This window comes from Rhodoblastus sp., assembly GCF_019449565.1.
Classification (GTDB): Bacteria; Pseudomonadota; Alphaproteobacteria; order Rhizobiales; family Beijerinckiaceae; genus Rhodoblastus.
In genome coordinates, this window is the sequence record NZ_JAGRPM010000088.1 from 223,234 (window position 1) to 268,151 (window position 44,918).

Annotated in this window: 42 protein-coding genes (1 of these 42 running past the window's edge); 19 read left to right on the forward strand and 23 right to left on the reverse strand. The window is 63.9% G+C overall.

Annotation, left to right across the window (positions count from 1 at the left end):
* The 4 genes from adh to QZ409_RS21510 form a co-directional block, all read left to right on the forward strand.
* A protein-coding gene (gene adh, locus QZ409_RS21495; RefSeq protein ID WP_296715470.1) for an aldehyde dehydrogenase crosses the window boundary here: on the forward strand, nt 1–1,441 show its 3' portion. The gene continues 80 nt to the left of window position 1, outside the view; only the last 1,441 of its 1,521 coding nucleotides appear in the window; its start codon lies beyond the left edge, outside the window; its stop codon occupies nt 1,439–1,441.
* 132 nt (nt 1,442–1,573) lie between these two features.
* The gene (locus QZ409_RS21500; protein WP_296715473.1) at nt 1,574–2,011 is read left to right on the forward strand and encodes a DUF779 domain-containing protein; all 438 of its coding nucleotides are present in this window, start codon (nt 1,574–1,576) and stop codon (nt 2,009–2,011) included.
* Nucleotides 2,012–2,035: 24 nt separating this feature from the next.
* Nucleotides 2,036–2,422, forward strand: a complete 387-nt coding sequence (locus tag QZ409_RS21505; protein WP_296715475.1) for a DUF779 domain-containing protein — start codon at nt 2,036–2,038, stop codon at nt 2,420–2,422.
* A 70-nt stretch (nt 2,423–2,492) separates the two neighbouring features.
* Complete coding sequence (locus QZ409_RS21510; RefSeq protein WP_296715478.1) at nt 2,493–4,238, forward strand: NAD+ synthase; 1,746 nt, start codon at nt 2,493–2,495, stop codon at nt 4,236–4,238.
* A gap of 44 nt (nt 4,239–4,282) precedes the next feature.
* On the opposite strand, the gene QZ409_RS21515 is transcribed toward QZ409_RS21510, so the two are convergent.
* Nucleotides 4,283–5,446 (reverse strand): ceramide glucosyltransferase, encoded by a 1,164-nt coding sequence (locus QZ409_RS21515; protein ID WP_296715480.1) that lies wholly within the window; start codon nt 5,444–5,446, stop codon nt 4,283–4,285.
* Nucleotides 5,447–5,830: 384 nt separating this feature from the next.
* On the opposite strand from QZ409_RS21515, the gene gltX reads away from it, so the two are divergent.
* Nucleotides 5,831–7,201 carry a glutamate--tRNA ligase gene (gene gltX / locus QZ409_RS21520; protein ID WP_296715481.1) on the forward strand — a complete coding sequence of 457 codons (1,371 nt, stop codon included), beginning with the start codon at nt 5,831–5,833 and terminating at the stop codon, nt 7,199–7,201.
* Nucleotides 7,202–7,216: 15 nt separating this feature from the next.
* Here gltX and QZ409_RS21525 read toward each other — a convergent pair whose 3' ends face one another.
* The 3 genes from QZ409_RS21525 to QZ409_RS21535 all read right to left on the reverse strand — a co-directional run bounded on the left by QZ409_RS21525 (nt 7,217) and on the right by QZ409_RS21535 (nt 10,680).
* Nucleotides 7,217–8,323 (reverse strand): DUF2865 domain-containing protein, encoded by a 1,107-nt coding sequence (locus QZ409_RS21525; protein ID WP_296715482.1) that lies wholly within the window; start codon nt 8,321–8,323, stop codon nt 7,217–7,219.
* Nucleotides 8,324–8,384: 61 nt separating this feature from the next.
* Nucleotides 8,385–9,761: a 3-deoxy-7-phosphoheptulonate synthase class II gene (locus tag QZ409_RS21530; protein WP_296715483.1), complete on the reverse strand. Its 1,377-nt coding sequence runs from the start codon at nt 9,759–9,761 to the stop codon at nt 8,385–8,387.
* 151 nt (nt 9,762–9,912) lie between these two features.
* The gene (locus QZ409_RS21535) at nt 9,913–10,680 is read right to left on the reverse strand and encodes a class III extradiol ring-cleavage dioxygenase (RefSeq protein WP_296715485.1); all 768 of its coding nucleotides are present in this window, start codon (nt 10,678–10,680) and stop codon (nt 9,913–9,915) included.
* 99 nt (nt 10,681–10,779) lie between these two features.
* Between QZ409_RS21535 and QZ409_RS21540 the strand changes: the two genes are divergently transcribed.
* A complete protein-coding gene (locus QZ409_RS21540; RefSeq protein ID WP_296715487.1) occupies nt 10,780–11,322 on the forward strand; it encodes a CreA family protein in 543 nt (180 codons plus the stop codon).
* Between the two features lie 42 nt (nt 11,323–11,364).
* On the opposite strand, the gene QZ409_RS21545 is transcribed toward QZ409_RS21540, so the two are convergent.
* The 3 genes from QZ409_RS21545 to QZ409_RS21555 all read right to left on the reverse strand — a co-directional run bounded on the left by QZ409_RS21545 (nt 11,365) and on the right by QZ409_RS21555 (nt 15,029).
* On the reverse strand, nt 11,365–11,730 hold the full coding sequence (locus QZ409_RS21545) for a hypothetical protein (RefSeq protein WP_296715490.1): 366 nt from the start codon (nt 11,728–11,730) through the stop codon (nt 11,365–11,367).
* Between the two features lie 174 nt (nt 11,731–11,904).
* Nucleotides 11,905–13,407: a YdiU family protein gene (locus QZ409_RS21550; protein WP_296715492.1), complete on the reverse strand. Its 1,503-nt coding sequence runs from the start codon at nt 13,405–13,407 to the stop codon at nt 11,905–11,907.
* A gap of 41 nt (nt 13,408–13,448) precedes the next feature.
* Complete coding sequence (locus tag QZ409_RS21555; RefSeq protein ID WP_296715494.1) at nt 13,449–15,029, reverse strand: glycosyltransferase family 39 protein; 1,581 nt, start codon at nt 15,027–15,029, stop codon at nt 13,449–13,451.
* A 151-nt stretch (nt 15,030–15,180) separates the two neighbouring features.
* On the opposite strand from QZ409_RS21555, the gene QZ409_RS21560 reads away from it, so the two are divergent.
* Nucleotides 15,181–16,269 carry a glycosyltransferase family 2 protein gene (locus QZ409_RS21560; protein ID WP_296715496.1) on the forward strand — a complete coding sequence of 363 codons (1,089 nt, stop codon included), beginning with the start codon at nt 15,181–15,183 and terminating at the stop codon, nt 16,267–16,269.
* Between the two features lie 4 nt (nt 16,270–16,273).
* Here QZ409_RS21560 and QZ409_RS21565 read toward each other — a convergent pair whose 3' ends face one another.
* Nucleotides 16,274–17,158, reverse strand: coding sequence for a LysR family transcriptional regulator (locus tag QZ409_RS21565; RefSeq protein WP_296715498.1), 885 nt, complete (start codon nt 17,156–17,158; stop codon nt 16,274–16,276).
* Nucleotides 17,159–17,283: 125 nt separating this feature from the next.
* Between QZ409_RS21565 and QZ409_RS21570 the strand changes: the two genes are divergently transcribed.
* Together QZ409_RS21570 and QZ409_RS21575 are read left to right on the forward strand one after the other, a co-directional pair.
* Nucleotides 17,284–17,754, forward strand: a complete 471-nt coding sequence (locus tag QZ409_RS21570) for a cupin domain-containing protein (RefSeq protein WP_296715500.1) — start codon at nt 17,284–17,286, stop codon at nt 17,752–17,754.
* A gap of 151 nt (nt 17,755–17,905) precedes the next feature.
* Nucleotides 17,906–19,363 carry a catalase gene (locus tag QZ409_RS21575; protein ID WP_296715502.1) on the forward strand — a complete coding sequence of 486 codons (1,458 nt, stop codon included), beginning with the start codon at nt 17,906–17,908 and terminating at the stop codon, nt 19,361–19,363.
* Between the two features lie 54 nt (nt 19,364–19,417).
* Here QZ409_RS21575 and QZ409_RS21580 read toward each other — a convergent pair whose 3' ends face one another.
* Nucleotides 19,418–20,716, reverse strand: a complete 1,299-nt coding sequence (locus QZ409_RS21580) for a DUF3422 domain-containing protein (protein WP_296715504.1) — start codon at nt 20,714–20,716, stop codon at nt 19,418–19,420.
* A gap of 104 nt (nt 20,717–20,820) precedes the next feature.
* Here QZ409_RS21580 and modA point away from each other — a divergent pair, with 104 nt between their 5' ends.
* The 3 genes from modA to QZ409_RS21595 all read left to right on the forward strand — a co-directional run bounded on the left by modA (nt 20,821) and on the right by QZ409_RS21595 (nt 24,308).
* Nucleotides 20,821–21,657 carry a molybdate ABC transporter substrate-binding protein gene (modA, locus tag QZ409_RS21585; RefSeq protein ID WP_296715505.1) on the forward strand — a complete coding sequence of 279 codons (837 nt, stop codon included), beginning with the start codon at nt 20,821–20,823 and terminating at the stop codon, nt 21,655–21,657.
* Between the two features lie 114 nt (nt 21,658–21,771).
* The gene (locus QZ409_RS21590; protein WP_296715507.1) at nt 21,772–22,650 is read left to right on the forward strand and encodes an SHOCT domain-containing protein; all 879 of its coding nucleotides are present in this window, start codon (nt 21,772–21,774) and stop codon (nt 22,648–22,650) included.
* Nucleotides 22,651–22,958: 308 nt separating this feature from the next.
* Entirely contained in the window at nt 22,959–24,308 is a 1,350-nt protein-coding gene (locus tag QZ409_RS21595; RefSeq protein ID WP_296715511.1) for a Hint domain-containing protein, read from the forward strand.
* A gap of 257 nt (nt 24,309–24,565) precedes the next feature.
* Here the strand turns inward: QZ409_RS21595 and QZ409_RS21600 are convergent, their stop codons facing one another.
* Entirely contained in the window at nt 24,566–24,946 is a 381-nt protein-coding gene (locus QZ409_RS21600) for a hypothetical protein (protein ID WP_296715582.1), read from the reverse strand.
* Between QZ409_RS21600 and QZ409_RS21605 the strand changes: the two genes are divergently transcribed.
* Nucleotides 24,851–26,107 carry an EAL domain-containing protein gene (locus QZ409_RS21605; protein ID WP_296715579.1) on the forward strand — a complete coding sequence of 419 codons (1,257 nt, stop codon included), beginning with the start codon at nt 24,851–24,853 and terminating at the stop codon, nt 26,105–26,107. The two genes, QZ409_RS21600 and QZ409_RS21605, sit on opposite strands and share 96 nt — an antisense overlap.
* Before the next feature lie 15 nt (nt 26,108–26,122).
* Here the strand turns inward: QZ409_RS21605 and QZ409_RS21610 are convergent, their stop codons facing one another.
* Nucleotides 26,123–26,563 (reverse strand): nucleoside deaminase, encoded by a 441-nt coding sequence (locus tag QZ409_RS21610; RefSeq protein WP_296715580.1) that lies wholly within the window; start codon nt 26,561–26,563, stop codon nt 26,123–26,125.
* Nucleotides 26,564–26,659: 96 nt separating this feature from the next.
* Between QZ409_RS21610 and QZ409_RS21615 the strand changes: the two genes are divergently transcribed.
* The 5 genes from QZ409_RS21615 to QZ409_RS21635 all read left to right on the forward strand — a co-directional run bounded on the left by QZ409_RS21615 (nt 26,660) and on the right by QZ409_RS21635 (nt 33,558).
* The gene (locus QZ409_RS21615; protein WP_296715513.1) at nt 26,660–28,252 is read left to right on the forward strand and encodes a pseudouridine synthase; all 1,593 of its coding nucleotides are present in this window, start codon (nt 26,660–26,662) and stop codon (nt 28,250–28,252) included.
* A gap of 3 nt (nt 28,253–28,255) precedes the next feature.
* Nucleotides 28,256–28,825 (forward strand): 16S rRNA (guanine(966)-N(2))-methyltransferase RsmD, encoded by a 570-nt coding sequence (gene rsmD, locus QZ409_RS21620; protein WP_296715516.1) that lies wholly within the window; start codon nt 28,256–28,258, stop codon nt 28,823–28,825.
* Nucleotides 28,826–29,115: 290 nt separating this feature from the next.
* Nucleotides 29,116–30,876 (forward strand): acetolactate synthase 3 large subunit, encoded by a 1,761-nt coding sequence (locus QZ409_RS21625; RefSeq protein WP_296715519.1) that lies wholly within the window; start codon nt 29,116–29,118, stop codon nt 30,874–30,876.
* Between the two features lie 48 nt (nt 30,877–30,924).
* Nucleotides 30,925–31,482, forward strand: a complete 558-nt coding sequence (gene ilvN, locus QZ409_RS21630) for an acetolactate synthase small subunit (RefSeq protein WP_296715522.1) — start codon at nt 30,925–30,927, stop codon at nt 31,480–31,482.
* Between the two features lie 3 nt (nt 31,483–31,485).
* Nucleotides 31,486–33,558, forward strand: a complete 2,073-nt coding sequence (locus tag QZ409_RS21635) for an acyltransferase family protein (RefSeq protein ID WP_296715524.1) — start codon at nt 31,486–31,488, stop codon at nt 33,556–33,558.
* A 73-nt stretch (nt 33,559–33,631) separates the two neighbouring features.
* Here the strand turns inward: QZ409_RS21635 and ppk2 are convergent, their stop codons facing one another.
* The 8 genes from ppk2 to serB all read right to left on the reverse strand — a co-directional run bounded on the left by ppk2 (nt 33,632) and on the right by serB (nt 41,620).
* Nucleotides 33,632–34,741 carry a polyphosphate kinase 2 gene (ppk2, locus tag QZ409_RS21640; protein WP_296715526.1) on the reverse strand — a complete coding sequence of 370 codons (1,110 nt, stop codon included), beginning with the start codon at nt 34,739–34,741 and terminating at the stop codon, nt 33,632–33,634.
* Between the two features lie 135 nt (nt 34,742–34,876).
* Nucleotides 34,877–36,481, reverse strand: coding sequence for a citramalate synthase (gene cimA / locus QZ409_RS21645; RefSeq protein WP_296715528.1), 1,605 nt, complete (start codon nt 36,479–36,481; stop codon nt 34,877–34,879).
* On the reverse strand, nt 36,478–36,975 hold the full coding sequence (locus QZ409_RS21650; RefSeq protein ID WP_296715531.1) for a GNAT family N-acetyltransferase: 498 nt from the start codon (nt 36,973–36,975) through the stop codon (nt 36,478–36,480). The genes cimA and QZ409_RS21650 overlap by 4 nt, the downstream gene beginning before the upstream one ends.
* Complete coding sequence (locus QZ409_RS21655; RefSeq protein ID WP_296715534.1) at nt 36,975–37,121, reverse strand: hypothetical protein; 147 nt, start codon at nt 37,119–37,121, stop codon at nt 36,975–36,977. Before QZ409_RS21655 ends, QZ409_RS21650 begins: the two co-directional genes overlap by 1 nt.
* The gene (locus tag QZ409_RS21660; RefSeq protein ID WP_296715537.1) at nt 37,118–37,573 is read right to left on the reverse strand and encodes a GFA family protein; all 456 of its coding nucleotides are present in this window, start codon (nt 37,571–37,573) and stop codon (nt 37,118–37,120) included. The genes QZ409_RS21655 and QZ409_RS21660 overlap by 4 nt, the downstream gene beginning before the upstream one ends.
* A complete protein-coding gene (cysS, locus tag QZ409_RS21665; protein ID WP_296715540.1) occupies nt 37,570–39,012 on the reverse strand; it encodes a cysteine--tRNA ligase in 1,443 nt (480 codons plus the stop codon). Before cysS ends, QZ409_RS21660 begins: the two co-directional genes overlap by 4 nt.
* Nucleotides 39,013–39,206: 194 nt before the next feature.
* Nucleotides 39,207–40,643: an arylsulfatase gene (locus tag QZ409_RS21670; protein WP_296715542.1), complete on the reverse strand. Its 1,437-nt coding sequence runs from the start codon at nt 40,641–40,643 to the stop codon at nt 39,207–39,209.
* 41 nt (nt 40,644–40,684) lie between these two features.
* Nucleotides 40,685–41,620 (reverse strand): phosphoserine phosphatase SerB, encoded by a 936-nt coding sequence (gene serB / locus QZ409_RS21675; RefSeq protein WP_296715544.1) that lies wholly within the window; start codon nt 41,618–41,620, stop codon nt 40,685–40,687.
* A 21-nt stretch (nt 41,621–41,641) separates the two neighbouring features.
* On the opposite strand from serB, the gene miaA reads away from it, so the two are divergent.
* Nucleotides 41,642–42,532 carry a tRNA (adenosine(37)-N6)-dimethylallyltransferase MiaA gene (gene miaA, locus QZ409_RS21680; RefSeq protein WP_296715546.1) on the forward strand — a complete coding sequence of 297 codons (891 nt, stop codon included), beginning with the start codon at nt 41,642–41,644 and terminating at the stop codon, nt 42,530–42,532.
* A gap of 13 nt (nt 42,533–42,545) precedes the next feature.
* Here miaA and QZ409_RS21685 read toward each other — a convergent pair whose 3' ends face one another.
* The 4 genes from QZ409_RS21685 to QZ409_RS21700 all read right to left on the reverse strand — a co-directional run.
* Nucleotides 42,546–42,782 carry a thioredoxin family protein gene (locus QZ409_RS21685; RefSeq protein WP_296715548.1) on the reverse strand — a complete coding sequence of 79 codons (237 nt, stop codon included), beginning with the start codon at nt 42,780–42,782 and terminating at the stop codon, nt 42,546–42,548.
* A gap of 16 nt (nt 42,783–42,798) precedes the next feature.
* Nucleotides 42,799–43,860, reverse strand: a complete 1,062-nt coding sequence (locus QZ409_RS21690) for a permease (protein WP_296715550.1) — start codon at nt 43,858–43,860, stop codon at nt 42,799–42,801.
* 170 nt (nt 43,861–44,030) lie between these two features.
* On the reverse strand, nt 44,031–44,711 hold the full coding sequence (locus QZ409_RS21695) for a DJ-1/PfpI family protein (protein ID WP_296715553.1): 681 nt from the start codon (nt 44,709–44,711) through the stop codon (nt 44,031–44,033).
* A 23-nt stretch (nt 44,712–44,734) separates the two neighbouring features.
* The coding region (locus tag QZ409_RS21700; protein WP_296711119.1) for a DNA translocase FtsK at nt 44,735–44,918 on the reverse strand (184 nt) is incomplete at its 5' end.

Consider the following 44,918-nt stretch of genomic DNA (forward strand, 5'->3'; position numbering starts at 1 on the left):
GGTCGCGCCGGTGCAGGGCCAGTATTTCGACAACATCAGCCCGGTCAGCGGCAAGGTTCTCTGCCAGGTCGCCCGCTCGACCGCGCAGGACATCGAACTCGCCCTCGACGCCGCTCACGCGGCCAAGGACAGCTGGGGCCGCACGCCGGCCGCCGAACGCTCCAAGATTCTGCTCAAGATCGCCGACCGTATCGAGGATAATCTCGCCACCATCGCTTTGGTCGAAACGCTCGACAATGGCAAGCCGATCCGCGAGACGACCTATGCCGACATTCCGCTGATGGTCGATCATTTCCGCTATTTCGCCGGCGCCCTGCGCGCCCAGGAAGGCTCGATCTCTGAGATCGACCACGACACCATCGCCTATCACTTCCATGAGCCGCTCGGCGTTATCGGCCAGATCATTCCCTGGAACTTCCCGCTGCTGATGGCCGCCTGGAAGATCGCTCCGGCGCTCGCCGCCGGCAATTGCATCGTGATGAAGCCCGCCGAACAGACTCCCGTCGGCATTCTGGTTCTGGTCGAGCTGATCGCCGATCTGCTGCCGGAAGGCGTTCTCAACATCGTGAACGGCTTCGGCGCGGAAGCCGGCAAGGCGCTGGGCCAGAGCAAGCGCATCGCCAAGATCGCCTTCACCGGCTCGACAGTCACCGGCAAGATGATCGCGCATTACGCCGCCGACAATCTGATCCCGGCGACCCTGGAGCTGGGCGGCAAGTCGCCGAACATCTTCTTCGCCGACGTGATGGACGCTGACGACGAATATTTCGACAAGGCGCTCGAAGGTTTCGCCTTGTTCGCGCTCAATCAGGGCGAAGTCTGCACCTGCCCCAGCCGCGCTCTGGTTCAGGAATCGATCTACGAGAAGTTCATCGAGCGCGCCGTCAAGCGCGTCCAAGCGATCAAGCAGGGCAGCCCGCTCGACATGAGCACCATGATCGGCGCCCAGGCCTCGAATGAACAGCTGCACAAGATCTTGTCCTATATCGACATCGGCAAGCAGGAAGGCGCTGAATTGCTGACCGGCGGTTCGCGCGCCAATCTCGGCGGCGAGCTGGAGAGCGGCTATTACATCAACCCGACCGTGTTCCACGGCAAGAACAGCATGCGTATCTTCCAGGAAGAAATCTTCGGGCCGGTCTTGTCGGTCACGACCTTCAAGGACGATGCTGACGCGCTGGCGATCGCCAATGACACCATCTACGGCCTCGGCGCCGGCGTGTGGACGCGCAACGGCAACCGCGCCTATCACTTCGGCCGCAATATCCAGGCCGGCCGCGTCTGGACCAACTGCTACCACGCCTATCCGGCCCATGCGGCCTTCGGCGGTTACAAGGAATCGGGCCTAGGCCGCGAAAACCACAAGATGATGCTCGACCATTATCAGCAGACCAAGAACATGCTCGTCTCCTATTCGACGAAGGCTCTCGGCTTCTTCTGAGAACACTGCGCGCCCCGGTCCAAGCCGGAGCGCCGTCCCATCATGAAGACTGCGGATTGCGCGGCGCCTAAAACGCGCCGCGCAATTTTTTTGACGCCTGAGCCTGTTCCGTAAACAGCCCTCGGAGGAAAGATGCCCGCGCCCGCACGTGTCGAAGCCACCGCCGAAGCACTTCTCTGGATCGCTCGCCTCAGAGAAAAACACGGTCCGCTGATGTTTTATCAGCATCACGGATGTTGCCAGGGAGGACCGGCTCCCGTGTGTCTTCCCGAGGGAGAATACAGACTGGGGGACGCCGATGTTCTGCTCGGCGAAATTGGCGGCTGCGCCTTTTACATGAGCGGTTGGCAATTCGAACAATGGCGGACTATCCAGACGATCATCGACGTGGCGCCGGGCCAAGGTTCGGGCTTTTCCATCGAGGCGCCGGAGTGCGTCTGTTTCTTCACGCGCCTGCGTGTCTTCACCGACGCCGAAGTCTCGCTCCTGGCTGAGGTGGGCGAGCCTCCCACTTTGGGATCGGGAAACGGGCCGGGCTTCGAGGCGCCACATTCCAGTCTGATGTATTGAAAAGCTAAGCAAACCGAGGAAAAGATGCCCGCGCCCTCACGTATTGAAGCCACGGCGGAAGCCCTGCTCTGGATCGCCATTCTCAAAGCGAAACACGGTCCGCTGATGTTTTATCTTTCCAGCGGTTGCTGCGAGGGATCTTCGCCCATGTGTTTCGTCGAGGGAGATTATCGCGTGAACGAGGCTGACATTCTGCTCGGCGAAGTCGGCTGCAGCCCCTTCTATTTGAGCGCGCAGCAATTTGAATATTGGCGCCACACCCAGCTGATCCTTGACGTGACGCCGGGCCAGGGCTCCGGCTTCTCGCTGGAAGCGCCGGAGGGCGTGAGCTTTCTGACCCGCAGCCGCGTTTTCAGCGACGGCGAGGTCGCGGCGCTGTCGGCGGCTGGAATACCCCCGCGCGCTTCGTAAGCGCCGACAGACGCCCGATAATGAAGGCTTCAAGCCGCCCGGAAAACACGCTAAACCGGGCGTCATGATGATGCCCTCTCCTCCCGCAGACCGCCTCGTGCTCGCTCTCGCCCAGATCAATTGCGTCGTGGGCGCCATTGACGCCAATCGGGACAGCGCGCGCGCCGCGCGCCGTGAAGCGGCCGCCTTCGGCGCCGATCTCGTCATGTTTTCGGAGCTGTTTCTCGCCGGCTACCCGCCAGAGGATCTCGTGCTGAGGCCGGCGTTCCAGGACGCCTGCCGCGCCGCGCTGGAGGAACTGGCGCGCGATACGGCGGATGGCGGTCCTGCCGTTCTGATGGGCCTGCCTTGGATGCAGGACGGCGCCTGCCACAACGCCTACGCGCTGCTCGACGGCGGTCGCATCGTCGCCGTGCGGTTCAAGGTCGATCTGCCCAATTACGGCGTATTCGACGAGAAGCGCGTATTCCAGCCCGGCCCGGCGCCGGGGCCGGTCGCCTTTCGCGGCGTGCGGCTCGGCCTGCCGATCTGCGAGGATATCTGGGGGCCGGACATCGTCGAATCCTTGAGCGAGACCGGCGCGGAAATTCTCCTCTCGCCCAATGGCTCGCCCTACTGGCGCGGCAAGGATTCCGAGCGTCTCGCGGTCGTTACCGAGCGGGTGGTCGAAAGCGGGCTGCCGCTGGTCTATCTCAATCAGGTCGGCGGCCAGGACGAACTGGTTTTTGACGGGGCGAGCTTCATCGTCAACGCCGATTGTGCCTTGGCTGGGCGCTTGCCGGCCTTCGCCGAGACGGTCGCCAAGGTTGTGTTCCGGCGCGGCGGTCACGGCTGGTTCTGCGAGGAGGGGCCCAGCGCGCCGTCGCTGGACGACGACAAGGCCGATTATTCCGCCTGCGTGCTGGGGTTGCGCGACTATGTCCACAAGAACAATTTTCCCGGCGTCGTTCTCGGCATGTCGGGCGGCGTCGACTCGGCGCTCTGTGCTGCCATGGCGGCGGATGCGCTGGGTCCTGCCAGCGTCCACGCGATCATGCTGCCCTATCGCTTCACGTCCGGGGAATCGCTGACGGACGCGGCGGACTGCGCCAAGGCGCTCGGCCTGCGCTATGACATTCTGCCGATCGCAGCGGCGGTCGAGGGCATCGAGTCCGCGCTTGCGCCGCTTTTCGCCGGAACGGCGCGCGGCGTCACGGAAGAGAACATCCAGGCCCGGGCGCGCGGCGTCCTGCTGATGTCGGTGTCCAACAAATTCGGGCCGATGCTGGTGACCACCGGCAACAAGTCGGAGATGTCGGTCGGCTACGCCACGCTTTACGGCGACATGAACGGCGGCTTCAACCCGATCAAGGACCTCTACAAGACCCAGGTGTTCCGGCTGTGCGGCCTGCGCAATGGCTGGAAGCCGGACGGAGCGCTAGGTCCGGAGGGCCTCGCGATCCCGCAGAACATTATCGACAAGCCGCCGACGGCGGAACTGCGCGAGAACCAGAAGGATCAGGATTCGCTGCCGCCCTATGATGCGTTGGACGACATGCTGGAATGCCTGGTCGAGAAGGAAATGCGCCTCGTCGAGATCGCCGCGCGCGGCCATGACATCGAGATCGTGAAGAAGATCGAGCGCCTGCTCTATCTCGCCGAATATAAGCGCCGCCAGTCGGCCCCGGGCGTGAAGGTGACTCGCAAGAATTTCGGCCGCGACCGCCGCTATCCAATCGTCAATCGCTTTCGCGACAAGGGAGCGCCGGCCCAGCAGCCGGACTTCTCGATCGCGCCGGAAAGCCCGATCGGATTCAGCGAGCGTTTCGAGGACTGATGGCCAGACTATGAGTGGGCGTCTTCCGACGCCCTTTTGTGAGTTCAGGCGGCGCCGTCGACCGTCTCGTCGGCGCCCTCGCGCACGGACATGGAATTGCCGAGCCAGACGAAATCATCGCCCAGCCAGCCGTCGATCCAGACAATCGGGAACAGCAGGTCGCGCAGCATGAAATAGAGCGGCGAAAGCGGGCTGGTCGGCCAGCCCAGCCGCCAGCTGGCGAGCGTCTCGGGCAACTGCCAGCCCGCGGCGACCAGAGCGGCGGCGGTCCAGGGCTCGAAGCCGAAATCGCGCGCGGCATAGGCGCCCGCGAGGATCGGCAACAGCGAGCCGGCCAGGATTTCCGGCGCGTACATGCTCGGGAAGCTGGCGCGGCGCAGGCGCGCCCAGCGGGTCTGGCGCTGATAGATGGAGCGCAGGGTGCGCTTGCCGAGCGGCTGGCCGAAGGGCCGGTCCACCAGCGCGACTTTCATGCCAGCGTTGCGCACGAGCTTGGTCGCGGCGGCGTCCTCGGCGATTTCCGAGGCAAGGACGGCGACGCCGCCGGCCTGCTCGACGATTTCGCGCCGCCACATCATGCTCTTGCCTTGGGCGAAGCCCATGCCAATGGCGTCGGCGCAGAACTGCCAACGCGCCTGGAAGCTATTGAGGAAGGCGCATTCGAGCTGGGCGCGGAAGCCGTCAGGCCACACGCCGAGCGGCGGCGAGCAGACCAGGCCGATGTCGGGCCGGAACCGGACCAGCATCTGCTGAAGATAGTCTTTGGGCGCCAGCACGTTGGAATCCGCCAGCACGATCCATTGATGCTGCGCCGCCTGCCAGCCCTTGAAGCAATTGTTGAGCTTGGGATTGGGGCTGATAGGGTCCTCGCCGATCAGCAGGCGGCCGCGCCCTTCAGGCTGCCCGGCCAGCAGAGTCTCGATCAGCGGAATGATCGGGTCGTTCTTCTTCTGCACGCAGAAGAGGACCTCATATTCGGGATAGTCCAGCTCGAAAGTCGAGCGCAGCGTCTCTTCCGAGAACGTCTCGAGGCCGCAGACGGGCCGTACAATGCTCACCGGCGGGGTGACGGCTTCGATGCCCGTTTGGGTCAGGCGCTCGGCGAGCGGCTCGGGGCGGCGGCGGCAGCGCCAGCTGGCGAGGCCGAGCGAGAAGGCGTTGAAAAAGGTCATGACCAGGCAGAAAGCCGCGGCGATATATCCCGTCATTCACCCAATCTTTCTTTTCCTTCGCCTCGATGGCGTGGCTTTCGCTCGCGAATGAGGCTTCATTTTGACGCGCCGTCCTTTTGCCGAAATTTAACCTTTGGGAAAGGGACTTTTATGTCAATAGCCCAGGTTGCAAGCCTCCATTGCGCTTATGCGGAAAATTCTTCACCGTTCTATGACATGAGCGCGCGACGGCATTATGTTATACCGCTCCTCACAGGTGAGAACCTGTGAGGAGCGGTTAGGCGCGACTGCGCCGCCGAGCTTATGCGAGGGATTCCTTGGCCGCGATGAATTGCGGTCAAGGAGACGCGATATTATGCGCGCGGCGGGGCAAACGCTCGGCAATTTCCCAAAACGCCGCCGAGACGATAAAGATTCCGCATGATTCATCTGGCTCATCACACCCCAGGCCTGGCCGCGCCCGTCGTCCGATTCGCGCCGTCGCCCACCGGCCGCATCCATATTGGCAATGCGCGCACGGCGCTGCTGAACTATTTCTTCGCCCGCAAGCACGCCGGCCAGTTCATCCTGCGCTTCGACGATACGGACGCCGAACGCTCGACCGAGGAATTCGCTCTGGGCATCGAGGTCGATCTCGAATGGCTTGGCGTCGCGCCGGATCGCAAGTTTCGCCAGTCCGAACGTGTCGCCCTCTATGACGATGCGGCGAGGAAGCTGAAGGAGTCAGGGCGCCTTTATCCCTGTTACGAGACGCCAGACGAATTGGAGCGCAAGCGGCGTCTCCAGATCGCGCGAGGCGCTCCGCCGGTCTATGACCGCGCCGCGCTGGACCTCTCGGCGGAACAGCGCGCCGCGCTCGAAGCCTCGGGACGCAAGCCGCACTGGCGTTTCAGGCTGGAGCCGGAGGTCGTGCGCTGGGACGATCTCATCCGCGGCGATAGCCATATCGATTGCGCCTCGCTGTCCGATCCGGTGCTGGTGCGCGAGGACAGCTCTTATCTTTATACGCTGCCTTCGGTGGTGGACGATCTCGATTCCGGCGTCAGCCATATCATCCGTGGCGAGGATCACGTCACCAATACGGCGGTGCAGGTCCAGCTCTTCCATGCCTTGGGCGCGGCGGCCGCCCCCCATTTTGGTCATCACAACCTGCTGATCGGCGCCGATGGGCAGGGCCTGTCCAAGCGCACCGGCGCCCTCTCCATCGCCGGCCTGCGCGAGGCGGGCGTCGAAACGCTCGCCGTGGCGGCCATGGCCACGCTGACCGGTTCATCCATCGCCGTGCATCCGGTTCACAGCCTGCCGGAACTCGCCGGCCTGTTCGATCTCGCCGCCATTTCCCGCAACAGCGCGCGATTCGATGACGAGGAGCTTCAGGCGCTCTCGCAGCGGGTGCTGCATGGACTGGCCTATGACTCCGTGCGCGACAGGCTGGAAGCGCAGGATATCGTAGGTTTCAAGGCGGAGCCGTTCTGGCTCGCCGTGCGCGGCAATCTGAACCGCTTTTCCGATGTCGCCGAGTGGTGGAGCGTGGTGGAAGGCGAGGTGGGGACCGAGCCCTTAGCGGATGATTTCCGCGCCGCCGCGATCGCCGGACTGCCGCCGGAGCCCTGGGACGAAACCAGCTGGGGCGCCTGGACCCAGGCGGTGAAACAGGCGACGGGACTGAAGGGCAAGGCCCTGTTCCATCCGCTGCGGCTCGCCCTGACCGGCCGCGAGTCCGGACCGGAACTCGCGAAACTGTTGCCGCTGATCGGCCGCGCCAAGGTTTTGGCCCGACTCGGGGCCTGATCCTCGCAACCCCGCCTAGAAATTGGGGCCGACGACCCGCACCTGACGCGGCGATCCGTCGGGCGCCGCGCTCTCGATCACCTTCTTGTCCGGTGACGGCGACGGCGCGGCCGGGGCGGCGGGCGATGAAACCGGCGTCGGAGCGAGCTTGCGGTCGTTCGCCTTGCCCGGTTTCGGCGGCGTGGGCTGCGCCATGTCCCTGGACTGCTGCTCCGTGACGACAGTATCGCTGGCCTTGGCGCCGCCCATTTCGCCCAGAACCTGCTCGGCATGGGCGAGCGCCTCGACCCAGCTCTGGTTGGGGGGCTTGCAGGCGCAGGCCGGATCGAAGGCCTTGGTATATTTCAGTGCGTTGGGCAGGTCCTGATAGGCCGTGCCGTCGGCGCCAAGCGCGGTGCTGATGTCGCTGCGCGGATTGCGGGTGAACAATTGCACCTGCGTGTTGGGGCAGAGCGCCTGACACATCTGCTGGAGGTCGTCGGTCGAGGCGCTGCGCGCGGAAAAATTCAGCGGGAAGAAGCCGCCGTCGCAGCTGCGCACGCAAAGCGCCTGCGAGCCGCCAATGGCGCCATTGCCGCCTTCGGGCTGCTCCGGCATCTGGTCGGCGACGACGCCTTCCTCGGGCCGCCGTTCTTCGCCGAAACCGCCGAACAAAGTCTCGAAGAAATTCTTTTCGCGCGGCGCCCCGCCGCAATTGGCGTCATAGCGGGCCCGGAGCGCCCGCCTTTGCGGCGAATCGCCGGAAGACCGCGCCGAATAGGCGTCATACTGGCCTTTCAGGGCGGCGATTTGCGCTTTCAGGCCACCGCATTGCGGGGGCGGCGGGCTGCCGAAGAACAGGAATTGCTGGTTGTCGCAGCCCATTGCCTGCGCCCGGGCCGTGGCCCGGTCGAGCTCGGCTCGCGCCCTGCGCGCGCCGGCTGCAGCCCCCGCGTCGATGCTGACGGGCGCGGCCAGGGCCGCGCGCAATTGCTGGCATTCCGCGCTTTGCGCCCAGGCTGCGCCACCCGGCGTCAAAAAGCCGCCGGTCGGTAACAGGCCGCCAGCCAGCGCGCACAGGGAGACAAGCAGGGCCGATAGCCGCAATGCGGGCGTTGTTTTCCCGCCTCGGCCAAGAGCCATTGTCGTCTCCATTCTCAGGCGCCGCATCCTCAGGCGCCGGTTGGCGCTCGATTCCAGGCCATCATTCCGCCGCGTCGGCCTCGACGGCCGAGGCGGCGCGGTCTTTCTTGAGCTTTTCAGCGACCAGGAAGGCGACTTCGATCGCCTGTTCCGCGTTCAGGCGGGGGTCGCAATAGGTCATGTAGCGCGAGCGCAGGTCCGCTTCCGAAAGCGCGCGGGCGCCGCCGGTGCATTCGGTGACATTGGCCCCGGTCATTTCGAGATGGATGCCGCCGGCATAGGTGCCCTCGGCGCGATGCACGTCGAAGAACGAGCGGATTTCCTGCATCACGCGGTCGAACGGACGGGTCTTGTAGCCGCCCGCGCTGATCGTGTTGCCATGCATCGGGTCGCAGGACCAAACGACCTTGCGGCCTTCGCGGGTCACGGCGCGGATCAGCGCCGGCAGATGGTCGCCGACCTTCTCGGCGCCGAAACGCGCGATCAGCGTCAGGCGGCCCGCCTCATTGGCCGGGTTGAGGAGGTCGATCAGCTGCAACAGTCCGTCCGGCGTCGTGCTTGGACCGCATTTGAGGCCGATCGGATTTTTGATTCCGCGCATGAACTCGACATGGGCGTGGTCGGGCTGGCGGGTGCGGTCGCCGATCCACAGCATGTGGCCCGAGGTGGCGTAAGGGTCGCCGCTGGTCGAATCGACGCGGGTCAGGGCCTGTTCGTAGCCGAGCAGCAGCGCCTCGTGTGAGGTGTAGATCTCGGTCTGGCGCAGCTCCTGATGATGCTCCGGATCAAGCCCGATGGCGCGCATGAAGCCCAGCGTCTCGGTGATCTGATCGGCCAGTTTCTGGTAGCGCTCGGATTGCGGGCTGTCATTGACGAAGCCGAGCATCCAGCGATGGGCGTTTTCCAGATTGGCGTAGCCGCCCGTGGCGAAGGCGCGCAACAGATTCAGCGTCGCGGCCGACTGGCGATAGGACATCAGCTGGCGGCGCGGATCGGGCTCGCGCGCTTCCGGCGTGAAGGCGATGTCGTTGACGATGTCGCCGCGATAGGAGGGCAGCGCCACGCCGTCGATGGTCTCGGTGGGCGCGGAGCGCGGCTTGGCGAACTGGCCCGCGATGCGGCCGACCTTCACCACCGGCATGGCGGCGCCAAAGGTCATCACCACGGCCATCTGCAGGAAGACGCGGAAGAAGTCGCGAATGTTGTCGGCCGAATGTTCGGCGAAGCTTTCGGCGCAATCGCCGCCCTGCAACAGGAAGGCCTCGCCGGCGCAGACCTGCGCCAGATGCTTCTTGAGCTTGCGCGCCTCGCCCGCGAAGACGAGGGGAGGAAAGCCCGAAATCTGCTTTTCGACATCGGCCAGAGCCGCCGGGTCCGTATAGGTCGGAACCTGAACGATCGGCTTGGACCTCCAGCTATCGGGCGACCAACGTTCCATGACGCGAAAAACTCCTTGGCGCCCTTTTGAGGCCCCTATAAGCGGGAAAGCGCGCTCTATACACCAGCGCGTTCAAAGCGACAAACCATTAACTCTTCATGGCGCCGGAAAGGGGCGGCTTTGCGGCGGCTCCGTGCAGCGTGGCGCCTACTTACTCAAACGCATAGGCGTCGAGGCTGATCGGGCCGACGATGGCGTGGTGCAGCCTCTTGCCTTTCGCGCCTTGCCCGCCCGCGCCGAAGGCGAAGGGCAGCGGCAGCAAATGCTCCGGCGAGGGATGGTTGCGCAAGGCGTCCGGACCCCTTTCCCAATGGGCGATGGCGTCGGCGTCGCCGGCCTCGGCGCGTTCGCACAGCCATTCATTGAAGGTCCGCGCCCAGTCCGGCGTATCCTCGCCGCCAAAGAAGGCGCGCAGATTGTGAGTCGCGCCGCCCGAGCCGATAATCAGCACGCCTTCGTCGCGCAAGGGCGCCAGGGCCTGGCCAAGCGCGATGTGATGCGCGCCGCCCAGATTGGGCTGGGTGGACAGCGTGGCGACGGGGATATCCGCGTCGGGATAGATCACCTTGAGCGGAACCCAGGTTCCGTGATCATAGCCGCGCCCTTCCGACAGCACGGGGGCGAGGCCGGCCGCCTGAGCCAGCCCGGCCGCCTTTTCCGCGAGCGCGGGGGCGCCTGGGGCGGGATAGGTCATCTGGTAAAGCTCCGGCTCGAAGCCGCCGAAATCATAGATCATGCCCGGCGTCGCGCCTTTTTCGAACGCGGGCTGCGCTGTGGTGAAATGCGCGCTCATGATCAGGATCGCCGAGGGGCGCGGCAATTTGCCGCCGATGTCGCGCCAGAAATCGCGGGTGTCGCTGTCGTAGAGGATGAAATTCGGGGCGCCATGAGAGAGAAAGAGGCTCGGCAATTTGGTCATGGCGGGCGCGCGGCTCCAGCTTCGCGTTAATTCGGCGGGGAGGCCTTTTATTCTCAGCCTCCGACGTCATATAAGCGGCGCAACAAGGAGCGGCCAGTCATGACGTCGATTTTCCGGAAAAGCCTGCTTTGCGCCATCGCATGTTTGTGCGTGAGTCTGGCTGGGAGTCTGGCGATCAGCGCGACGGCGCACGCGTCGGACAGCCCCGAATTGATTTTTCGCAAATCAACCACATTCAAGCTGCTGACGCCCAATGACAAGCTGGGCACCTATGCCCTCGACGACCCGGCGGTTGCGGGAGTCGCCTGCTATTACACCGTGCCGGAAAAGGGCGGGCTCGCGGGCGCCTTCGGCGTGGCCGAGCAGACCTCGGACGTGTCGCTCGCCTGCCGCCAATATGGCCCGATCCAATTCAAGGAAAAATTCGCCCAGGGCGACGTCGTCTTCCGCGAAAGCCGCTCGCTGATCTTCAAGCGGATGCAAATCGTGCGCGGCTGCGACGTGAAGCGCAATGTGCTGGTCTATATGGTCTATAGCGACAAGCTGGTCGAGGGTTCGCCCAAGAACTCCACCTCGACGGTGGCCATCCAGCCCTGGGGCGCCGAGTCGGCCCCGAAATGCGCCGATTTCGTCAACGGATAAGCGCCGGAACTGAACCCGGCGCTATTCAACGGGTCTGGCGAATCATTCTCCGCAAGAGATGAAGACGTCGTCGTCTTTCGTTTTCCGCGAGGGGGACGATGTGACGGCGGATTTCTCGATGGTGGCCGTGATGTCGCCCGCGCGGCCGAAAGCCTGGGCGGAACCGTGGCCATGGGCTTCGCACCAGGCGTCCGCCACGATCTTCGCGCAATCGTCGCCGCCACGGATGCAATCCTTCACGCCATAGCCGTCGTCGGCGCTGATGATGAAGCTGTTGTGGCCGAACGCGGTGGGCGCGCTGGTTTCCGCCCGCGCCGCCGAATGCAGGGCGGCGATGACGAACAGCCCGCCAAGCAGCGGAATCAGGATGTGCGGAAAAAAATCATGTTCGAATTCGTAGAATTTCATCGTCCCGGCTCGCAAGAAAGCGCGGGTAGGGCGTTTTTTGCCCGTTCCGCAACTGTAGCGCAGGACGCCATCATGAAACCGGGCGCATGAAGAAAGAGTTAAATTTAACTATACCAGTTTTCGCAGCAGCAGGATTTCCACAGGCTGGTAAAGACAGAAATCAATTCTGTCTTTTCAGGTTCCGCAGAAGGTTTCCAGCACGCGCTCTTCCGGACGCGGCGGCGTTTCGAGATCGTCCTCCGGGCCTGTGGGCGGCGAAGGCTCCTGAAAGGGATCTTTCAGAGCGGCGCACAGCCGTAGCGTCGGCGCGAGATCGCCTTCATTGGCGGCGGCGAGCGCCTGTTCAACGCGATGATTGCGCGCGATGACGATCGGATTGCTCGCGCGCATCAGCGCGAGCCGCGCGGGAAAGTCGTCTCCAGCTGTCAAGCTGCGCCATTCGGCGAGGAAGTTCCCCGCTTCCTCGCGCGCCTCGTCCGGGAACAGGTCGAGAAAGGCCTGACCATTGGCGCCGCCGGCGAACTGGGTCAGGCGGCGGAAGAACAGGGTGAAATCCGCTTTGCCCGTCTCCAGCAAGCGCCAGAGCCGCGCGATGAAATTTTCATTGCCGGGATCGCGCGGCCTCAGGCCCAGCTTGCGCTCCAGCCCCTGGCCGAGCGCCGCGACATAGGCGGGCTGGAAGCCCTCCAGCGTCTCCCGCGCCCGCCGCAGGGCTATTGCGTCATCCTCGTCGAACAAGGGCAGCAGGGTTTCCGCGAGCCTCGCAAGGTTCCACGACGCGATCGGCGCCTGGCGCTCATAGGCATAGCGCCCGGCGGCGTCGATGGAGCTGAAGACCTGACGGCGATTGTAGGAATCCATGAAGGCGCAGGGACCGAAATCGATGGTTTCCCCGGCAATGGACATATTGTCGGTGTTCATCACGCCATGAATGAAGCCGGCCAGCATCCATTGCGCGACGAGCCGCGCCTGTCGCGCCACGACCGCCGCGTAAAAGGCGATATAGGCCTCCTTTGAGCCCGCGAATTCCGGAAAATGCCGGGCGATGCAGAGATCGGCCAGCGCGCGGGTGAGGACGGGGCCGCCGCCGCGCCCCGTATCCATGGCTGCGGCATATTGGAACGTGCCGACGCGGACATGGCTGCGCGCGACGCGGGTCAGCACGGCGCCTGGCTGGATCTCGTCGCGATAGACCGGCGCGCCCGTCGCCACCACCGCCAGCGACCGCGTGGTCGGGATTTTCAGCCCCGCCATGGCCTCGCTGACGATATATTCACGCAGCATGGCCGAAAGCGTGGCGCGGCCGTCGCCGCGCCGGGCGAATTGAGTCGGGCCGGAGCCCTTGAGATGCACGTCATAAGCAGCGCCGTCGGGCGCCGCGATCTCGCCAATCATCGCTGCGCGGCCGTCGCCGAGCAGGGGATTCCAATGGCCGAACTGATGGCCCGAATAGGCGAGCGCGATATTTTCACGGCCCTCGGGAGGCGTACCGCCGGCCAGAAGCTCGAGCAATTCCGGCGTCGCCGCGCCCTCGGGCAGGCCGAGTTCGGCTGCGAGCGCGTCATTGAAGAGGATCCATTGCGGCGCTGGCGCCGGCGAGGGCGGCGCAGCGGCGAAGAATTCCGCCGGCAGAGCGCGATAGGACGTTTCGCGGAGAAAATCTGTGGTCGAGGTCATTGCGGCTCCTGACGCAGCCAAGCAGGAAGCGCGCCAATTGGTCAATGTTTCAACTGGGGCTGCGTGGGCGTTTCCGCAAGACCCGACGCCGCCAGCCGAAATTCCGGCGCGGGATCATGGAAACGGACGCCGCGAAAAACCTCCAGTCGAATTGCGAGCGCTCCGCCGGCCAGGATTTCAACCGGCTCCAGCGGCTCGATGGCGTCGAAAAAGCTTCCGAAACGCGCGCGCGCCTGGTCGAGCGAAAGGGCCGGCGCAACGAGCAGCGCATCCCAGCCGATGAAATCCCTGGGATCGCGAATGAAGCCGAAGCCGCGCGGATCCTCCGACAGGCAGAGCACCGGCGGGTCGCCATGCAACGCGTAATCGAGCCTGCCCGCGTCGAGCCAGCGCGTCGCGGCGACGAAAGTGTTGGCTTTGCGCCAGCCTCGCGCATCGAAGGCGCGGGCGAATTGGCTCCAGTCGACCAATTCGGACAGTGGATAGTTTTTGACGCCCAGGGCCCGCAGCGGCAGATGAGGAAAAGCCGAGACGACGCCGATCCCCGCGATCGTGAAGGCGGTAGCAGCAACCAGGGACCGGCGCAGCCAGCGCGCGCCGCCGGCCAATCGCGCCGCGATTTCCCGGCCCAGGAGGGGGAAAAGCATCAGATAGCCCGGCGCGACCCAATGCGGCTGGATCCTCCGGCTCGACCAGAAGGCGATCAGGGTGAAGAAGACGATCGGAAAGACCGCGAGGCTGGCGAGGAAGAAGTCTTTCTCGTGGGAAGGTCCGCGTCGCAGCGTACGAAAGAACAGGAGGACGAGCGGGATGAAGATCCAGGGCGCGAGGAACAAGGATTGCAGCCCGATCAAGGCGAAGGGCGCGACCAGATTGAGATGGGGCGCGCCCGTGCGCCCGCCCTGGAATAGGAACGACATCCAATTGTGTTGTGCGTTCCAGATCAGGACTGGAGAAAAAACCAGCAGGGCGACAACGCCCGCCGCATAGGGCCACGGCGTGGCGAACCAGAAGCGCTGGCGGCGGCTCGCCAGCATGAACAGGCCCGCGCCCGCGAAGAGCAGAACGCCATGATATTTGGCCAGCATGCTTAATCCGGCGTAAAGCCCCGCGAGGAGCCAGTCGCGCCGCGCCTGAAGGCGGTCGTCGTCGAAAAAGACCCGCGCCAGCGCAAGCGCACAGGCGAGCATGGCTGGCAGCAGGGGCGCGTCGGGCAGGATGCAAGCGGCGTCGGCGACGCCCAGGGCGGGCGAGAGCGCCAGCGCCAACACGGCGTAAAATCCTGCTTCGCCGGAGAAAAGCCTCCGCGTGAGCAGGAACAGCAGCCAGCTTGTCAAGCCGGACAGCAGCACGAAGGGCGCGCGCAAGGCGAGGGCGCTCTCGCCGAAAAGCTGTGCGGCGAAATGAGTCATCCACCAGGCGAGCGGCGGGTGGTCGAAAGTGCTCAATGTCAGGACGCGGCTGGTCGCGGCGGTGTAGGCCTCGTCCACGCCCAGACCGTTCGCGCCTGCGAAAAACAATCTTAACGCCAGAGTGACTAAAATCAGAACGAGAGTTTTACGCTCCGCCGACCAGCCGGAACGCGGGGTCGGCTTTAAATCGAGCGAGGGAATGCCATCCATGCAGGCGCCTGCTTTCAAGTTTTCGGACTCTGCGCGCGCGCGAGCGCCCGCCGACGACCGCGACCGCCTTTTGCAAGCCGCGAAAAGGTTGGCTGTACTGGCCGAGGCTTTCCAGCTAACAGAAAAAGAGTTTGAAAAGAAAGCCCAGCACTTGGCCGCCGAACTCACCCTCGTCATTCCCACCTTCAACGAAAGCGCCAATCTTCGCGAACTGATCCGACGCGTGGATTCCGCCCTGGATGGCGTCGGCTGGGAAATGATCGTCGTGGACGACAACAGCCCGGACGGCACCTCGGCGCTCGCCAAGGACATCGCGCAGGCTGATCCCCGCGTGCGCTGCCTGCGCCGCGTCAACCGCCGTGGCCTCGCGGGCGCCTGTATCGAAGGCATGCTCGCCTCCAGCGCGCCGGTGGTGGCGGTCATGGACGCCGATCTCCAGCATGACGAGCGCATCCTGCCGCAAATGCTCGAAAAAGTTCGTGCAGGCGCGGATCTCGTCGTCGGCAGCCGCCATGTCGAAGGCGGTTCGGCCGAGGGCGGCTTCTCGGCGCGGCGCGCCGCGATCAGCGATCTCGCCACCCGCATGGCGAAAAAAGCCTTGCGCGCGGACTTCTCCGACCTCATGAGTGGCTTCTTCATGTTGCGGCGCGAAATCGTCGAGGATTGCGCGCCCGATCTCGTTCCTTCCGGCTTCAAGATCCTCGCGGATATCGTCGCCTCGGCGAAGGAGCCGCTCAAAATCGAAGAGGTGGGCTATATGTTCCGGGAAAGGATCGCGGGCGAATCGAAATTTGACCTCAAGGTCGGGCTGGATTTTCTCGGCCTGCTGCTCAACAAGGTCAGCGGCGGCCGCATCCCGGTGCGCTTCATCTTCTTCGCCCTGGTCGGGCTGAGCGGCGTGGCCATCCATCTGATGACGGTGAATGCGGCTCTGGCCGTGCCAGGCGTGAGCTTCATGCTCGCGCAGAGCATCGCCGTCGTGGTGGCGATGACGACCAATTTCTACATCAACAACGCCATTACCTATCGTGACGCCAAGCTGAAGGGCTTCTGGCCGCAGCTGCGCGGCCTGCTCTATTTCTATGTGGTCTGCGGCTTCGGCGCCGTGGCCAATGTCGGCGTCGCGGCCTGGCTCTATAACATTGATCACGTGGTGTGGGTTTCGGCCCTTGCCGGCGTGGTGATGGGCTCGGTCTGGAACTTCACGCTCAGTTCGCTATTCGTCTGGCGCAAGGACTGAAGGCTCAAATATCGCGCAATCGGGCGGCGACGGCCTCGACGAAGCGCCGCACCTTCGGCGCGATCATCCGGTTGGAGGGATAGACGGCGTAGACGCCGCTCTCCGGCGTCGCCCAGTCCTTGAGGATCTGCACGAGAGAACCGGCGGCCAGCTCCTCGTCGACCACCCATATGGGCAGCGTCGTCAGGCCGAGGCCCTTGAGCGCCGCCTCGCGCATGGCGTTGGAGGAATTGCTGAGCATGATTGGACGGATCGGCACGGATATCGGGCCTTCCGGCCCGATGAAGCGCCATTCGCGCCCCCAGAACAAAGGCGAAAAGCCGATGCAGCGATGCGTCGCGACATCATGCGGCGTTTTCGGTTCGCCGAATTGTTCGAGATAGGCGGGGGAGGCGAGGATGGCGACGCGCGAAATTCCAAGCTTGCGCACGATCAGATTGTCGGAGGGCTGTTGCGCAACGCGAATGGCGACGTCGACCCCCTCCTTGATCAAGTCGACGAATTCGGTTCCGCTGACAAATTCGATCTCAAGCCCCGGCAGGTCCGCGAAAATCGCCGGCAGGGCGGGGACGATCAGGCGTTCGAAATTTTCCGGCGCGGCGACGCGCAACCGGCCCGTGGGTTCAAGCCCCAACGCGCGGGCCGAAGAGCGCGCGATCCGCGCCTGATCCATCGCGCGGCGGGCGTGGTCGTAATAGGTCCGCCCAGCCTCGGTCGGCGCCAGCCGCCGGGTCGTTCGGTCGAGCAGGCGCACATTCAGCCGCTGCTCCAGCCGGCGCACCGCCTCGCTGACCGAGGATTTGGCCATGCCGAGCGCCTCTCCGGCGGCGGTGAAACTGCCGGAGTCCACTACCTGGACGAAAATCTCGATGCCGTCGAAGAGATTCATGGGATCGGCCTCATGGCGTTATTGTTCGCTCAAGCCGAACAACAAGTCCATGTGTCGCCACTGTGAGAGGAGCCGATTTTTCCCTAGCCTGCGTTCATCCAATCAATGGGGCAGGGGGAAAACACATGTATCCATCCAATGATTTGAAGATCGTCGCGCCGCAGGCGGGCGCCGTCCTCAATGTTCTCGGGGCTGATATAGCCGTGAAGTCCAGCGGCGACCCCGGAAAATTCTTTTTCGCCGATCATGCGGTTCCACCCGGCTATGCCGTGCCGCTACATGTCCATGAGGATGAGGACGAGGCCTTCTATCTGCTCGAAGGCGAAGTGACGCTGATCACCGGCGACAGCGAGAAGAAAGCCCGCCCCGGCGACTATGTTCATCTGCCGCGCGGCGTGCCGCATGGCTTCGTCAACGCCAGCGGCGCGCCCGCACGCATGCTGGTCGTGGCCAGCCCCGGCGGCAAGCTTGAGGGCCTGTTTCGCGGCCTCGACGCCGCCGCAAGCCAGGCCGCCGCGAGCAAGGCGGCGCTGGCGCCGGAGCAGGTCGGCGAAATCTGCGCCGCCCATGGCGTGCGGATGTTGCCGCCAGCCTAAGACGAGCAGGCGGAGCTTTGTCCGGATTGATCGATGAAATCGATTAAAAAAACTTGTTTTAATCGTTGGAGTGGGTCGAGGCGCCCATGTCATAGCTTCGGCGTGAATTGCGGCGCATGATTGCGCCGTGGCTCCCAAACTGGAGAAACTCATGACCGACGACGGCAAGAAGCTGACCACCGCCGCAGGCGTCCCGGTGGTCGACAACCAGAACATCATGACGGCCGGGCCGCGCGGCCCCGCCCTGCTGCAGGATGTGTGGCTGCTGGAAAAGCTCGCCCATTTCGACCGCGAGGTGATCCCGGAGCGGCGCATGCACGCCAAGGGCTCGGGCGCTTACGGGACCTTTACGACGACCCATGACATCACCCGCTATACGCGGGCCAAGATCTTTTCAGAAATCGGAAAGAAAACCGAACTCTTCGCCCGTTTCACCACGGTCGCGGGCGAGCGCGGCGCGGCCGACGCCGAGCGCGACATTCGCGGCTTCGCGGTGAAATTCTACACGGAGGAAGGCAATTGGGACATGGTGGGCAATAACACGCCCGTCTTCTTCATGCGCGACCCGTTGAAGTTCCCCGACCTCAACCATGCCGTGAAGCGCGATCCGCGCACCAACCTGCGCAGCGCCAAAAACAACTGGGACTTCTGGACCTCGCTGCCCGAGGCCTTGCACCAGGTCACGATCGTGATGAGCGATCGCGGCATTCCCGCGACCTATCGTCACATGCATGGCTTCGCCAGCCACACCTTCGGCTTCATCAACGCCGCGAACGAGCGTCATTGGGTGAAGTTCCACTTCAAGTCGCAGCAGGGGATCAAGAACCTGACCGACGAAGAGGCCGAGGCGATCATCGGCAAGGATCGCGAGAGCCATCAGCGCGACCTGTTCGAGAGCATTGAGAAGGGCGACTTCCCGCGCTGGACGCTGTTCGTGCAGATCATGCCGGAAGCCGACGCCTCGAAGGTTCCCTACCATCCCTTCGATCTGACCAAGGTCTGGCCGCACAAGGACTATCCGCTGATCGAGGTCGGCGTGATGGAGCTGAACCGCAATCCGGAGAACTTCTTCGCCGAGGTCGAGCAATCGGCCTTCAATCCGGCCAATGTCCCGCCCGGCATCGGCTTCTCGCCGGACAAGATGCTGCAGGCGCGGCTGTTCTCCTATGGCGACGCACAACGCTATCGGCTGGGCGTGAACCACCAGCAGATTCCCGTCAACGCGCCGCGTTGCCCGGTCCATTCCTATCACCGCGACGGCGCCATGCGGGTTGACGGCAATTTCGGCGGCCGCCTCGGCTACGAGCCGAATTCCTATGGCGAGTGGAAGGAGCAGCCCGATTACCGCGAACCGCCGCTCTCGATCGAAGGCGCCGCGGATCACTGGAACCACCGCGAGGACGGCGACTATTATTCGCAGCCGCGCGCGCTGTTCCAGCTGATGACGCCGGACAAGAGGCAGGTTCTGTTCGAGAACACCGCTCGGTCGCTGGGCGGCGCGCCGAAGGAGATCCAGGTCCGCCATGTGCGGAACTGCCTCAAGGCGGATCCCGCTTATGGCGCGGGCGTGGCGAAGGCCTTGGGCCTGAGCGAAGCGGATTACGTCTGAGCCTCATCGGCGGCCGGGAGCGACTGCTCCCGGCTCGCGCCGGTGGCGGAAAGCTTATTCCGCGCTGTGCTTGCGGCGGATGCGCCAGACCGTCCAGCCGACGAAGCCGACGATGAAGGGAATCAGGATCGCCGTATCCACGGCGGGGTCGATGCCATGCAGGCCCGCCTGATGGGCGCCCTCAAAAACATGATGGGCGACGCTGGCGATGTAATAGGTGATGGCGGCGATGGAAAGTCCTTCCACCGTCTGCTGCAAGCGCAGTTGCAATTGCACGCGCTCGCCCATCTGCCGCAGTAGATCGCCGTTTTGCGCCTCCACTTCCGTATCGACGCGCGTGCGCAGCAATTGCGCCGCCCGCGCCAGTTTGCGCGAGAGATCGGCCTGGCGCGCCTCGGTGTTGAGGCAGGTGCGGATGGCTGGATGCAGGCGCCGGGTCAAAAAACCATCCCAGCTCGGATAATCGGGCAAAGGCGTTTCATTGATCGCTTCGAGCCGCGTCCGCACCAGATCGTCATAGGCGCGGGTCGCGCCGAAACGAAACAGGCTGGCGGTTGCGCCGACTTCGAGTTCTGCGGCGAGCGATGTCAGCTCGTCGAGCAATTTGCGATTGGCTTCGACGCCGGAGGCGGTGGTCATGGCGTCGAGCAGGCGCGGCAATTCTTCCTCGATGCGGCGGATGGAGGGCGCGAGCCTCTGCGCCTCGGGGAGGCCCATCAGGGCGAGTGTGCGATAGGTCTCGATCTCCAGCACGCGCTGGGCCAGCCGGCCGGCGGCCATGGGCGGCATTGAACGGTTCGCGATAAATATGCGCACGAAGCCGAACGTATCCGGCGCGAAATCAGTGGCGATGAGCGCGCGGCCGGCATTGGCCTCGGAAACCGCCATTTGCAGCGGGCCGAACACCGCGCCAAGCGAGGCGGGCTCGCGGTCGCCGGCGAGCATGTGCAGATCGGCTGCGACCAGCAGCGGCCCCGGCTGCGGCAACATCTGCACTTTCTGCATCAGCGCCGTGGGGGAAGGCGCAAAGGGAGTTTCGCCTTCGAGGCCGGCAAATTCCCAGCTATGGGTGATGAATTCGCCATGCCGTTCCCACACCAGCGTCGCGCCTTGCAATTCGATGCGGAATTGCCGGGTTTGGGCGTCCGGACCCGTCAGGCCGCGCTCGACGCAGGCCTTGGTCAGCGCGGCGCGGTCGGCGTCGGCGCGGGAGGAATCGGTCAGGAAGGCGAAATGCAGGATGCGCGCCGGCGTCTCCAGCGGCCGAGTCGGTCGCGCGTGCAATTCGCCGAGGATGCGCGCCCGCAAAGGATGTTGCTCGAAAGCCGAAGCGCCGAGACCTGCTTCCGTCATGCTTCCCCCAAAGCTGTAAATTTGTTACACATTGCGGATGGCGAGTTCGACAATGGTCTATGCCTTTTATATGCCACGAATTCGCGCGCAAGGAGAATGCGACTATGCGGCTGACTTCCATCCGAAAACTTGCCTCGACGCGGCGCGCGCTGCTGGCTATGGCCTTTTCCGGCTTCCTTTCGCCGGCCCTGGCTCTGGACGCGACCCCCGCGCCGGCGGTCGCGCCGGCCGCCAAACCCGCGAGCGTCACCATCTTCGCCGCCGCAAGCCTGAAGAACGCGCTCGACGAGGCGGCGGCGCTGTGGAAAAGCCGCACGGGCGAGGATGTCTCCATTTCCTATGCGGCCTCCTTTCCGCTCGCGCGGCAGATCGAGGCGGGCGCTCCGGCCGATATCTTCATTGGCGCCGATGTGGAGAGCATGGCCTATCTCGCCGACAAGAAGCTGATCGCGCCGGAAACGCGCAAGGATCTGCTCGGCAATGAGCTGGTGCTGGTCGCGCCAAAGTCGGCGGCGGGCGATTCCGTCGCGCTAACCAAGGAAGGCTTCGCCGCCGCCCTGAAGGACGGCCGGCTTTCGATGGGCGATCCCGCCAGCGTTCCGGCCGGCAAATATGGCCAGGCGGCGCTGACCAAGCTGGGCCTGTGGGACGAGGTTCAGGGCAAGGCCGCCTTCGCCGACAGCGTGCGCTCGGCCTTGCTGTTCGTTTCGCGCGGCGAGACGCCGCTCGGCATCGTCTATGCGACCGACGCCAAAGCCTCGCCGGACGTCAAGATCGTCGCGCGATTCCCGGCGGATTCGCACAAGCCGATCGTCTATCCGATCGCGCTGACGGCGGCGGCCAAGGGCGAGGCGCCCAAGAAGCTTCTCGCCTTCCTGGAAGGGCCGGAAGCGGCCAAGGCCTTCGAGAAACAGGGCTTTGTCATTCTCTCCGGCAAATAGCTTCGGCGCGGCTCCGGGGTGGGCGCCGAGCTCTTGACCTGAGGCGTCAAATGGCGCCTTTTTGCAGGAATTTCGGACGTCCCGCCCTCGGGTCGCCAAACCGGAGCCGGCATCATGCAAGATCTCACGCCCGAAGGGCAGCGGCTCGTCAACGACATGGCGCAGCGGACAGGGTTCAGCCCCGACGCGGTTTCGACCCTGTTGCGCGCTGTCTCCGCCGGTTACGGAACCCAAGCCCAGTTCAACCATCCCGAATTCGGCGGCATGGGGCAATGGTCCCAGGGCGGCATGATCATGATTGGCGACATGTTCAATCAGAATCTGAAATATCGCGTCGCCGCGCTCTGCGACGAGATGTCCGCCCTGCTGCGCAGCCAGACGATATTCGCCGCGCCGGCCGCCAGCCAGTCGCAATCGCAGGGTTCATCTTGGCAAAATCAGGGGGGCGTTTCTTCGGGCTTCCTGAATTCGGGCTCCAGCCTGTTCGTGCAGGGTCCCGGCTCCGGCTCGTGGTGGCCCGCCGAACTCGGCTCGCCCTCATCGACCGGAGCGCAGAACGACTTGCGCTACGCCTATTTCCCGGGGACGCGGCGCCTCGCCGTCCAGCTGGGCGGCCAGACGCGGGTTTACGATACGCTCGATCACAATATCGGCGGCTTCTCGCAGCAGCAGAGCGGCGACCAGTCAGTGACCTTCACGAGCCAGTACGGCCTCGTCCGCGTCGCCGATCTGCCTCTCATTTCGCCCGGGGGGGAGATGGCTCCGCCGCCGCCCGCGCCGCAAGAGTCTGCGCCACAACAGTCTCCGCCACAAGAGCCTGCGCCCTTCTTCGCCCCGCCTTCGCCGGCGCCCTTTGCGGCCGCCCCGGGCGGCTCTACTTCGCGGGACGATATATTCGCCGCGCTCGAACGCCTCGCCGATCTGCGTCAGAAGAACATCCTGACGGAAGAAGAATTCGCCGCAAAAAAGACCGAGCTGCTCAGCCGCCTCTGAGCAGCAGGGGGTATCGCGGTCGGCGTTGCGGGCCTCCGCGAACCATCCGGATTTGCGCCTGGTCGAAGTGGCCTTTCCGCGCGCCTCTCGCAATTGCCGCAGAGGCCAAGGCCTAATGCTTTAGCGGTATTCGGGGCGCCGATTTAGCGCCTGAATGAAGCGTCAGCTCTGTGGTAATCTTTGTTAACGATAAGGCCGGGCGGGTCTGGCGCTCGCCAGACCCGCCCGAATCCGGCATGTTTCACGGAGAAAGCCAATCCAGCCGCCTCTGACGGCGGCGGCCCCAAGTCAATTTGCGAGCCGCGCTCATGACCACGCCAGCCTATAGTCATATTGTTGTTGTCGTTGAAGAAAACCACAATTACGACCAGATCGCTGGAAATCCCGACGCGCCATTCATTAACAGCCTGATGGCGGGCGGCGCCAATCTGACCAATTTTACGGCGGAAGTGCATCCAAGCCAGCCGAATTATTTCGCGCTTTACGCGGGCTCTACTTTCGGCACAACCGATGACGCAGTGCACAGCCTGCCGGACCCAACCCTCTATACGGTCTTGCATGACGCCGGCCTCACCTTTACCGGCTATGTCGATCAGGGCGGCGGCGGCAGCGATTTCAACCATGATCCCTGGGTCTCGTTCCCCGAGGGCCGCACGGTCCAGCAGAGCTTCACCAGCTTTCCGTCACTGTTTCCGAATGGGGATTATTCCTCTCTTCCCGACGTCTCCTTCGTTATCCCCAGCGTCACCAACGACATGCATAACGGGACGATCGCGCAGGGTGATTCCTGGCTCCAGACCAATCTGGCCGCCTATGCCGAATGGGCCTTGAACAATAATTCCTTGCTGGTGGTGGTCTGGGACGAGAATGACGACGAATCCGGCGGCCCTGTCGAGGCGAGCAACCAGATTCCAGCCATTCTCTATGGCGCCAATGTCGTGCCGGGAAATTACGACACGCCCTATAATCATTATAACCTGCTCGCCACGATCACCGGCGCGTTCGGCCTGACCGGCCCCAACAACGCCGCGACGGCGGATCAGATCGACGTTTTCTGCTTCATGGCCGGCACGCTGATCCGCACGCCGGACGGCGAGGCGGCGGTCGAAACGCTCGAATGCGGCGATCTGGTCGTGACGGCGGAGGGCGAGGCGAAGCCGGTTCGTTGGGTCGGTCGGCAGACCGTGTCGGCGATCTTCGCCGATCCGCTGCGCAGCTGGCCGATCCGCGTCAAGGCCGGCGCCCTTGCCGACAATGTGCCCGCCCGCGATCTGCTGCTGTCGCCCGATCACGCGCTGCTGGTCGGCGGCGTGCTGATTCAGGCCGCCGCGCTGGTCAATGGTACGTCGATCGTCCGCGAGAGCAAGGTTTCTTCCGTCTTCGTCTATTATCATATCGAATTGGACGATCATTCCCTGATCCTGGCCGAAAACACGCCGGCGGAGACGTTTATCGACAATGCCGATCGTCTCAACTTCGACAATTGGGCCGAGCATGACGCCCTCTTTCCGGAGGGCAAGCCGATCGTCGAACTGGCGATTCCGCGCGCCAAGGGGCGCCGTCAGGTCCCAATGCACATTCGGGTGGCGCTCGACGCGCGCGCGCAAGGCTTCCGCGCGCAAGATATTGGCGGGGAAGCGGTTGCGGCGGTCGCCTGAGCCGCGACGACAGTTCGCGGCCGCTGGATTTTCCGCAGATCCCTGCGCCGCCCGCTGAAATCCATTGATTTCAGTCAGTCGGTTAATGGCGGTTCCGTGGTGCGCCGTTAATACTAATGAATGTTAATATTGTAGGAATTACCTCGCATTAAGGGCTTGGATCGTAATCACAGGAGGGCTAAGGCGAGCGATCGCTTACATTACTGGAATTCTGCCTGATGGCGAAGACACAAAAATATTCCTGGGGGCAAGGCGAGCTATATGAAATGCTTTGCCTTATGATGATTGGCTATTGCATTTGGGTATTTGGTACTAAATTCGGCTTCTTCGATTATTTCTTTTACTTTGCAATACGCCATGATCTTTTGAACCTCGTGATGTTGAGCGGATGTATAGGCCTCGGCGCGGTCGCGGCCACCATTCGCAAATCCTTCCTGCTGCGCAAGGCCATGAGGGGCCGCGCCGCGGCGGAAATGCGCACCGAATCCATCGCGCGCCACGATGCGCTGACCGGGCTCGCCAACCGCCGTTTCTTCCTTGAACTGTTTGACGGGATGACGAAGGCGCATCAGCCCGGCGACCGGCTCGCTGTCATGGTCATTGATCTCGACCGGTTCAAGCCGGTCAACGACGTCCATGGCCATGCCGCGGGAAACGCCGTGATTTGCGCCGTGGCCGACAGGTTGCGCCAGATCGTTCCCTCAAGGGGCGTCGTGGCCCGTCTGGGCGGCGACGAATTCGCCGCCGTCGTGCCTTATGGCGAAGGGCCGGACACGCTCATCGTACTGGCGGAGCAAATTATCGCCGCGATACGGGCGCCCATTCACTGGAACCACAACCGGATTCATGTGGACGCAACCATCGGGATCGCCCCGGTGACGCTGGACAATAATGAAGCCGAAGGCCTGCTGCATGCGGCGGATCTTGCGATGTATGAGGGCAAGAGGGACGGGCGCGGGACGTTTCGCATTTTCGCGGCCGAGATGGGCGCGGCCTTGAAGGCGCGGGCGGAATTGGAATCCGATCTGCGCCTGGGGATCGCGCGCGGCGAATTCGTGCCCTTTTTCCAGCCTGTCGTCAGGCTCCCGTCCGAGGACCTCGTTGGTTTCGAGGCTCTGGCCCGCTGGAACCATCCGACCAAGGGTCTGATCGCTCCGGATCAATTCATCCCCGTCGCCGAGCAGACCGGAATGATCGGCGATCTGTTCTACAGTCTGCTCCACCAGGCTTGCATGAGCGCGCAAAACTGGCCGCCTCATCTCCTGCTCTCGGTCAATGTGGCGCCGCAGCAGCTTCAGGATCCACGTCTGCCCCAGCGGGTCCTCGCCATCCTGACCGAGACGGGCTTCGCCCCAAGCCGTCTCGAAACGGAAATCACCGAAACGGCGATCATCAACGATCTCCAGGCCGCGCGTTCGGCGCTGATGTCGCTTCAGAATATCGGCGTGAAGATCGCCCTCGACGACTTCGGAACAGGCTATTCGAGCCTTTATCATCTCCGCGAACTGCGGTTCAACAAGCTCAAGATCGACAGGAGCTACGTCACGACGCTCATGCAGGGCAGCGAGGGCGCCAAGCTGGTCGACGCCATCATCCAGCTTGGCGCGAGCCTGGGCATGGAGACCACGGCCGAGGGCATCGAAACCGTGTCCAATCTCGACTGGCTGTCGCGCCAGGGCTGCACCTTCGGCCAGGGCTATCTGTTCGGGCGGCCGATGCCGAAAGACGTCACTGAGCGGTTCCTCGAAAACGCGCAGATCGCGAAACTCGAGCAGCCGGGACGGGCCAACGCTGGATAAGCCGGCGCCGTCTTGTCAGCGCCGCGCCTTGAAGAAGTCGCGCAACATGTCGGCGGCCTCTGAGGCTCGGATCCCGCCATAGATCTCCGGGCGGTGATGACAGGTCTTTTGGGCGAAGAAGCGCGGGCCGTTCTCCACCGCGCCGCCCTTTTCGTCTTCGGCGGCGAAATAAAGCCTGCGAATACGGGCGAAGGAGATCGCCCCGGCGCACATGGCGCAGGGCTCCAGCGTCACATAGAGGTCGCAGCCGATCAGGCGCTCGTCCTTGAGCCGCCTCGCGGCCGCGCGGATCGCCAGCACCTCGGCATGGGCGGTCGGGTCGTGGTCCTGGATCGTGCGATTGCCGGCGCTTGCGAGAATTTCGCCGTCCTTGACCACGCAGGCGCCGATCGGCGTCTCGCCGCGCGCCGCCGCCGCCCGCGCCTCGGCGAAGGCGCGCTCCCAAGGACCGGACAAAGGGTCTGAAAAGGCGTCGGCTGACGTTTCCGGCAAGGGCAAGGCGAACCTCACGCAAATGTTTCGCAACAACGCCGCCTCTGCTATCAGACGGCAATGGAAAACGACACTCCCAAAAAGCCCGGCCCCGCCCGCAAACCCGTAGCCAGAAAACCGGCTGCGAAAAAGCCCGCGCCCGCCGCGCGCGATTTCGACGGCGAGCGCATCGCCAAGGTCATGGCGCGCGCCGGCCTGTGCTCGCGCCGCGACGCGGAGTTGTGGGTCGAGCAGGGCCGCGTCGCGGTCAATGGCGAGGTTCTGACCAGCGCGGCGAAAAACGTCACGGACAACGACAAGGTCACGGTGGACGGCCGTCCGCTCTCGACCCGCGAGCGCACCCGCCTCTTCCTGTTCCACAAGCCGCGCGGCCTCGTCACGACCGACCGCGATCCGGAAGGCCGGCCCACGGTTTTCGACTATATCGCGGAAAAGAACCCGCATTTGCCGCGCCTGATGTCGATCGGACGGCTGGACATCAATACCGAGGGCCTGCTGCTGCTCACCAATGACGGCGGCCTTGCGCGCGTGCTGGAGCTGCCTTCGACCGGCTGGCTGCGCCGCTATCGCGCCCGCGCTAATGGCCTGACCGATCAGACGCGGCTCGATACGCTCGCCAAAGGCGTCACCATCGACGGCGTGGACTACGCCGGGGTGGACGCCAAGCTCGATCGCGTGCAGGGCGCCAATGTCTGGATCACGCTCGGGCTGCGCGAGGGCAAGAACCGCGAGGTCAAGCGACTGCTCGAACATCTCGGCCTTGCGACCAACCGCTTGATCCGCCTGTCCTACGGCCCATTCCAGCTTGGCGAGACGCCGGAGGGCGCGGTCGAGGAGGTGCGCACGCGCGTGCTGGCCGACCAGCTCGGCGCGAGTCTGGCGCAGGAGGCGGGCGTCGATTTCGACGGGCCGGTCATCGACCGCACGCCGGAACCCGAATATGAGCCGGAACGCCGCCCGATGCGCGAAGGCGGCCCGCGCGCGAAACGCCCGCCGGCGGAACAGGCGGAGAAAAAGGTTCGCGCCGAAAAAAAGATCGGGACGGAAAAGGCCGGGCCGCGCAAACATGTCTCGGCCCTGCGCAGCGAGCGCGACAAGGCGGAGAAAGGCCCCCGCCGTCGCGTCGAAAGCGGCGCGACCCAGGATCGCAGGGGCCGCAAGGTCGTGGTCGAGCGCGTCAGCGCGGCGGGGCCGCGCGCCGAGCCGGAGGACACGCGCAACGCCCGCCGCTTCCGCGCGGAGCGAGAAAAGGTTGAGGCCCCCGCGCGGAAAAGCCCGGCGGGAAAAGGCGGACCGCGCTCGGAAAAATTTGCTGGCGAGACCGGCGCGGCCAAGCATTTCCGCCGCGACGGAGCGGCGCGCGACGACAAGTCCGGCGGAAGGGATTTTTCCCGCCCGCGCGACGAAAGAGCTGGAGGCCGGGATTTTGCGCGCCCGCGCGGCGAAAAGCCGAGCCGGGGTTTTGGCGACCGGCCGGCGGGCGACAGGCCGCAGGGAGGGAAGCCCGCTGGAGGCAGACCTTCCGGCGGCAGGCCCGTAGGCGGCAGGCCCTCCGGAGGCAAGCCTTTTGGCGGGAAGCCTTCGGGCGGCGGATCGTCGGGCGGCGGAGCGTCAGGACCGAGAAAGACGCCAAGAAATCCCGGAAGAAAATAAGCCGTGCGGATTGTCGGCGGGCGATTGAAGGGGCGGACGCTGCAAGGTCCGCGCGGGGAGGGTATCCGCCCAACCTCGGACCGCTTGCGCGAAACCCTGTTCAATATTCTGGCCCATTCCTATGGCGAGCCGGTTCCTGGCGCGCGAGTGATCGACCTGTTCGCGGGCACGGGCGCCTTCGGGCTGGAGGCCGTCTCGCGCGGCGCCGATTTCTGCCTGTTCGTCGACGACGGTTCGCAGGCGCGGGCGCTGCTGCGTGAGAATGTCGAAGCTCTGGGGCTTGGCGGGGTCTCACGCATCTTCCGCCGCGACGCGCGCAGGCTAGGCGCCGCGCCGCCAGGGCCGCCCTATACGCTGGCCTTTCTCGATCCGCCCTACAACCGGGGGCTGGCCGAGCCGGCGCTGATTTCGCTGGCGCGCGGCGGCTGGCTGGCGCCGGAGGCTTTGGTGATCGTGGAGGAGGCGGCTGCGGCCGTTTTCGAGCCGGCGCCGGGCTTCGAGCTGCTTGAGCGTCGCGATTATGGTGAAACGGAAGCGATTTTTTTGCGACATGCGCCAAAGGGACAGGCTTGACCGACCCCGGAGCGTGCCCTATGACAGGCGCATCAATCAGGAAATGTCCCTTATGCGGAAAATCCTTGTAGTTACGCCAGCGCCACAAGCGGGCCGGGACTGAACCCCGGACATCCTGCCGCTGGCGCTTACCCGGGTCCCGAAAGGGGCCTTTTTTATTTTGGCGTATGCGACACGAGACGCCGGGCCGCAGGTCCGGCTAGGAGCGAATGTGACGCCGAGCTGATGCGAGGGATCCTCTGTCTGCGACAAGTCGCAGACAGAGAAAACACAAAAGGCTGGAGCTGAAGATGTCGAAGATCATGACCGGCGCAGAAATGGTGGTCCAGGCCCTGCAAGACCAGGGTGTGACGCATTTGTTCGGATATCCGGGCGGCGCGGTCCTTCCGATCTATGACGCTCTCTTTCACCAGACCAAGATCGAGCACGTCCTCGTCCGCCACGAGCAGGGCGCGGCCCATGCGGCGGAAGGCTATGCGCGGTCGTCCGGCAAGGTCGGCTGCCTGCTGGTGACCTCCGGCCCGGGCGCGACCAACGCCGTCACCGGCCTCACCGACGCCCTGATGGATTCAATCCCGCTGGTCTGCATCACCGGCCAGGTGCCGACCCATCTGATCGGCTCGGACGCCTTCCAGGAGGCGGATACGGTTGGCATCACCCGCCATTGCACCAAGCATAATTATCTCGTCCGCCGTATCGAGGACTTGCCGCGCGTCCTGCATGAGGCCTTCTATATCGCGCGCTCCGGCCGCCCCGGCCCGGTGGTGATCGACATTCCGAAAGACGTGCAATTCGCCAGCGGGAGCTACTCCGCGCCCAAGAACGTCCAGCACAAGACCTATCAGCCTCAGCTCAAGGGCGACATCGGCAAGATCAAGCAGGCCCTGGCCATGATGTCCAAGGCCAGGAAGCCGATCTTCTATACCGGCGGCGGAGTCATCAACGCCGGCCCGCTGGCCTCTACCCTGCTGCGCGAATTGGTGGCGCAGACCGGCTTCCCGATCACCTCGACCCTGATGGGCCTCGGCGCCTATCCGGCTTCCGGCAAGAACTGGCTCGGCATGCTGGGCATGCATGGCTCCTACGAGGCCAATAACGCGATGCATGATTGCGACCTGATGGTCTGCGTCGGCGCGCGGTTCGACGACCGCATCACCGGCCGTCTCGACGCCTTCGCGCCGTTTTCAAAAAAGATCCACATCGACATCGACCCGTCCTCGATCAACAAGAACGTGCCGGTCGATCTCGCCATCGTCGGCGATTGCGCCCATGTGCTCGAAGACATGGTGCGGCTGTGGCGCGCCGAGGCGCATTCCGTGGAAAAGAAGGCGCTTGCCGAGTGGTGGGGCCAGATCGACCGCTGGCGCGGCCGCAATTCCTTCAGCTACAAGAAGTCCGAGACCACGATCAAGCCGCAATACGCCGTCGAGCGCCTCTACGCCCTGACCAAGGGGCGTAAAACCCTGATCACGACGGAAGTCGGCCAGCACCAGATGTGGGCCGCGCAGCATTATCGCTTCGAGGAGCCCAACCGCTGGATGACCTCGGGCGGACTCGGCACCATGGGCTACGGCCTGCCGGCGGCGATCGGCGCCCAGCTCGCCAACCGCGATTCGCTGGTGATCGACATTGCGGGCGAGGCCTCGATCCTGATGAACATCCAGGAGCTTTCAACCGCCAAGCAATATCGCTGCCCGGTGAAGGTCTTCATCCTGAACAATGAATATATGGGCATGGTGCGCCAGTGGCAGGAATTGCTGCATGGCGGGCGCTATTCCTCATCCTATTCCGAGGCCTTGCCCGATTTCGTCAAGCTCGCCGAGGCCTATGGCCTCAAGGGCATGCGCTGTTCCGATCCGTCCCAGCTCGACGCCGCGATCCAGGAAATGATCGACAGCCCCGAGGCGGTGGTGTTCGATTGCGTCGTGGACAAGTCGGAGAACTGCCTGCCGATGATCCCGTCGGGCAAGGCGCATAACGAAATGATCCTGCCCGACGAGGATGAGGACATCGGCAGCGTCATCGATGACAAGGGCAAGATGCTGGTCTGACGCCACGCTTCGCCAAGTTGGGACCCATTTCAAGATCGGACGGACTCCATGAACGCCCAGACCCCCGCCGCGCTCTCGCCCTATTCCTCTTCCAACGGCAAGGCGTCACGTTCCGAGACGCACACGCTTTCCGTGCTTGTCGATAACGAGCCGGGCGTTCTCGCCCGCGTGGTCGGCCTGTTTTCGGGCCGCGGCTATAATATCGAAAGCCTGACCGTGGCCGAGGTCGCCCATGCGCAGCAGCTTTCGCGGATCACCATCGTCACCACCGGCACGCCGGAGACGATCGAGCAGATCTCGCACCAGCTGGAGCGCATCGTGCCGATCCACAAGGTCACGGACTTGACCATCCTTGGCAACGCCATCCAGCGCGAGTTGGCGATGATAAAAGTGAAGGGCAAGGGCGAGCATCGCATGGAGGCGATGCGTCTCGCCGAGGCCTTCCGGGCCCGGGTCATTGACGCTTCGCTGGACAGCTTCATTTTCGAACTGACCGGCGCGGCCAAGAAAATCGACGATTTCGTAGAGCTGATGCGGCCGATCGGACTCGTCGAAGTCTCGCGCACCGGCGTAGCCGCCATCACACGCGGCCCGCAGGGGATGTGACGGTTGGACAAGCTCGTATCGGGGAGCGGTCTTGGCGCGACCGCGACGAGACCGCTCGCGCATCATGACTTTCGCCCCGACATCAATGGCTTGCGCGCGCTGGCAGTGCTGGCGGTGCTGGCCTTTCACGGCGGCTTGCCGGTTCCCGGCGGCTATGCCGGCGTCGATATTTTCTTCGTCATCTCCGGCTTCCTGATCTCGCGGATCATCCTCAGCGAGCGGGCCGCAGGCGCATTTTCGCTGCTGAGCTTCTACGGCAAGCGCGTCAAGCGCATTTTGCCGGCGCTGCTGCTGGTGGTGTTTTCGAGCTGGGTCGCCGGTTTCGTCCTGCTCGATCCGACCGAGTTCCGCCGCTTCGGCGGCCATATGGAGGCGAGCTCCTATTTCTCGGTCAATCTTTGGCTTTTCCGCAACGCCGGCGCGCCGGGGGCCTATTTCCTCCCCAACGCCCGCTATTTTCCGTTGCTGCATCTTTGGTCGCTGAGCATCGAAGAGCAGTTCTATCTGATCTGGCCCGCGCTGCTGCTTGGCCTGTTCAAGGCGCGCCGCTTCCTGGCGCCCGCCGTCGCCGTCATTTTCCTCGTCTCGCTCGTCTTCTGCATGGTTGTGACGCTGATCGACTCGACGGCCGCCTTCTATTTCCTGAGCGCGCGCGCCTGGGAACTGGCGCTCGGCGCCATGCTGGCGCTGCGCGAGGTGTTCTCGCAGCCGGCCCGGCCCTCGCCGCGCGCCGCCAATCTGGGCGCGGGGCTGGGCCTGTTCCTGATGCTGTTCAGCATCTTCTGGCTTTTGAACGAAGCGACTCCCTGGCCCGGCTTCATCGCGCTCGTTCCGACACTGGGCTGCGCGCTGGTCATCGCCTCGCCGGGCGCGCGAATCAGCCAGATCGTGTTCGGCAATCGTGTCGCGCAGTTTTTCGGACTGATCTCCTATCCGCTCTATCTCTGGCACTGGCCGCTGCTGTCCTTCGCCCATAACCAGATTGGCGATCACCTGCCTCCCGCCCTCACGGCGGGCCTGCTCGGGCTTTCCGTCCTGCTGGCTTTTTTAACGTGGCGATTCGTCGAAGGCCCGGTCGCGGCGGCCTACAGAAGCAGGCCGCTGGCCGTCGCGGCGCCGCTGTTGGCCGGGCTCGCGCTCGCCGGCCTGCTCGGCAGCGTCACTCGCTCGACCAATGGTTTTCCGCATCGCTTTCCCGATTCGGTGCTGACGGTGTTCAATTATCAGCTCGGCGGCGGCGACGGCCCGGTTGAAAAGCTTCGCTGCAGCGAAAATCGCGTTCACGACCGCGATTTGATCGACAAGGCCCGGGAGAAGGCGAAGGCGTTTTTCAACGAACGCAATTGCGTCAAGCTCGACCATCCGGGCAAGCCGACCGTCGTCTTCCTCGGCGATTCCCATATGCTCCATCTCCTCGCGGGGCTCAGGAGCGCCTATGGCGACAATGTGAACGTCGTCGTTCTGTCGTCGCTGGGCTGCGCGCCGCTCATGGCGCAAAACGACTGGCGCGGCGGCGCCGCCGGATCGCCTCGCTGCCAGGCGATCAATGAGGAAGTTGTCCGCAATATTGTCGGGCTCCAGCCTGCGGCAATCGTCGTCAGCGCCTATTTCGCCGAGTTCTACTACGGCTATATCCGCTATCTGCCGGACTTCCTGAAACATTTCGACGCCAATATCGCGGCTTTGCGTCAGGCCGGCGTCCATTCGCCCCTGTTCGTGCTGGGGCAGGTGCCGACCTGGTCGCCCGGCCTGCCGATTCTTGTGGGCCGCGAAGTGCTTGCCGGACGCGTGCCGAGCGAAATCTCGCGCGAGAATCTGAACCCGGAAAGCCTCGAAATCGACGCGCTTTTCGCCGCGCACAAGTGGGGCGATAACGTCTTCTATATTTCGCAGGCCGCGAAGCTTTGCGGTGAGAAGGGCTGTCGCCGTTTCGTCGGACCGCGCGTGCCGGACGACATGATCGCTACCGATTATGGCCATTACAGCAACGCCGGCTCAATCTATGCGGTGAAGAATTTTCTCGTGCCGGCGCTTGCGCCAGTGCTGGAGGCCGCGCAGGCGCAGAAGTCGAACTGAACCGCGCGCCGCGCGCAAGAACGAAAAAGGCCCGTCGTTTCCGGCGGGCCTTTTTTCGCGCTTCTGGCCGGCGTCAGCCGCGCTTCAGATTGGGATGCACGGTCTTGTCGATAATGTGCATGTCGTGGCCGATGACGTGTTCAGTCGAGCCGACGATCAGCGGGTCCGGCGGGCGGACGATCGAGAGGTCCTTGTTGGGATAGGGCAGGGACCATAGGAAATGCGTCATGCAGGCGAGGCGGGCGCGCTTCTTGTCATCGGATTTCACGATGATCCAGGGCGCGTCGGCGGTGTCCGTATAGAAGAACATCGCTTCCTTGGCCTCGGTATATTCGTCCCATTTTCCGAGCGAGGCGAGGTCGATCGGCGAGAGCTTCCATTGCTTGAGCGGATCGTCCTTGCGCGCCTCGAAGCGGCGGCGCTGCTCTTCGCGCGAAACCGAGAACCAGTATTTGAACAGCCTGACGCCCGAACGCGTCAGCATGCGCTCGACTTCCGGGCACTGCCGCATGAATTCGAGATAATCCGTCGGGGTGCAGAAGCCCATCACGCGCTCAACGCCGGCGCGGTTATACCAGGAGCGGTCGAAAAGGCAGATTTCGCCGGCCGACGGCAATTGTGAAATATAGCGTTGGAAGTACCATTGCGTGCGCTCGCGTTCGGTCGGCTTCTGCAAGGCCACTACGCGGGCGGTGCGTGGATTCATGTGCTCCATGTAGCGCTTGATCGTGCCGCCCTTGCCGGCGGCGTCGCGGCCTTCAAACAGCATGACGATCTTCTCGCCAGTCTGCTCGACCCAGCGCTGGGCCTTGAGCAATTCCTGCTGCAATTTCAGCATGTGCTCTTCATAGGGCGCGGTGCGCATGCGCGCGGCATAGGGATATTCGCCGGTCTCGAACACGCGGCGGATCGCCGCCGGGTCGTGACGCATCTGGGCCAGTTGATGCTGCGGCGACGTCTCGGGCGCTTCAGGATTACCCGCACCAGACTTGGCCACGGCTTTGGACGAAGCTCTGGCCCTGGTCGCGGTCTTCTTCGCCACGGCGGCGTCGCGCGGCGCGGGGGCTTCGGCGGACGCCGAAGCGGCGGTCAGGGACGGCAAAGTGGGCGACGGCGCGGCTGTGGCGTTGTCGGCTTCGGGGGCGGCGACGACCGTTTCGGCTTTCTCAGTTTTTTGGTCCAAGCTCAATTCCTCCGGGCGGCGAATATGAAAAGCCGGGAGCGCGCGGGGCGCCCCGGAAAGTAATCGTCACATTAGTGTAATATTCGTGCGCCCGCCATGATCCGGCTCAATGTCGACGAAAACGCCGCCCGCGACTCAGGCCCCGGACTTGAGCAATTTGTAATCGATGGCGTCGAGCAAGGCCTGGAATGAGGCGTCGATCAGATTGGGCGAGACGCCGACGGTGGTCCAGGTTTCGCCCGTCAGGTTCTCGCCATTCTTGTCACCGAATTCGATCAGCACGCGCGTGACGGCGTCCGCGCCGCCCTGGAACACGCGCACGCGGAAGTCGAGCAGTTCGATATCGGCGATATATTTCTGATATTTGCCGAGATCCTTGCACAGCGCGACATAGAGCGCATGGACGGGGCCGTCGCCCTCGGCGGCCGAGATCAGGTTTTCGCCGTCGATTTTCACCCGCACCGTGGCCTCGGAAAATGTCTCCAGCTCGCCTTGCGCATTGTGGCGGCGCTCGACGTCGACGCGGAAGCGCTCGACCTCGAAATAATCCGGCACATGGCCGAGCACGCGCCGCGCCAACAGTTCGAAACTGGCGTCGGCGCCCTCATAGGCATAGCCCTGGGCCTCTTTCTCCTTCACGGCGTTCAGCAGGCGCAATACGCGCGGGTCGTCCTTGGCGACGGCCACGCCCAGCCGCTCCAGCTCAGCGAGGATGTTCGACTTGCCGGCCTGGTCCGAGACCAGCACGCGGCGGACATTGCCGACCGTGTCGGGCGTCACATGCTCATAGGTGCGCGGGTCCTTCATCACCGCCGAGGCGTGGATGCCGGCCTTGGTCGCAAAGGCTGAGGCGCCGACATAGGGCGCGTGGCGGTCGGGCGACCGGTTGAGCAATTCGTCGAGCGTATGGCTCAGCTTGGTCAGGCCGCGCAGGCTCTCCGGCGTCACGCCAATATCATATTTCCCCGAAAATTCCGGCTTCAGCAGCAGCGTCGGGATGATCGAGCAGAGATTGGCGTTGCCGCAGCGTTCCCCGAGCCCGTTGAGCGCGCCCTGGATTTGACGGACGCCGGCGCGCAATGCGGCCAGCGAATTGGCGACTGCCTGTTCGGTGTCGTTATGAGCGTGGATGCCGAGATGATCGCCGGGGACGTGCGCCGTGACCGCGCGAACGATGGCCTCGATTTCGTGCGGAAGCGTTCCGCCATTGGTGTCGCAAAGCACGACCCAGCGCGCGCCCGCCTTGTAGGCCGCCTCGACGCAGGCCAGCGCATAGTCCGGATTGGCCTTGTAGCCGTCGAAGAAATGTTCGCAATCGACGATCGCCTCGCGGCCTGCTCCGACCGCGGCGCCCACGCTTTCGGAAATGCCTTCGAGATTTTCCTCCAACGTGCAGCCGAGCGCGACATGAACCTGATAGTCCCAGCTCTTGGCGACGAAGACGATGGTGTCGGCGGCACTGTCCAGCAACGCGGCGACGCCGGGATCATTGGCGACGGAGCGTCCGGCGCGCTTGGTCATGCCGAAGGCCGCGAAATGAGCCTTGGTTGTCCTTCGGGATTTGAAGAACTCCGTGTCGAGCGGATTGGCGCCGGGATAGCCGCCCTCGACATAATCGACGCCAAGCGCGTCGAGCAAACTTGCGATCTGCTTCTTGTCGTCGAGCGAGAAATCGACGCCCGTGGTCTGGGCTCCATCGCGCAGGGTGGTGTCAAACAGAGTGACGCGTTCGCGGCTCATTGGACCTGTTCTTTCACGGGGGCGAGTTTCTTCGTCATGGTGGTGTTGCCCAGGACTTCATCGCCCACAAAAACCATGTTGCGTTGGAGCGGCGCATAGTTGCGCCCGGCGAAAAAAGGCTGCGCGCAATCGGAGACGTCGGCGGTGAGGATCACGGCGTGACGCGCGCTGGCGAGCTTTTCGATCGCGTCGCATAGCTGCGTCGCCACGCGCTTGCGAGCGAAGGAGGGATGGACATAGAGCATATCCAGGCTATTCGCGCCCTTGAGGCTGGCGAAGCCGGCGATCTCGCCGCCGATCACGGCGACGATGGTCAGGGCTCCCGCGAGCTTTTGCGCGAAGGCGGCTTCATCGTCGGCAAGCGCCGCCCAGGCGTCGATCTGCGCGTCGCTGTAATCCTCCTGCGCCAGCTCCTCGATGCTGGCGCGAAACAAGGCGGCGAGCAAAGGCGTGTCGACGGGCAGGGCCGGGCGCAAGGAGATTTTCCCGGTCATCATAGCAATCCATACCAATGCAGCGCGAAACCCGCGACCAAAGCCAGCACGACCAGCTTCGCCACGAGGTAAGTGAGCCAATGGGCCGGGAAAGGCAGCGAGTCGCGCCAGTCCTTTTCCTTGTCGTCGGGGGCAGGAGGGCTCATGGCGCTTCTCTCCATGGAATTGCGCTTTGCAGCGAGACGAGATCGGCCAGAAAGGCGTCCGCCGCCTCCTGCTGATCGGCGGGACGGCCTGGCAGGGACGGGCAGTTCTGCGCCCATGGCAGGCGGCTTTCGACGCCGACCTGAATCACGGGAGCGATGTCCTGGGGCCGGTCGAAGGCGCAGATCGCCAGCTCCGCGTCGAGACCGTCATATTCCAGTGTCAGGGTTGTGCCGCAATCCGCGCAGAAGCCGCGCCGGGCCTTGCTCGACGAGCGGAAGCGCTTCGGCTCGCCTGCCGTCCAGACAAGGCCGCGCGCGGTGACAAGCGCCGCGAAAGGCGCGGCGAACGCGCGCTGGCACATGCGGCAATGGCAGATCGAGGCGCGGCCCAATCCCTCGCATGAGAAACGGACGACGCCGCACTGGCAGCCGCCGGTCAGCCTGTCGCTCATCCCGCGACCTCCCATTCCGTGGTCGGCTCGCCGGTCGTCTTGTCCTTGCCGTCCTTGAGCTTCACGCCCATGTCGGCCAGCAGGTCGCGCAACCGGTCGGATTCCGCGAAATTCCGGGATTTCCGCGCGGCGAGGCGCTCGCTGACCAGTTTCTCGACTTCGCCCACATCCACCGCGATCTCGGGCGCCTTCTGCTCCCACACGGCGGGATCGTCCTGCAGCAGGCCCAGCAGGTTCGCCGCGCGCAAAAGCTTTTCGGCTTCGGCTCTCGCGGTCTGGCTGTCGCCTTCGCGCGGCTCCGCCTTGGCCGCCATGGCGTGCAGTTCGGCCATGGCGCGCGGGATGTTGAGATCGTCGCAGAGCGCCTCGACGAAGGCCTGACGCAAGGGCGCGTCAAAGGCGGTATCGGAATTGACGCCTTGCGCGCGCAAAATGGCGTACCAGCGCGAAAGGGTCTTTTCGGCCTCCTCCAGCGCCTTCACGGTCCAGTCGATCGGCTGGCGGTAATGGCTGCGCATCATGGCGAGGCGCAGAACCTCGCCCTTCCAGGCCTTGCCGCCGAATTTGTCGCTGTGCAGCAGCTCGTGGATGGTGACGAAATTGCCGAGGCTCTTCGACATTTTCTCGCCTTCGACCTGCAGGAAGCCGTTGTGCATCCAGACATTGGCCATGACGTCATGGCCGAAGGCGCAGCGTGTTTGCGCGATTTCATTCTCATGATGCGGGAAGACGAGATCGATGCCGCCGCCGTGGATATCGAACACCTCGCCGAGATGCTTGTGCGACATGGCCGAGCATTCGATATGCCAGCCCGGACGGCCGCGTCCCCACGGGCTGTCCCAGCCGGGCTCATTTTCCTTGGAGGGCTTCCACAGAACGAAATCCATCTCGCCCTTCTTATAGGGCGCGACATCGACGCGGGCGCCCGCGATCATGTCGTCGAGCGGACGGCGCGATAGCGCGCCATATTCCGGCATGGAAGGCACGTCGAACAGCACATGGCCATCGGCGGCGTAAGCGTGGCCATTGGCGATCAGCTTCTCGATGATCGCGATCATTTCCGCGATATGTTCGGTCGCGCGTGGCTGCACGTCCGGGGGCAGGCAGTTCAGGGCCGCCACATCTTCCTGGAAAACGCGGTTGGTCTCTTCGGTCAGCTCCCGGATGGTGATGGCGCGCTCGGCGGCGCGGGCGTTGATCTTGTCGTCCACGTCGGTGATGTTGCGGACATATTTGACGTGACTGGGGCCATATTTTTCGCGCAGCAGACGGTAGAGAACGTCGAAGACGATCAATGGCCGGGCGTTGCCGATATGGGCGAAATCATAAACAGTCGGCCCGCAGACATAGAGCCGCACCTGTTCCGGATCGAGCGGGACAAAGCCCTCACGCTCGCGCGAAAGAGTGTTATAAAGTTTGAGCGGCGTCGAAACGGACATGATTCCCCCAGGCTTTGGCCGGGACGTCGATCTCGATGCATTTGGGGAGACATGACGGCGCCAGCCAGCTTGCAGCTAGCTGATAATCGAAATCCGGCAAAGAATGTTCGAATGCGTCATGGCCGCACCATGCGTATTTCGGCTGGCGGCGTCAAGGGCGTTTATTGGGTCGCACTTGACGCTTCAAGCGCCGCTCAAGGCGCCGCTTCGCCGCCGCTCAACGTGTCCATGTCCGGAAAGGCCGGGGGCAGGCCCATACGTTTCTTCAGGGCGCCAAATTCCGTCGCAAGCCACAGAGGCTGGACCTGGACGGCTGCGAGCTCGTTCGCGCGTTTCTGCAATTGCGCGACCTTGTCGGGGTTCTCGGCGGCGAGATTGGTCTTTTCGTATGGGTCCTTGGCGATATTGAACAGCTCAACCGATTGCGGCAGCGGCGTGCGCCAGATCAGTTTCCAGTCGCCCTCGCGGACGCCGGCGCGGAAGGGTTCAATATTATAGATGATCTCCTTGCGCGGGGAGGCCTTGCCTTCGCTGATGGTCCCCCAGACGTCGAGGCCGTCGAGCGGCTTGGTCTTGGCGAGCGAGGCGCCGGCGAGGCCTGCAAGCGTCGGATACATGTCCACGACATGGATCATTTCATCGACGGTCACGCCGGGCTTGATATGGCCCGGCCAATTGGCCAAGGCGATCACCCGCGTTCCGCCCTCGTAAAGCGTCCCCTTGCCGTCGCGCAGGGGGCCATTGCTGACGGGGATCTTGATCTTCGACATGTCGCCTTCGCCGGCGAACATGGGATTGGCGGTCCCGCCATTGTCGCTCTGGAACACGATCAGCGTGTTGTCGCGCATGTTCTTTTTGTCGAGCGCCTCGACCACCCGGCCGATCTGGTCGTCCATTGCCGAAATCATCGCGGCATAAGCGCGGCGGCTCGGCTCCGCGATGTTCTTGAAGCGGTCGAGATAGTCCTGCGGGGCCTGATAGGGCGTATGGGGCGCGTTGAAGGCCAGATAAAGATAGAGCGGCTTTGCGACGTCGTGTTTTTCGATCAGACGGACAGCGTCGTCGCCGAGCAGAAGCGTCGAATAGCCCTTTTCGCGCACCGGCTGGTTGTTGCGAAACCAGTCGAGCACATGATGCTGCTCATGGGTGAAATAATCGATTTCGCCAATCAACGGGCCATATTGATAGTCAAACCCGCGCTGGCGCGGCCAATATTTCCGGTCGCCCTGGCCGAGATGCCATTTGCCGATAATCGCCGTTTCGTAGCCGGCGTCCTTCAGCGCCTGCGGCAACAGCCATTCGTCGGTCGCCAGCCCGTAAGTGTGGCTGGAGGCGATGACCACGGTCTGCAAGCCGTAACGGAAGGGATAGCGACCCGTCATCAGGGCCGCGCGCGTCGGCGTGCAGAATGGCTGGGCGTAAAATTCCTCCAGCCGCGCGCCGCCTTTGGCAAGGGCGTCGATATTGGGCGTCAAAATGTCCGAGCCGTGAAAGCCGACGTCTTTCCAACCCTGATCGTCCGAGACGATATAGATGATATTGGGCTTTTTGGCTTCCGTGGCCAAAACAGGGGAAAAGGCCGTGAGCAGCGTGCTCACGGCCAAGGCAAAAACCAGCTTCCAGGACTTCATTCAATGCCTCCCGCACGCGCCTTCGCGTCCGATTCGGAGGCCTATTCTGCCACGAATTCCCGGGCCGAAAAGCCCTGGGCATAGAGCAAAGCGGTGAGGTCGCCGTGATCGACCCGCGCCTGCGCCGCCGCCGCCACTGCGGGCTTGGCGTGATAGGCCACGCCGAGGCCGGCGGCCTCCAGCATGGCGAGATCATTGGCGCCGTCGCCGATCGCCAGCGTCTGCTCGGGCGCCAATTCGTGGCTTACGGTCAGCTCTTGCAGCGTCGCGAGCTTGGCCGCCTTGCCCAGTATTGGCTCCGCTACATGGCCAGCGAACCGGCCGTCCTCGATCAGGAGCGTGTTGGCGCGGTTCTCGTGGAAGCCGATCGCTTCGCCGATGCGCGAAGTGAAGACAGTGAAGCCGCCCGAAACCAGCGCGGTATAGGCGCCATGGGCGCGCATGGTCTGCACCAGCGCACGGCCGCCGGGCGTCAGCGTGATGCGTTCGTTGATCGCCGTTTCCACGACGCTGGCGGCGAGCCCCCTGAGGAGGGCGACGCGCTCGCGCAGGGCGGGCTCGAAGGCGATCTCGCCGCGCATGGCGCGTTCGGTGATCGCCGCAACCTGTTCCTTCAGCCCGACGAAATCGGCCAGCTCGTCGATGCATTCCTGCCCGATCATGGTCGAGTCCATATCGGCAAGCAGCAGTTTCTTGCGCCGCCACGAGATCGGCTGGACGAAAATATCGACGGGCGCGTCGCCGAGCGCAAGGCGCAGCACCGACATGGCGGCGCGGCAATAGGCGGCGTCGGCGAAAGCGCCCTCGGCGTGATTGCCATAGGCCGCGCCGGGTGCGAAAGGAATGTCGGCCGCCTCGTTCGGGGAGAGAATGACCGGCTCGCGCGCGCCGGGCAGGCGGCTCGAAGCCGCGCTGAGAATTTCGGCGGTCAGGGCTTCGGCGCCGGGCGCGCCAACCAATGTAGCGACATGGGTCATAAAGTTTTGAACGCTCGCAACTTGTCGAATCGAAAGGATGTTCAGGCCGTTCTTCTGGCAGGGCCCACGGCCAGCGGCAAGTCCGCCCGAGCCATTGAACTGGCGCGGGATTTGGACGGCGTCGTCATCAACGCCGATTCCATGGCTGTCTATCAGGATCTGCCGATCCTGTCGGCCCGCCCGACCCGCGAGGAGACAGGCGACATACCGCACCTGCTTTTCGGCCATATCGGCGCCGAACGCAACTATTCCGTCGGCCAATGGCTTGAGGACGCCCGGAGCGCGCTGGACGAGGCCGGGCGCATGGGCCGCCTGCCCATTTTCGTCGGCGGAACTGGCATGTATTTCAAGGCCCTGCTGCAAGGTCTCTCGAATATCCCCGCCGTGCCGGAAGAGGTGCGCGCCCGCGTGCGCGCCGAGGCCGAGGGCGCGACGCCCGCCGAACTCCACGCGAAATTAAGCGCCCGCGACCCGGAAACGGCGTCAAAACTACGCCCCACAGACCCGCAGCGCATCTTGCGCGCGCTGGAGATTTTCGAGGCGTGCGGGTCGCCGCTTTCAAGTTTTCAGGGCGAGCGAGAGCCGCCTCTGCGCGATTCCGCACGCTGCGAATGCCTGTTTCTGGCGCCCGAGCGCGCGGCTCTCAACGCCCGCATCGATGCGCGTTTCGACCGGATGATGGAGGCGGGCGCGCTCGATGAAGTCCGCCGCCTGATGGCCCGCAACCTCGATCCCGCGCTGCCCGCGATGCGCGCAGTCGGCGTCCCCGGCCTGAGCGCCTTTTTGCGCGGAGAATGCTCGTTGGAGGAGGCGGTCGAGAAGAGCAAGCGCGACAGCCGCCAATATGCCAAGCGCCAGTTCACTTTCGCGCGGACGCAATTGCCGGAGTTTGTGTGGGAGGCTGTGGGCTGACGCTACGAAGCCGTCACGCCATGAGCCATTTCGCCAGATCCGCCGCCTTCGGAAGGCCGCCCGCGTGGACGACCTTGCCGTCGATCACGACGCCCGGCGTGGAGAGAACGCCGAATTTGGCGATCTCGGCATAATCGGTCACCTTTTCAATCGTGATTTCGACGCCGAGCCGCTGGGCTTCCGTTCGCACCATCTGCTCCGTCTCCTGACAGCGTCTGCAGCCCGAGCCGAGAACCTTGACTTCTCTCATGGGATTGGCCTTTCCTTCACGAGAACAATGCGTTGAACAAATAGCCGACGGCGATGATTCCGAGCGCGACGACTCCGACGAACACGGCGAGCAGCTTGGTCGTCAGCACCTTGCGCAGGATGATCATTTCCGGGAACGACAGCGCGGTCACGCTCATCATGAAGGCGAGCACAGTGCCCAGCGCCGCGCCCTTGCCGAGCAATGCTCCGACCACCGGAATGATGCCCGCCGCATTGGAATAGATGGGAACGCCGATCACGACGACGGCCGGCACGGACCACCAGCTGTTCTTGCCCATGATGGAAGCGAGCAGATCATTGGGCGCATAGCCATGGATCAAAGCCCCGGCGGCGATGCCGACGATGATCCAAAGCCAGACCCTGCCGACGATGTCGCGAACGGCCTCGACGCCAGCCTTGATGCGGTCGACGACCGAAATCGATTCGGCCGGCGTCCCGACCGCGCCGGCGCGCACGTTGCGCACCCATTCCTCAAGCCAGCTTTCGAGATGGAGGCGGCCGATCACCCAGCCCGACGCGATCGCCACGCCGAGGCCAAAGGACAGATAGGTCAGCGCCACTTTCCAGCCCACCAGGGCGAACAAAAGGCCCAGCGCGACTTCATTGATCATCGGGGCGGCGATCAGGAACGAGAATGTCACGCCGAGCGGAACGCCCGCCGAGACGAAGCCTACGAACAAGGGGACAGCCGAGCAGGAACAGAAGGGCGTAAAGATTCCGAGCGCCGCCGCCGCGATATTGCCAATGCCCTCGCGTTTGCCCGCGAGAAGCGCGCGGGTGCGTTCGGGGGAGAAGAAGCTGCGCACGACGCCCATGGTGAAGACGACGAGCGTGAGCAGCATCAACACCTTCGGAGTGTCATAGATGAAGAACCGGACGGCTTCGGCCAGATGGCTGCCGGGAACGAGCGGCAAAAGCCCCGTCGCCCAATCAGACCATTGCGGCAAACGCCAGTAGAGCGCGAACCACAAAGCGATTAACGCGGCCGTCGCGCCGACCCACAAAGCGGTTGGCTCGCGAGGCCCGGACTGAAGGTTGGGAGAAGCGTTCACGCTCATTGGGCGCCCTGCACGCTCAGGCGGGAATCGACAGGAAGGCGAAAGGACTTCATGGCGTCAATATATGCGTGATGCTGCATATAAGTAATGGAGCATTTAGGATAAAGCGTGCGACGCAGGCGCAGTCTGATTGCGGTCGTCGCCCCGGGCGGAGGTTAAATGAGGCGACGCTATTTCAATTTTGCCGCTGCGGCCCCGACAGCCTTTAGACGCTCGGCCTGACGTGAAGTGGCTGCCGCGCGGACGCGCGCGACAAGCTCGGGCCCGGCGCGTTCGGGCGAACCCGCCTCGAAGGGCGGTTTCGGATCATATTCGATGCCGAGTTGAATGGATTTCGCCAGATCGGGACTGAAGGCCTCGGCGGCTACGGCCAGAGCGAAATCAATTCCGGCGGTCACGCCGCCGCCGGTAATGATATTGCCGTCGAACACCGTCCGCCCATTGACGGGCGTCGCGCCGAACGCCGCGAGCATGTCCCGGCTCATCCAATGCGTGGTGGCGCGTTTTCCCGCGAGCAGGCCAGCCGCGCCGAGTACCAGCGCGCCCGTGCAGACGCTGGTGACATAACGGACGCCCTTCGCCTGCGTTCGGATGAAATCCAGGACGAATTCGTCATTGAGCAGCGCGTTGACGCCCGGTCCGCCCGGCACGCAGATCAGATCGAGCGCGGGACAATCGGCGAAGGTCGTCGTGGGCAAAATGCGCATTCCGCCGTCCGTCGCCACCGGCTGGAGGTCTTTCGCGACAAGATCGACCCTGGCCCCGGGGAATTTCGTAAAGACCTCATAGGGGCCGGTCATGTCGAGCTGCGTGACGCCCGGAAAAAGCAGCAAGCCGATATGGAAAGCCATCTTGCGATCTCCGGGCGCTCCCCTTAATCCCCCAACTCGAATGCCCCTCGATCCACGCCACCGCCGGCGAGAATTGCGCGCTTTCCGGCGTGGTTGGCGGGGCCGACCACGCCTTCCTTCTCCATGCGCTCGACCAGTGACGCCGCCTTGTTGTAGCCCACCGAAAGACGGCGCTGGACATAGGAAGTCGAGCATTTCTTGTCGCGC

What these genes read in the sequence shown, in the direction of transcription:
- QZ409_RS21670 (WP_296715542.1), bottom strand. Translation starts at nt 40,643, where the DNA reads ATGAAGTCCTGGAAGCTGGTTTTTGCCTTGGCCGTGAGCACGCTGCTC.
- QZ409_RS21550 (WP_296715492.1), bottom strand. Translation starts at nt 13,407, where the DNA reads ATGACCTCGACCACAGATTTTCTCCGCGAAACGTCCTATCGCGCTCTG.
- QZ409_RS21500 (WP_296715473.1), top strand. Translation starts at nt 1,574, where the DNA reads ATGCCCGCGCCCGCACGTGTCGAAGCCACCGCCGAAGCACTTCTCTGG.
- QZ409_RS21690 (WP_296715550.1), bottom strand. Translation starts at nt 43,860, where the DNA reads ATGAGCGTGAACGCTTCTCCCAACCTTCAGTCCGGGCCTCGCGAGCCA.
- QZ409_RS21545 (WP_296715490.1), bottom strand. Translation starts at nt 11,730, where the DNA reads ATGAAATTCTACGAATTCGAACATGATTTTTTTCCGCACATCCTGATT.
- QZ409_RS21565 (WP_296715498.1), bottom strand. Translation starts at nt 17,158, where the DNA reads ATGAATCTCTTCGACGGCATCGAGATTTTCGTCCAGGTAGTGGACTCC.
- QZ409_RS21570 (WP_296715500.1), top strand. Translation starts at nt 17,284, where the DNA reads ATGTATCCATCCAATGATTTGAAGATCGTCGCGCCGCAGGCGGGCGCC.
- QZ409_RS21650 (WP_296715531.1), bottom strand. Translation starts at nt 36,975, where the DNA reads ATGACCGGGAAAATCTCCTTGCGCCCGGCCCTGCCCGTCGACACGCCT.
- QZ409_RS21625 (WP_296715519.1), top strand. Translation starts at nt 29,116, where the DNA reads ATGTCGAAGATCATGACCGGCGCAGAAATGGTGGTCCAGGCCCTGCAA.
- QZ409_RS21655 (WP_296715534.1), bottom strand. Translation starts at nt 37,121, where the DNA reads ATGAGCCCTCCTGCCCCCGACGACAAGGAAAAGGACTGGCGCGACTCG.
- QZ409_RS21535 (WP_296715485.1), bottom strand. Translation starts at nt 10,680, where the DNA reads ATGACCAAATTGCCGAGCCTCTTTCTCTCTCATGGCGCCCCGAATTTC.
- cysS (WP_296715540.1), bottom strand. Translation starts at nt 39,012, where the DNA reads ATGTCCGTTTCGACGCCGCTCAAACTTTATAACACTCTTTCGCGCGAG.
- serB (WP_296715544.1), bottom strand. Translation starts at nt 41,620, where the DNA reads ATGACCCATGTCGCTACATTGGTTGGCGCGCCCGGCGCCGAAGCCCTG.
- QZ409_RS21685 (WP_296715548.1), bottom strand. Translation starts at nt 42,782, where the DNA reads ATGAGAGAAGTCAAGGTTCTCGGCTCGGGCTGCAGACGCTGTCAGGAG.
- QZ409_RS21525 (WP_296715482.1), bottom strand. Translation starts at nt 8,323, where the DNA reads ATGGCTCTTGGCCGAGGCGGGAAAACAACGCCCGCATTGCGGCTATCG.
- QZ409_RS21695 (WP_296715553.1), bottom strand. Translation starts at nt 44,711, where the DNA reads ATGGCTTTCCATATCGGCTTGCTGCTTTTTCCGGGCGTCACGCAGCTC.
- QZ409_RS21510 (WP_296715478.1), top strand. Translation starts at nt 2,493, where the DNA reads ATGCCCTCTCCTCCCGCAGACCGCCTCGTGCTCGCTCTCGCCCAGATC.
- modA (WP_296715505.1), top strand. Translation starts at nt 20,821, where the DNA reads ATGCGGCTGACTTCCATCCGAAAACTTGCCTCGACGCGGCGCGCGCTG.
- QZ409_RS21615 (WP_296715513.1), top strand. Translation starts at nt 26,660, where the DNA reads ATGGAAAACGACACTCCCAAAAAGCCCGGCCCCGCCCGCAAACCCGTA.
- ilvN (WP_296715522.1), top strand. Translation starts at nt 30,925, where the DNA reads ATGAACGCCCAGACCCCCGCCGCGCTCTCGCCCTATTCCTCTTCCAAC.
- cimA (WP_296715528.1), bottom strand. Translation starts at nt 36,481, where the DNA reads ATGAGCCGCGAACGCGTCACTCTGTTTGACACCACCCTGCGCGATGGA.
- QZ409_RS21595 (WP_296715511.1), top strand. Translation starts at nt 22,959, where the DNA reads ATGACCACGCCAGCCTATAGTCATATTGTTGTTGTCGTTGAAGAAAAC.
- QZ409_RS21530 (WP_296715483.1), bottom strand. Translation starts at nt 9,761, where the DNA reads ATGGAACGTTGGTCGCCCGATAGCTGGAGGTCCAAGCCGATCGTTCAG.
- QZ409_RS21590 (WP_296715507.1), top strand. Translation starts at nt 21,772, where the DNA reads ATGCAAGATCTCACGCCCGAAGGGCAGCGGCTCGTCAACGACATGGCG.
- QZ409_RS21580 (WP_296715504.1), bottom strand. Translation starts at nt 20,716, where the DNA reads ATGACGGAAGCAGGTCTCGGCGCTTCGGCTTTCGAGCAACATCCTTTG.
- QZ409_RS21540 (WP_296715487.1), top strand. Translation starts at nt 10,780, where the DNA reads ATGACGTCGATTTTCCGGAAAAGCCTGCTTTGCGCCATCGCATGTTTG.
- QZ409_RS21515 (WP_296715480.1), bottom strand. Translation starts at nt 5,446, where the DNA reads ATGACGGGATATATCGCCGCGGCTTTCTGCCTGGTCATGACCTTTTTC.
- QZ409_RS21660 (WP_296715537.1), bottom strand. Translation starts at nt 37,573, where the DNA reads ATGAGCGACAGGCTGACCGGCGGCTGCCAGTGCGGCGTCGTCCGTTTC.
- gltX (WP_296715481.1), top strand. Translation starts at nt 5,831, where the DNA reads ATGATTCATCTGGCTCATCACACCCCAGGCCTGGCCGCGCCCGTCGTC.
- QZ409_RS21505 (WP_296715475.1), top strand. Translation starts at nt 2,036, where the DNA reads ATGCCCGCGCCCTCACGTATTGAAGCCACGGCGGAAGCCCTGCTCTGG.
- QZ409_RS21600 (WP_296715582.1), bottom strand. Translation starts at nt 24,946, where the DNA reads ATGGACGTCGTTGACCGGCTTGAACCGGTCGAGATCAATGACCATGAC.
- QZ409_RS21555 (WP_296715494.1), bottom strand. Translation starts at nt 15,029, where the DNA reads ATGGATGGCATTCCCTCGCTCGATTTAAAGCCGACCCCGCGTTCCGGC.
- QZ409_RS21575 (WP_296715502.1), top strand. Translation starts at nt 17,906, where the DNA reads ATGACCGACGACGGCAAGAAGCTGACCACCGCCGCAGGCGTCCCGGTG.